General features: G+C 65.8%; 53 protein-coding genes and 1 riboswitch. Of the genes, 25 read left to right on the top strand and 28 right to left on the bottom strand.

Annotation, left to right across the window (positions count from 1 at the left end; all coding sequences use genetic code 11):
* Positions 1-278 precede the first annotated feature (278 nt).
* Positions 279-475, top strand: a riboswitch (cyclic di-AMP (ydaO/yuaA leader).
* Between the two features lie 4 nt (positions 476-479).
* Complete coding sequence (locus ACVWY0_RS18935; RefSeq protein ID WP_485838050.1) at positions 480-1,268, top strand: M23 family metallopeptidase; 789 nt, start codon at positions 480-482, stop codon at positions 1,266-1,268.
* A 45-nt stretch (positions 1,269-1,313) separates the two neighbouring features.
* Here the strand turns inward: ACVWY0_RS18935 and ACVWY0_RS18930 are convergent, their stop codons facing one another.
* The 8 genes from ACVWY0_RS18930 to ACVWY0_RS18895 all read right to left on the bottom strand — a co-directional run bounded on the left by ACVWY0_RS18930 (position 1,314) and on the right by ACVWY0_RS18895 (position 8,739).
* Complete coding sequence (locus ACVWY0_RS18930) at positions 1,314-2,063, bottom strand: cytochrome c biogenesis CcdA family protein (protein WP_485838049.1); 750 nt, start codon at positions 2,061-2,063, stop codon at positions 1,314-1,316.
* Positions 2,064-2,067: 4 nt separating this feature from the next.
* Positions 2,068-2,568 carry a signal peptidase II gene (lspA, locus tag ACVWY0_RS18925; protein WP_485838048.1) on the bottom strand — a complete coding sequence of 167 codons (501 nt, stop codon included), beginning with the start codon at positions 2,566-2,568 and terminating at the stop codon, positions 2,068-2,070.
* Positions 2,565-3,431 (bottom strand): cation efflux transmembrane domain-containing protein, encoded by an 867-nt coding sequence (locus tag ACVWY0_RS18920; protein ID WP_485838047.1) that lies wholly within the window; start codon positions 3,429-3,431, stop codon positions 2,565-2,567. Before ACVWY0_RS18920 ends, lspA begins: the two co-directional genes overlap by 4 nt.
* Complete coding sequence (locus ACVWY0_RS18915; RefSeq protein ID WP_485838046.1) at positions 3,428-3,754, bottom strand: ArsR/SmtB family transcription factor; 327 nt, start codon at positions 3,752-3,754, stop codon at positions 3,428-3,430. The genes ACVWY0_RS18920 and ACVWY0_RS18915 overlap by 4 nt, the downstream gene beginning before the upstream one ends.
* A 69-nt stretch (positions 3,755-3,823) precedes the next feature.
* Complete coding sequence (locus ACVWY0_RS18910; protein WP_485838045.1) at positions 3,824-4,687, bottom strand: SURF1 family cytochrome oxidase biogenesis protein; 864 nt, start codon at positions 4,685-4,687, stop codon at positions 3,824-3,826.
* Positions 4,688-5,092: 405 nt separating this feature from the next.
* Entirely contained in the window at positions 5,093-6,322 is a 1,230-nt protein-coding gene (locus ACVWY0_RS18905) for an IS4 family transposase (protein ID WP_485838044.1), read from the bottom strand.
* 63 nt (positions 6,323-6,385) lie between these two features.
* A complete protein-coding gene (locus ACVWY0_RS18900; RefSeq protein WP_485838043.1) occupies positions 6,386-7,618 on the bottom strand; it encodes a ZIP family metal transporter in 1,233 nt (410 codons plus the stop codon).
* Positions 7,615-8,739: a multicopper oxidase domain-containing protein gene (locus ACVWY0_RS18895; RefSeq protein ID WP_485838042.1), complete on the bottom strand. Its 1,125-nt coding sequence runs from the start codon at positions 8,737-8,739 to the stop codon at positions 7,615-7,617. Before ACVWY0_RS18895 ends, ACVWY0_RS18900 begins: the two co-directional genes overlap by 4 nt.
* Before the next feature lie 81 nt (positions 8,740-8,820).
* Here ACVWY0_RS18895 and ACVWY0_RS18890 point away from each other — a divergent pair, with 81 nt between their 5' ends.
* Complete coding sequence (locus ACVWY0_RS18890) at positions 8,821-9,495, top strand: metal-dependent transcriptional regulator (RefSeq protein ID WP_485838041.1); 675 nt, start codon at positions 8,821-8,823, stop codon at positions 9,493-9,495.
* Between the two features lie 101 nt (positions 9,496-9,596).
* Here the strand turns inward: ACVWY0_RS18890 and ACVWY0_RS18885 are convergent, their stop codons facing one another.
* Genes ACVWY0_RS18885 through ACVWY0_RS18875 form a run of 3 tightly spaced genes read right to left on the bottom strand, consistent with a single transcriptional unit; the run spans position 9,597 to position 11,562 of the window.
* Positions 9,597-9,935, bottom strand: coding sequence for a YnfA family protein (locus ACVWY0_RS18885; RefSeq protein WP_485838040.1), 339 nt, complete (start codon positions 9,933-9,935; stop codon positions 9,597-9,599).
* 27 nt (positions 9,936-9,962) lie between these two features.
* Positions 9,963-10,316, bottom strand: coding sequence for an ArsR/SmtB family transcription factor (locus ACVWY0_RS18880; RefSeq protein ID WP_485838039.1), 354 nt, complete (start codon positions 10,314-10,316; stop codon positions 9,963-9,965).
* The gene (locus tag ACVWY0_RS18875; RefSeq protein ID WP_485838038.1) at positions 10,300-11,562 is read right to left on the bottom strand and encodes an MFS transporter; all 1,263 of its coding nucleotides are present in this window, start codon (positions 11,560-11,562) and stop codon (positions 10,300-10,302) included. Before ACVWY0_RS18875 ends, ACVWY0_RS18880 begins: the two co-directional genes overlap by 17 nt.
* A 459-nt stretch (positions 11,563-12,021) precedes the next feature.
* Between ACVWY0_RS18875 and ACVWY0_RS18870 the strand changes: the two genes are divergently transcribed.
* Complete coding sequence (locus ACVWY0_RS18870) at positions 12,022-12,129, top strand: SHOCT domain-containing protein (RefSeq protein WP_485838037.1); 108 nt, start codon at positions 12,022-12,024, stop codon at positions 12,127-12,129.
* Positions 12,130-12,248: 119 nt separating this feature from the next.
* Here the strand turns inward: ACVWY0_RS18870 and ACVWY0_RS18865 are convergent, their stop codons facing one another.
* Both ACVWY0_RS18865 and ACVWY0_RS18860 read right to left on the bottom strand, forming a co-directional pair.
* Positions 12,249-13,019, bottom strand: a complete 771-nt coding sequence (locus ACVWY0_RS18865) for a methyltransferase domain-containing protein (protein ID WP_485838036.1) — start codon at positions 13,017-13,019, stop codon at positions 12,249-12,251.
* Positions 13,020-13,040: 21 nt separating this feature from the next.
* On the bottom strand, positions 13,041-13,607 hold the full coding sequence (locus ACVWY0_RS18860) for an OsmC family protein (RefSeq protein ID WP_485838035.1): 567 nt from the start codon (positions 13,605-13,607) through the stop codon (positions 13,041-13,043).
* 134 nt (positions 13,608-13,741) lie between these two features.
* On the opposite strand from ACVWY0_RS18860, the gene ACVWY0_RS18855 reads away from it, so the two are divergent.
* Positions 13,742-14,431, top strand: coding sequence for an ArsR/SmtB family transcription factor (locus tag ACVWY0_RS18855; protein WP_252601952.1), 690 nt, complete (start codon positions 13,742-13,744; stop codon positions 14,429-14,431).
* 27 nt (positions 14,432-14,458) lie between these two features.
* Here ACVWY0_RS18855 and ACVWY0_RS18850 read toward each other — a convergent pair whose 3' ends face one another.
* The 4 genes from ACVWY0_RS18850 to ACVWY0_RS18835 all read right to left on the bottom strand — a co-directional run bounded on the left by ACVWY0_RS18850 (position 14,459) and on the right by ACVWY0_RS18835 (position 18,841).
* On the bottom strand, positions 14,459-15,742 hold the full coding sequence (locus ACVWY0_RS18850) for an MFS transporter (RefSeq protein WP_485838034.1): 1,284 nt from the start codon (positions 15,740-15,742) through the stop codon (positions 14,459-14,461).
* Positions 15,743-15,751: 9 nt separating this feature from the next.
* Positions 15,752-16,399 carry a metalloregulator ArsR/SmtB family transcription factor gene (locus tag ACVWY0_RS18845; protein ID WP_485838033.1) on the bottom strand — a complete coding sequence of 216 codons (648 nt, stop codon included), beginning with the start codon at positions 16,397-16,399 and terminating at the stop codon, positions 15,752-15,754.
* 231 nt (positions 16,400-16,630) lie between these two features.
* Complete coding sequence (locus tag ACVWY0_RS18840; RefSeq protein ID WP_485838032.1) at positions 16,631-17,545, bottom strand: DUF1905 domain-containing protein; 915 nt, start codon at positions 17,543-17,545, stop codon at positions 16,631-16,633.
* Between the two features lie 165 nt (positions 17,546-17,710).
* Positions 17,711-18,841: an ABC transporter substrate-binding protein gene (locus tag ACVWY0_RS18835; protein WP_485838031.1), complete on the bottom strand. Its 1,131-nt coding sequence runs from the start codon at positions 18,839-18,841 to the stop codon at positions 17,711-17,713.
* Between the two features lie 216 nt (positions 18,842-19,057).
* On the opposite strand from ACVWY0_RS18835, the gene ACVWY0_RS18830 reads away from it, so the two are divergent.
* The 3 genes from ACVWY0_RS18830 to ACVWY0_RS18820 all read left to right on the top strand — a co-directional run bounded on the left by ACVWY0_RS18830 (position 19,058) and on the right by ACVWY0_RS18820 (position 21,061).
* The gene (locus tag ACVWY0_RS18830) at positions 19,058-19,876 is read left to right on the top strand and encodes an HAD family hydrolase (protein WP_485838030.1); all 819 of its coding nucleotides are present in this window, start codon (positions 19,058-19,060) and stop codon (positions 19,874-19,876) included.
* A 102-nt stretch (positions 19,877-19,978) separates the two neighbouring features.
* Positions 19,979-20,227, top strand: a complete 249-nt coding sequence (locus ACVWY0_RS18825; RefSeq protein WP_056347627.1) for a hypothetical protein — start codon at positions 19,979-19,981, stop codon at positions 20,225-20,227.
* Between the two features lie 27 nt (positions 20,228-20,254).
* Complete coding sequence (locus tag ACVWY0_RS18820) at positions 20,255-21,061, top strand: glycerophosphodiester phosphodiesterase family protein (RefSeq protein ID WP_485838029.1); 807 nt, start codon at positions 20,255-20,257, stop codon at positions 21,059-21,061.
* Positions 21,062-21,138: 77 nt separating this feature from the next.
* On the opposite strand, the gene ACVWY0_RS18815 is transcribed toward ACVWY0_RS18820, so the two are convergent.
* The 3 genes from ACVWY0_RS18815 to ACVWY0_RS18805 all read right to left on the bottom strand — a co-directional run bounded on the left by ACVWY0_RS18815 (position 21,139) and on the right by ACVWY0_RS18805 (position 25,553).
* Positions 21,139-22,080 (bottom strand): EAL domain-containing protein, encoded by a 942-nt coding sequence (locus ACVWY0_RS18815; RefSeq protein WP_485838028.1) that lies wholly within the window; start codon positions 22,078-22,080, stop codon positions 21,139-21,141.
* 288 nt (positions 22,081-22,368) lie between these two features.
* Positions 22,369-23,907, bottom strand: a complete 1,539-nt coding sequence (locus ACVWY0_RS18810; protein ID WP_485838027.1) for a putative bifunctional diguanylate cyclase/phosphodiesterase — start codon at positions 23,905-23,907, stop codon at positions 22,369-22,371.
* Between the two features lie 20 nt (positions 23,908-23,927).
* Positions 23,928-25,553 (bottom strand): ATP-binding protein, encoded by a 1,626-nt coding sequence (locus ACVWY0_RS18805; protein WP_485838026.1) that lies wholly within the window; start codon positions 25,551-25,553, stop codon positions 23,928-23,930.
* A gap of 134 nt (positions 25,554-25,687) precedes the next feature.
* Between ACVWY0_RS18805 and ACVWY0_RS18800 the strand changes: the two genes are divergently transcribed.
* From ACVWY0_RS18800 to ACVWY0_RS18790, 3 genes are all read left to right on the top strand, one after another.
* Complete coding sequence (locus ACVWY0_RS18800; RefSeq protein ID WP_485838025.1) at positions 25,688-26,074, top strand: DUF7793 family protein; 387 nt, start codon at positions 25,688-25,690, stop codon at positions 26,072-26,074.
* A 54-nt stretch (positions 26,075-26,128) separates the two neighbouring features.
* Positions 26,129-26,953, top strand: a complete 825-nt coding sequence (locus tag ACVWY0_RS18795; RefSeq protein ID WP_485838024.1) for a class I SAM-dependent methyltransferase — start codon at positions 26,129-26,131, stop codon at positions 26,951-26,953.
* Between the two features lie 72 nt (positions 26,954-27,025).
* Entirely contained in the window at positions 27,026-28,150 is a 1,125-nt protein-coding gene (locus ACVWY0_RS18790; protein WP_485838023.1) for a glycerate kinase, read from the top strand.
* A gap of 77 nt (positions 28,151-28,227) precedes the next feature.
* Here ACVWY0_RS18790 and ACVWY0_RS18785 read toward each other — a convergent pair whose 3' ends face one another.
* Both ACVWY0_RS18785 and ACVWY0_RS18780 read right to left on the bottom strand, forming a co-directional pair.
* On the bottom strand, positions 28,228-28,890 hold the full coding sequence (locus ACVWY0_RS18785; protein ID WP_485838022.1) for a DUF6766 family protein: 663 nt from the start codon (positions 28,888-28,890) through the stop codon (positions 28,228-28,230).
* A 50-nt stretch (positions 28,891-28,940) separates the two neighbouring features.
* Positions 28,941-29,435 carry a DUF6328 family protein gene (locus ACVWY0_RS18780; RefSeq protein WP_485838021.1) on the bottom strand — a complete coding sequence of 165 codons (495 nt, stop codon included), beginning with the start codon at positions 29,433-29,435 and terminating at the stop codon, positions 28,941-28,943.
* A gap of 186 nt (positions 29,436-29,621) precedes the next feature.
* Here ACVWY0_RS18780 and ACVWY0_RS18775 point away from each other — a divergent pair, with 186 nt between their 5' ends.
* From ACVWY0_RS18775 to ACVWY0_RS18760, 4 genes are all read left to right on the top strand, one after another.
* Positions 29,622-30,521 (top strand): SDR family oxidoreductase, encoded by a 900-nt coding sequence (locus tag ACVWY0_RS18775; RefSeq protein ID WP_485838020.1) that lies wholly within the window; start codon positions 29,622-29,624, stop codon positions 30,519-30,521.
* Positions 30,522-30,563: 42 nt separating this feature from the next.
* Complete coding sequence (locus tag ACVWY0_RS18770) at positions 30,564-31,079, top strand: hypothetical protein (RefSeq protein WP_485838019.1); 516 nt, start codon at positions 30,564-30,566, stop codon at positions 31,077-31,079.
* A 123-nt stretch (positions 31,080-31,202) separates the two neighbouring features.
* Positions 31,203-32,021 (top strand): GAF domain-containing protein, encoded by an 819-nt coding sequence (locus tag ACVWY0_RS18765; RefSeq protein ID WP_485838018.1) that lies wholly within the window; start codon positions 31,203-31,205, stop codon positions 32,019-32,021.
* Positions 32,018-32,881, top strand: coding sequence for an SGNH/GDSL hydrolase family protein (locus ACVWY0_RS18760; protein ID WP_485838017.1), 864 nt, complete (start codon positions 32,018-32,020; stop codon positions 32,879-32,881). Before ACVWY0_RS18765 ends, ACVWY0_RS18760 begins: the two co-directional genes overlap by 4 nt.
* A 16-nt stretch (positions 32,882-32,897) precedes the next feature.
* On the opposite strand, the gene ACVWY0_RS18755 is transcribed toward ACVWY0_RS18760, so the two are convergent.
* On the bottom strand, positions 32,898-34,250 hold the full coding sequence (locus ACVWY0_RS18755) for a uracil-xanthine permease family protein (RefSeq protein WP_485838016.1): 1,353 nt from the start codon (positions 34,248-34,250) through the stop codon (positions 32,898-32,900).
* Positions 34,251-34,438: 188 nt separating this feature from the next.
* On the opposite strand from ACVWY0_RS18755, the gene ACVWY0_RS18750 reads away from it, so the two are divergent.
* A complete protein-coding gene (locus ACVWY0_RS18750) occupies positions 34,439-35,044 on the top strand; it encodes a malonic semialdehyde reductase (RefSeq protein WP_485838015.1) in 606 nt (201 codons plus the stop codon).
* A 117-nt stretch (positions 35,045-35,161) separates the two neighbouring features.
* On the opposite strand, the gene pgm is transcribed toward ACVWY0_RS18750, so the two are convergent.
* Positions 35,162-36,832, bottom strand: coding sequence for a phosphoglucomutase (alpha-D-glucose-1,6-bisphosphate-dependent) (gene pgm, locus ACVWY0_RS18745; protein WP_485838014.1), 1,671 nt, complete (start codon positions 36,830-36,832; stop codon positions 35,162-35,164).
* Positions 36,833-37,120: 288 nt separating this feature from the next.
* On the opposite strand from pgm, the gene ACVWY0_RS18740 reads away from it, so the two are divergent.
* Together ACVWY0_RS18740 and ACVWY0_RS18735 are read left to right on the top strand one after the other, a co-directional pair.
* Complete coding sequence (locus tag ACVWY0_RS18740; RefSeq protein ID WP_485838013.1) at positions 37,121-38,017, top strand: nuclease-related domain-containing protein; 897 nt, start codon at positions 37,121-37,123, stop codon at positions 38,015-38,017.
* A 78-nt stretch (positions 38,018-38,095) separates the two neighbouring features.
* Positions 38,096-38,689 (top strand): DUF4190 domain-containing protein, encoded by a 594-nt coding sequence (locus tag ACVWY0_RS18735; protein ID WP_485838012.1) that lies wholly within the window; start codon positions 38,096-38,098, stop codon positions 38,687-38,689.
* A 94-nt stretch (positions 38,690-38,783) separates the two neighbouring features.
* Here ACVWY0_RS18735 and ACVWY0_RS18730 read toward each other — a convergent pair whose 3' ends face one another.
* From ACVWY0_RS18730 to ACVWY0_RS18720, 3 genes are all read right to left on the bottom strand, one after another.
* Complete coding sequence (locus ACVWY0_RS18730) at positions 38,784-38,987, bottom strand: hypothetical protein (RefSeq protein WP_485838011.1); 204 nt, start codon at positions 38,985-38,987, stop codon at positions 38,784-38,786.
* A gap of 83 nt (positions 38,988-39,070) precedes the next feature.
* Entirely contained in the window at positions 39,071-40,525 is a 1,455-nt protein-coding gene (locus ACVWY0_RS18725; RefSeq protein WP_485838010.1) for an amidase, read from the bottom strand.
* Positions 40,518-41,261 (bottom strand): Type 1 glutamine amidotransferase-like domain-containing protein, encoded by a 744-nt coding sequence (locus ACVWY0_RS18720; protein ID WP_485838009.1) that lies wholly within the window; start codon positions 41,259-41,261, stop codon positions 40,518-40,520. Before ACVWY0_RS18720 ends, ACVWY0_RS18725 begins: the two co-directional genes overlap by 8 nt.
* 111 nt (positions 41,262-41,372) lie before the next feature.
* Between ACVWY0_RS18720 and ACVWY0_RS18715 the strand changes: the two genes are divergently transcribed.
* The 3 genes from ACVWY0_RS18715 to ACVWY0_RS18705 all read left to right on the top strand — a co-directional run bounded on the left by ACVWY0_RS18715 (position 41,373) and on the right by ACVWY0_RS18705 (position 43,011).
* On the top strand, positions 41,373-41,699 hold the full coding sequence (locus tag ACVWY0_RS18715) for a rhodanese-like domain-containing protein (protein WP_485838008.1): 327 nt from the start codon (positions 41,373-41,375) through the stop codon (positions 41,697-41,699).
* 39 nt (positions 41,700-41,738) lie between these two features.
* Positions 41,739-42,677, top strand: a complete 939-nt coding sequence (gene pheA / locus ACVWY0_RS18710) for a prephenate dehydratase (RefSeq protein ID WP_485838007.1) — start codon at positions 41,739-41,741, stop codon at positions 42,675-42,677.
* Between the two features lie 124 nt (positions 42,678-42,801).
* A complete protein-coding gene (locus ACVWY0_RS18705) occupies positions 42,802-43,011 on the top strand; it encodes a hypothetical protein (protein ID WP_056347667.1) in 210 nt (69 codons plus the stop codon).
* 12 nt (positions 43,012-43,023) lie between these two features.
* Here the strand turns inward: ACVWY0_RS18705 and ACVWY0_RS18700 are convergent, their stop codons facing one another.
* The gene (locus ACVWY0_RS18700) at positions 43,024-44,082 is read right to left on the bottom strand and encodes a diacylglycerol/lipid kinase family protein (protein WP_485838006.1); all 1,059 of its coding nucleotides are present in this window, start codon (positions 44,080-44,082) and stop codon (positions 43,024-43,026) included.
* A 90-nt stretch (positions 44,083-44,172) separates the two neighbouring features.
* Here ACVWY0_RS18700 and serS point away from each other — a divergent pair, with 90 nt between their 5' ends.
* The 5 genes from serS (at position 44,173) to ACVWY0_RS18675 (ending at position 48,703) form a co-directional block, all read left to right on the top strand.
* Positions 44,173-45,453 (top strand): serine--tRNA ligase, encoded by a 1,281-nt coding sequence (gene serS, locus ACVWY0_RS18695; protein ID WP_056347671.1) that lies wholly within the window; start codon positions 44,173-44,175, stop codon positions 45,451-45,453.
* A 177-nt stretch (positions 45,454-45,630) separates the two neighbouring features.
* Positions 45,631-46,644 (top strand): hypothetical protein, encoded by a 1,014-nt coding sequence (locus tag ACVWY0_RS18690; RefSeq protein WP_485838005.1) that lies wholly within the window; start codon positions 45,631-45,633, stop codon positions 46,642-46,644.
* 233 nt (positions 46,645-46,877) lie between these two features.
* Positions 46,878-47,735 (top strand): HAD family hydrolase, encoded by an 858-nt coding sequence (locus ACVWY0_RS18685; protein WP_485838004.1) that lies wholly within the window; start codon positions 46,878-46,880, stop codon positions 47,733-47,735.
* A gap of 53 nt (positions 47,736-47,788) precedes the next feature.
* Positions 47,789-48,172 (top strand): DUF6597 domain-containing transcriptional factor, encoded by a 384-nt coding sequence (locus tag ACVWY0_RS18680; protein ID WP_485838003.1) that lies wholly within the window; start codon positions 47,789-47,791, stop codon positions 48,170-48,172.
* A gap of 144 nt (positions 48,173-48,316) precedes the next feature.
* On the top strand, positions 48,317-48,703 hold the full coding sequence (locus ACVWY0_RS18675) for a helix-turn-helix domain-containing protein (protein ID WP_485838002.1): 387 nt from the start codon (positions 48,317-48,319) through the stop codon (positions 48,701-48,703).
* The last annotated feature ends 75 nt before the right edge of the window (positions 48,704-48,778 follow it).

Genomic DNA, 48,778 nt, shown 5'->3' with positions numbered 1-48,778 from the left:
CAGCGGATACCACCCCAGCAGACGCGCCGCTACGCGGGCATTACCAAATGATTCTTCGATAGCAGCTACGCGGGCATCTTTGATGAGTCAACGCGGGAGCTTGACTGTCTCTTCTGAACGTCTGAAGATATTCACAAACATTCATTCTATGGGATGCAAAAGTCGGCTTTCCAAGCCGGGGAGACCGAGCTCCGGCCCCGCAGGTTCAATCACAAAATTGTAACGATTGCCCTGCCCGGGGTACGTTTGATACAGGCATCTCTGTATTAATGCTTTTGTGACCGTACGCCCAGCCCCGCCGGCGGTCCCAACCACGAGTCTTGACCGGCGGGGGCGGAGAACCCATATTTCGGCAGCTTCGCTGCCTTGGGGTGAAGCCGGAAACCAGATGACCGCCCGGTGGGGGCCACTGGTTCCGGCCGGGCTTTTCCTTGCCCGAACCCGACAGCTAACTTCGCAGGCGCTGAAAGGATCCCTCAGTGCTTCCCCCTACTGCCCGCGGCCGTCATCGTCGCCCGGCGCCATCCCGTTCCCTCCGTTCCGCATCCACGGCTCTCCGCACGCGCGCCGCCGAGTCCTCGGCAGGCCTGCGCCAGCACCTGCCCGTGGCTGCCACGATCAGCGCAGCTGTACTGATCGGCGCCGGAATCACCGCCGCCCATGCCGGAACGACCGGCCCCCCACCCGCAGCCATAGCCCCACAGGCCCTGGCCGCCGGTCCCGCCGTCCAGGCCCCGCCGGAAGCGGCCATCGTTTTTGACCGGCCGCAGGTGGAGACCGCGCCGGCTCCCACTGCCCCGGAAGCCGTGGCGGCAGCATCCGCAGCGCCACAGGGTAGGACCCCGGTTGCCTCTGTCCCTGCTGCCACGGTGTCCTCGGCCAAGCTGGCGGCTCCTTTGGCCAGCATGTCGGTGTCGTCGCAGTTCGGATTCCGGACCAGCCCGATCACCGGAGGATCCGGTGAACTCCACACCGGCCTTGACTTGGTCGCGTCCTGCCAGACTGCCGTGTTCGCCGCCGGGTCCGGCACCGTCGTCGAGGCCGGATGGTCCGCCTACGGCGGAGGAAACCGGATCGTGGTGGACCACGGCAACGGACTGAAGAGCACCTACAACCACCTCGCCTCCATAGAGACAAGCGTGGGCGCGTCCGTGGCCGCGGGCCAGCGCCTGGCTGCGGCCGGCACCACGGGAAACTCCACCGGCTGCCACCTGCACTTCGAGGTGCTCTTCAACGGCCAGACGGTCAATCCGCAGAGCTGGATGTAACAACAGGTCCGACAGAACCTGCCGGCCACAACGAAGGGCTGTGGCCTACACGGGCATCAGGAAGGTCCCGGCCAGGTTCTGCAGCTGGTAGATCCATTGCACCCAGAGTCCGGAGACCATGAGGACACCCAGGGCGATGAGCATGACGGCGCCGCCTATATTGATGGCTCGGATGTGTTTCCGCACGACGTTCAGGACCTTTGACACCCAGTTCAGGCCCAGGGCCACGAGGACGAAGGGGATGCCCAGGCCCAGGCAGTAGACGAACGCCAGCAGCGCTCCGCGCCAGGCGCTTCCGGCGGTGACGCTCAGGCTGAGCACGGCAGCGAGGGTGGGGCCCATGCAGGGTGTCCACCCGAGGCCGAAGACGACACCGAGCACGGGGGCGCCGGCCAGGCCGCCGCGGCCGGGGGCCCGGAACTTTCGGGTCTGCTGGAGCCAGGAAAACCGGCCCAGCAGCACCAGCCCCATGAGCATCACGACGATGCCCAGGCCCCTCATCAGGGGGTCCTGCCAGCGGACCAGCCACGAGCCGATGGTCCCGAACGCCGCCCCGTAGAGGGTGAACACGGCGCCGAAGCCGAGGATGAAAAGTGCGACGCCGGTCAGGACGCGCCGCCTGTTCCGCGGCTGGGTGGGGTCGGTCAGTCCGGAGACGAAGCCCAGGTAGCCGGGGACCAGCGGAAGGATGCAGGGCGACAGGAAAGACACCAGGCCCGCCACGGCGGCCAGCGGCAACGCCAGGATCAGCGCCCCGGAGGGCACCATCGAGGCAAAGTATTCACCAATGCCCATCCGGTTAGGCGTCTTCGCGTGTTGCGGAGGGGGCACGCAGGGATCCGATGAACAGCAGCCCGGCTCCGCCGCCGACGAATACATCCGCGAGGTTGAAGGTTGGGAACCAGCCCGTGTGGAGGTAATCCACGACCCCTGCCCCGTCCAGGCGGTCCACCAGGTTTCCCAGCGCGCCACCTAGCAGGAGCGCCGCACCGGAGAGGGAAAGTGCTGTCAATCGCGGCGCGGACCGGGCCAAGACGGCGGCCAGAGCGGCGACGAGCACGGCGGTGCCGGCGGCAACTGTCCACGGCGGCAGTGACGCGCCGAGGCTGAAGGCCACACCGGTGTTGTAGTCAACCCGGACGTTGAACAGGCCGAAGTCCAACGCCGAGCCGTGGCTGCCGTGGGCCAGGAGCTGCGCCACAGCGGCCTTGACCAACAGGTCCAACACCATCAGGGCGGCGGCGCTGAATCCCAGCACCAGCCGGGCGGCCGGGAAGCGCTTCGTTGCCAGGACGCTCAACTGGCGCCCCCGTGCCGGCGGACCAGCGGCAAGGACAAGTCCAATGGCCCGGGTACCGGTCCGTGCCCGGAGCCGCAGCCTTCGCAGCATGCCGTGTCGGTAGACGCGGCAGCCGGGACGCCGGCCGTTGATACGACGGGGGCATCAGCGGCGCCCTGTTCCTCGAGGGCGCCGGTGCGGGAGGGGGTGCTGCAGTCGTCCGCGGCTGCTTCCTCGTTCCCGGCGGCGGCGTGCGGCACGGTGCAGCAGACCTCGCCCTTCCAGGCGTTGACGCCTTCGCGGACGGCGATCGCGGCGATGACCAGGGCGGCGCCGGCGTCGGCCCACCACCAGCCCAGCGTGCTGTTGAGCACCAGCCCCACGAGCAGGACCGCGGAAAGATAGGTGCACAGGAGGGTCTGTTTGGAATCGGCCACGGCGGTCTTCGAGCCCAGTTCCCGGCCGGCACGGCGCTGCAGCCAGGACAGAACCGGCATGATCGCCAGGGACAGGGCCGCGATCACGATGCCGGGGGTCGAGTGCTGGGCTTCACCCCCGCCGGTCAGGGACCGGACCGAGTCCGCCGTGACGAAGAGGGCCAGGGCGAAGAAGGAGAGGGCGATGATCCGCAGGGTCACGTGTTCGCGGCGCTCAGGATCCTTCGCGGAGAACTGCCAGGACAGGGCGAGGGCGGACAGGACTTCGATGACCGAGTCCAGGCCGAAGCCGATCAGTGCCGAAGAGTCCGCCACGTTCCCTGCCCACAGGGCCACGACGGCTTCGATGACGTTGTACGTGATGGTCGCGGCCGCGAACAGCCGGATCCGCCGGCTCAGAACGGCGCGGCGCTGGGTTCCGGGTGCGAGTTGGAGTGCGGCGGTCATGCCACGCACGTCCCGTCCGGTGCGCAGCAGGCCGGGTCAACGGCCAGCACGACCCCGATCAGGTCCCTGATGGCGTGGCCCAGAGCAGCATCTGCAAGTTCGTACCGGGTGCGCCGGCCATCCGGAACAGCCACCACCAGGCCGCAGCCCCGAAGGCAGGTCAGATGATTGGACATGCTCTGCCGTGAGACGCCGAGGGAGTCAGCCAGGTCGGAGGGGTAGGCGGGCTCATCTGCCAGGGCCAGCAGGACCCTGGCCCTGGTCGGATCCGAGGCCGCGTAACCGAACCGCGCGAGCACCGGGGCGTGCATAAGGGTTTCCATCCACCCAGAGTACATCGCAGAATGTATCAATGTAAAAGAACCGGACGGCTCCGTCATGCAGACAGGGTTTCAGATACCCATGCGGTCCAGGAGGGCGTCTTCTTCCTCATCGGAACTGTTCCGCTTCCGCGCCCGAGCCTCCCGGCGCGCCCGCAAAACACTTTCGGACGGACCACTCTCCTCCTGGTCTTCGCGTTCTTCCCGGGCAATCCGGGCCTGCTGTCGTGCCGTGTATCCGAAACCCACGAACGCCAGAATCCCGAAGGTTAGCCACTGCAGCGCATAGGAAAGATTGGATCCTTCCTGCACCGGCGGCAGGGACAGCTGCTGGGCAGCCACGGCGGGACTGGGGGACTCTGTGGCCATCAGGCCGTAGCTCCCGGTCATCAGCGGGTATTCCACCTGCCGGGCATACTCGGACAGGGCAATGCTGGCCAACTGTCCCTTCGGGGCAGATCGACCATCCATTTCCGGTTCGGACGGCTTGATCCGAACGACTGCCTCCACATTCCCCGCCGGAGGATTGGGGACAACGTCGGGGTACCCGGGCCTCGCGTTGCCAATCGGCAGCCAACCCCTGTTGACCACTATGGTCTCGCCGGACGCCAGCCGGAACGGGACGAGCACCTCATAGCCGGGAGCGGCATTGTTCGGCCTGTTCCGGACAACCCGCTGATCCTGCGCCACGTACTGGCCAGTGATCGAGACGGTGGTCCATTTCGCCTCAGGCTCGGCGGTTTCGAAATACTGCCGCGCGTCGTCGAAGGATATGGGGCTCTTGTCGTAGTTCTGCTGGACGCGCTGGATTTCGCTGACGGCCTGGTTGCGGCGGTCCATCTGCCATTTGCTCAGGCCTGCGCAGGCTGCGGCGACGATCGCGGCCAGAATCAGATAGCCCACCCAGCGACGCGTGAAGAGGAACCGGTACGTCACTCCTGGCTCCTCCCGTCCGGAAATCCGGCCCCGGTCGCAGGGGCTGTAGGTAATTGAAGTTGGCTAGGCCGATGCTCAGGGATGGAGTATTGGTCGGAGCGGGATTCTTGAGGTTGGGACCAGTGCACCTGATCAGCGTAGCTGTCGGACAGTTCCCTCATCACCGGTCGTACCTTTGCGGGAACGTCGCGCTTCGCTCGTCTGTAGCTTGGTCAGGCAGGCCGCTGACAGGCACCCGCTGTGGAATGAAGAAGGCTTAGGCCCAATGCCGTTTACTTTGTGATTTTGGGTGTTTTCTTGAGTGGCCAGTTGGACATTTTGCGTTTGACGGCGCGGGGGACGGTCCGTTGCCGGCGTGGGGGCAGGAGCTCGTGGAGGATTTCCCGGCAGAAGATGGCGAAGGCTTCAGCCAGCTTCTGAGGGGGAAAAAGCCGGGCGCGCGGCGAGGGATCGCCGAGCTGCCCGGAGGGTCCTTGTGAAAGAGAACTGCAGGGGGTCTTCGTCGAATTCTGCGGCGACGGTGCCGATGATGGACCGGATCGCGTAGTGGGCGCAGAGGTGGCCGTAGATTTCCTGGAGCACCCCGTCTGGTGTTTTGGAACGCAGCACGATGCCGGGGCCGCGCTGGTGGGTTTTGAGTTCATCGAAGCTGGACTCTATTTCCCAGCGCCTGGCGTACAGCCGGGCCAGGTCTTCGGCCGGTGCGGCGGCCGGGTCCAGGATCGTGGTGATCAACAGGAACTTGCTTACCTCATCCCCGGCAACGGCCTCGTTCCCCAGGGTGGCTTTGCTCTCGGTGGTGACTTCGTATTCGATGACGCGGACCGGGATGCCGTTGGTGTCCTTGGCCCGGTCCTTGCTGGAGGGATAGATCTTTGAGAGGTATGAGCCGTCGCCGTAGTCCTCCAGCGACGGCAGTGCGCTGTTGGTCCTCATCCGCCACAACAACGCGGCCCCTGTCGCGGCACTGTCCTTCCATGCCGTATAGGAAAAGAACCCGCGGTCGGCCATGGCCAGCATGTCTTTGGCCAGGTCCGCCAGCAGGGCCGGATACAGGTCATGTTCGGAGGTGTCGTACCGGGAGGCCACCGCGGAGAAGACCGCATGGGTGCCGCATTCGACCAGTCCCAGCACCCTCGCCTGGGGGAAGGCGCTTTTGAAGTCCGTGTTCGTCCCCGGCCGGCCATAGGCGCGCTCGTTCGCGGGGGTGTCGGCCAGGTCCAGGGTGGTCCCGTCCACGGAGACCAGCCGCCATTCCTTGTAGAACCCGGGCCCGTCCGGGGCCGCGAACGGCTTGGCGACCTCGGCGAACAACTCCAGCATGACCGCGGAACCCAACCGGTTCCGCGCCTTGTAAATCGCCGCTTTGGTCGGCATCACCCACTCCCGGAACCGGCCGCTCAGCCATTCCATCCCCGCCAGCAACGAGCGCATAACTTCCTCGTAGGATCCGTTGGAGAACAACGCCAAGGCCATCACGTAATAGACCATCAACCGCGAGGGCAGCAAACGGTTCCGCTGCTCCAGGGCCCCGGTACGCCCGATCACCGCATCCACCACATCTGCCGGGAAAACCCGCGTCAACACACCAAGAGAAATATGGTCAGTCAACCGTTCAGGACCCTCCGGGGTCACCCATCCACACTACGCGCCACGCCAAAAGATTAACACACCTGAGCTAAGTAAACGGCATTGGGCTTAGGCCTGCACCAGAAGCCCGGTGGCGAACATCACCGCCAGGCCCAGAATGATCCCGGACGTGGTGGCCGCCGTGAACGTCTTCCCGGCGCTGTCTTTGAGCATCGGGAGCAGCTTGACTGCCACCTGTGCCACGGCCCCGGCTCCGATGCCGAGCAGGAAAGCGGAGAGTGCCGGCTGATAGACAGTAGCTCCGATGATGGCTCCGGCGATGGCCGGCGCGCCGGCGATGAGTCCCAGTGCCGCGAGGCGGGCCAGGTTTGGCGGCTGCTTGGCCAACGGTGTGACGATCGCCAGGCCCTCGGTGGTGTTGTGGATGGCGAAACCGATGATCAGCGACGCGCCCAAGGCGAGGGAACCGACGGCGTAAGCGGACCCGATCGCGAGTCCCTCGCCGAAGTTGTGAAGTCCGATGCCGATCGCGATTAGGAGCGCGAGGCGCCCCGGGGGCAGGGCTGCCGGCTGGGCCGCGGCACTGAGCTTCTGGTGCCGGCGCATCCACGCGTCTGTTCCCTCCAGAACCAGGTAGGCCACCGCCGCGCCGAGGAACACAACCATCGGGCCGCCGAACGCGCCGCTGCCGGCCACGAGTTCCACGGCTTCGAGGGTGGCATCGATGGCCAGAAAAGCGAGCAGGCCCACTGTGACGCCCAGCAGGACCCGGACCCAGGAGGCAGGCGCACGGCGCACGAACGGCATCCAGAGCATCCCCAGAGCTACCGGTATGACTCCCACATACACGCCCAGGAGCGTCATGAGGGCAAAGAACGAGCCGCCGCGTTCCGGACTCAGCGCAGCTGCCTCGATATCGGCGGGGATCTTCCCGCCTATCGACGTCACCAGTGCCACTTCATACGGGTCTCCGTCCACCCAGTGGTAGCTGATGGTGAGGGTGGTGGACTCCAGCGGCGCCATGGTCTCGCGGGTCTGGGTGAACATGGCGTAGTAGTCCGAGACGTTGACCTGGGCGATGGACACCGGGTCAGGTCCTTCGTTGCGGACCGTGATGGAGATCTGCCCGGGCGTGAGGCGGATATCTTCGACGGCGACCTCTTCCTTGGGCGGAACGCCCTCGGAGAGTTTGTTGAGACCCGGGGCATTCAGGAGCCAAAACAGGCCCAGCAGGATCGCGATCAGGACCAGCGGCCCAATGCCGAGCAGCCATGGCGGGACCGGAGTGCGGCGGTGCGGCGCGGCAGCCAGCTCGGCTGCCGTCCTTTCGTCCAGGCTCATGATGCGCTCACTTCGAAGAAGCCCATCCAGCCAAGCTCCGCGAACTCGGTCTTGTGGGCATGGAACATGAATTTGCCCGGGTATGGGAAGCGGATCTCCACGATGCCCCGCTGGCCCTGCACCTGGGAGATGGTGTCCGTGAATTCGCTGGGCGTGAGCATGGTCCCGGTGGGGTAGTAGTGGAAGAAGTTGCCGTGGACGTGGAAGGAATTGATGGGGTCGTATTCCAGGACGTTGATCAGATGGATCCGCACCAGCGCATTCTGCTTCACCTGCACGGGGTAGTCCATGAAGTGGAACGGCAGGCCGTTGACGGAGTAGAACTCGTTGTCATCCCCGCCGTCGGTGTTGTAGCCGTTCATGACCATGACCATCTCGTCATCCGCCGGAGGGCGCCCCTCCTTGGGCTCGATGATGAAGCCGCCATAGAGGCCCTTGGCAATGTGCGGGGCCAGCGGGGATTGGTGGCAGTGGTACAGGTGGGTGCCGAAGGGGGTGGCGTCGAACTCGTACGTGAAGCTTTGCCCCGGGGCGATCGAACCGGCGCCGATCCCAGGAGTGCCGTCCATTTCGGCCCGGTGCACACCGTGGAAGTGCATGGTGTGCGGGTGCGCGCCGGCGTTGGTGAAATGGATCCGCAGCAGGTCCCCTTCCCGCGCCCACAGTGTGGGGCCGGGGATCCGGCCGTTGTAGCTCCAGCCCGGGAATGTTACTCCGGGGGCGATCTCGAAGTCCTTGTCCACGGCGACGATGTCCCACTCGCGCAGGGTCCGCCCGTCCGGCAGGGTGCTGGTTTTCCCGCGGTCGAAATCGCGCAGGATCGCGGTGGGGTCGATGCCGGCGCGATCCGGCGGCACCGATCCGCCGGCGAAGCCGGCATGACCGGCATGGTTTGTCGTGGCCGGTTGGACTGTTCCGCCTGACCCGCCTCCCGCCGTCGCACGCGCGTTCGACGGCGCCGCGGCGCCGCTGGAGCTCCCGGCACCGCTGCCGCTGTGCTGGTCGTGCCCGCTGGAGGCCTGGGCTTGAATCGCGGTGAAGGCCGGTACGGCGGCAAGGACGGCAGCGCCGGACAGCATGGACCGCCTGCTGGGAAGCTTCTCCGACAACGTTTTCGGCACGCCGACTCTCTTTCACTTCAGTGGGAAACAAAATTCTTCGATAAGCCTAACATCTGGCCTGGGCTTGATACCATTGACGTCATGCCCGTCTCCGATTTGTCCCCGTCAGCGCAGGACTACCTGAAGCTGATCTGGTCCGCCACGGAGTGGACCGCCACTCCCATTACCGTCAGCGTCATGGCCGAGCGGCTCGGTGTGCGGCCCTCCACGGTGTCGGACGGGCTCAAGAAGCTCGCCCAGCAAGGGCTGGTTACCCATGCGCCGTACAGGAGTATCGAGCTGACGGACGCCGGCCGTGACCATGCGGTGGCCATGGTCCGCCGGCACCGCCTCCTTGAGACTTTCCTTGTGGAGGTGCTGGGGTATGGATGGGATGAGGTCCACGATGAGGCTGAGGTCCTGGAACACGCCGTGTCGGACAAGCTGGTCGAACGGATGGACCTGAAGCTTGGCCGTCCCACCCGGGATCCGCACGGGGATCCCATCCCCAGCCCCGATGGCCAGCCAAAGGTGCCGGCCGGAACCCAGCTCTCCGCCGCGGTCACGGGCGACACCGTGGCCATCACCCGCATTTCGGATGCGGATCCGCAGATGCTGCGCTACTTCACTGAGCTTGGTCTCGCGCCCGACACCAGGCTTACTGTCAGGGAGCGCCGCCCGTACGCCGATGTGACCACTGTCCGGGTGCACGAACCCGAGCGGGATATCGACCTCGGAGTGTCAGCCTCGGACGCCATCTGGGTCGTCGCCGTCTAGGAGCGCGCTGAACTCTGATCAATCCCCGCCATCGCGGACGAAAGCCATCCATTAGCAGGTGTCACCAACCTGCTGGACGGGTGCACTCCTGTGCCGCTCGTTCAGACGGCACTGCGTGGGGCAAACATGATGACCGCAACGCCCAGCAGGCAGATGATAGATCCGGTGACGTCCCAGCGGTCGGGCCGGAAGCCGTCGAAGATCATTCCCCAGGCCAGGGAGCCGGCGACGAACACGCCTCCGTAGGCGGCGAGGATCCGGCCGAAGTGGGCGTCCGGCTGTAGGGTTGCGGCGAAACCGTAGATGCCCAGGGCGAGGACGCCGAGCCCGGCCCACCACCATTCCTTGCCTTCGCGCACGGATTGCCAGACGAGCCAGGCGCCGCCGATTTCGGCGGCCGCGGCCAGGATGAACAGGACGATGGTTTTTGCGATGGTCACCGACCCATCGTGGCATGTGCGGGAGAGTCAGTTGTGGCTGGCTTCCCCGGTGACCATGTGGTCTGCATGGTTGATGGCTTCGTGGATGAGCCTGATGAGGTGTCCGTCACGCAGTGAGTAGATGATGTGCCGGCCGGACTTGCGGGTGTCGACGAGGCCGCTGAGCCGGAGTTTGGCGAGGTGCTGGCTGGCCACGGTGCGGGGCACCCCTGATGCTTCGGTCAGTTCCGTGACGGTCCGCGGGCCGGCGGAGAGCTGCCAGAGCAGGTGCAGGCGGGTGGGTTCGGCGAGCATCCGCAGGGTTTCGCTGGCCGCTGCCAGATGTTCCGGTCCCGGGGTGACCGAATGGACCAGGGAGGGCTGTTTATCGGCTGTGCTCAACGGGGTCCTTTGGGGTGGTGGATGCGGGGACCGGCCCACGTGGTTGCCGTGGCCAGGACAGGAATGCTCCTGTACTGCCGATTATCGCAATGGTTGCCAAGGCCAGTGCGGCCCAGCCTAGTCCGGCCTGCGCGCCGATCCAGCCCGCGAGGGGGTACGTCAGGATGTAGCAGGCGTGCGAGAGGGAGAACTGCGCCGTGAAGACGTAAGGGCGGGTGTGCTCATCGGAGGCATCGCGCAGGAGCCGTGACGACGGGGTGAGGATGGTTGAATTAGCGGCCCCGAGCAACACCCATAATGCGAGCAGCAGCCACCATCCGGCGTCGGGGGAACCCAGGAACGTCACGGCTGTGGCGCCGGCGAGAGCCATCGGGATCACGGCGGCGCCGGTGAGCATGACAGCGCGGTCCCCGAAACGGTCCAGGATCTGTGGCGCAGACAAAGCGACGGCCATCGACCCAATGCCGAAGCATGCCAGCGCCAGCGCCAGATCAGTGTCGGGGCGGTGCAGAACGTCGCGGACGTAGATCACGGTATTGACCAGCACCAGGGCGGTCGGGGCGGCAACGACCAGGTTCAGGGCCAGCAGGGACCGCAGCCTCCGGTCGCGCCAAAAGATCCTCGCGCCCAGGGTGGTCCGGTGCCACAGGGACCCTTCCGGACCCGGAGATGCAGCGACCCGGGGCAGAACCGTGAAGGCAACTATGAATGCCGAGAACAGGAATCCGGCAACAGTGCCCAGGAACAGGCTGTTATAGCTGAGCGCGGTCAGCAGCAGCGCAGCCGCGGCCGGGCTGACGAGTGCCTCCATGTCATAGGCGAGCCGGGACAGCGACAGGGCGTGCGTGTAATCCCGTTGGTCTTTCAGGATGGTGGGGATCAACGACTGGAAAGCGGGGGTAAAAATGGCTGAGGCTGACTGCAGCAGGAAGATCACCACGTAGATCTGCCACGTCTCCGTGATGAACGGCAGGCACAAGGCCATCCCGGCCCGGATCAGGTCGGCGCCGATCAGCACCGGTTTCTTTGGCAGCCGTGCCACCAGGGCCGTAATTACCGGCGCCAGACCCACGTAGGCCAGCATCTTGATCGTCAACGCAGTACCCAGGACCGCCCCCGCGTTCTGCCCCGCCAGATCGTACGCCAAGAGCCCCAGGGCAACGGTCAGCAGGCCGGTCCCGACCAGGGCCACGATCTGGGCGGCGAACAGCCGCCTGTAGGTTATATTCCGCAGAACCGACAGCATCAGACCGCCTTCCGTAAGTGCATATGTGCGCGTTTGTGCACTAATAGTACTCCGCTCGGCCTCTGGTTCGCATCGCCTGCCGCGAGAACGGGGTGGTCCAGTCCGGCGACACCGTGAGCCGCGGCGACGGACTCATACACGTTCGCAAAGGTCGAGGTCAGCCCTGCCGTGATCGCCGCGCCGGCAGCCAGGATCAGGATCAGAGCACCGTGCGGGCCCATCCGCCGGCTGATCCATTGGACCGCATCGACCACTGTGCCAGCGCGTGAGGTCAGGGCCCCCGAGCAACCGGTCCTGATCCAGCTCACCCCGCACGCCTTCGTCTGCCGGGTGGTCTCGTTCATCTGCCAAGGTCGCAGCCAAACACCTGTACAGCGCCGGGAGTATGCAAGCTTAGTACCTCCCCCAGCTCACCAGGAGGTGTTGCAGCATCGCTCCCTCGCTCGGCCTGGCGGACGCGTGCCGTACAACCATCCCGGCACTGCCCGCCGCATCCTCGATGAGCGGTATGCGCGCGGGGAAATCGACGACGACGAATACCGGAGGCGGCGCGAGGCACTGGAGTAGGGCGCGCGATCACCGCGCCTCCCCGCCGGAGGCGAAGCGCATCCTGGCTGACTCTGGCAATCCCTGCACGGTTCCCTTGCCGGCGGCCAAGGTCCGGCTGGTGCGGCCCGTTCCGCAGGTCAGCCGGCATGCGCCAGGATCGAGAGGCTCCTGACGCCGTATTTCGTGGTCGCCGCACGGGCGCTGTCGGAGAGGAACTCATACGGATTCGTCCGGAGCGTTTCCAGCGCGAACCCGCTGCCGGCGATCAATTCCTGGTAGGTGTCTTCCTGCGTGGCGCCACCGATGCAGGCGGCCCAGAGATCTATGTTGCAGACAATCTGTTGGGTCAGCGGCCTTTCGGTGACGATATCGGCAACCGCCAGGCGTCCTCCGGGGCGCAGCACGCGTGCCGCTTCGCGGAAGACAGCGGCTTTGTCCGCGGACAGGTTGATGACGCCGTTGGAGATGATGCAGTCGAAGCTGGCATCGTCGAAGGGGAGTTCTTCGATGTACCCGTTCGCGAAGGCGACCTGGGGAAAGCCGCCCTCTTTCCGCAGGCCGTCGGCCTTCTCCAGCTGCTCCTCGGTCATGTCAAGGCCCACCACCTGCCCGCCGGATCCCACCGTGACGGCGGCGGCGAAGACGTCCATCCCCGAACCTGAGCCCAGGTCCAGGATTTTTTCTCCGGGCCTGAGGTCCGCCAGGTCGAAAAAATATCCCACCCCGGCGAAGGACTCGACGGCGGCGGCAGGGATCGCGTCCAGCAGCCAGGTCGGGTAGCCCAGCTGCTCCGCAAGACCGCGTCCCATCTTGAAGTGGTACTTGCCAGCGGGGTTTCGGGCCACCGCCCGATAGACCTGCTTGACCTTGTCCTCAAGCTCGCTTCGATCAACTTCAACTGTTCCCATGTCCATGGCTCTACCCGTGTTTCATACGATTTTGAGGGTGGTTTCAACCGGAACCGGATTGGCCAGGCAGTCGCGGACCGGTGACGTGTCCTGGACATACCGGCACAGGGACTGAAGCTGCTCCGGGGTGGCATTCGGGCTGGAGACCCGTGCCTGCGCACGGATGGCGGTGAATCCGGGCCGAGGTCCTTCGAGGCCGAGGAAGGGCCGAACATCCAGATCCCCTTCGACGTGGAACTCCAGTGAACTGATCTCTATACCCTGGGCGGCCGCATTGGCCGCGTATCCGACGGCGTAGCAGAAGCCCAGGGCCTGCAGCAGCAGTTCGACGGCGTTGGGTCCGGCGTTGTTTCCGAGGAGCACGGGAGGTTCGTCACCCTCGATCGTGAAGTCTCCGGTCCGCGTGGTGTCGGGTTCCCCCGCATGGGTGAATCCCAGGATCTTTCCCGAGTTGTGGGTGCCGCCACGCCAGGTGCTGGTGGCTCTGAACGTAAAGCTGCCCTGGGTGGGATCTGCCTGGATCGCATCGATGGTCCCCAGTAGCTGGTCGACGTCAATGCCATTGCGGATGGTCGCTGTCGATTCCATCGCAATTCGCCTCTTTTCCGGGTTGTCCCGGGGTCCGTGGGGCGGCCCCGGTAGTATTCAAGTGAATACTTGAATACCACACCCGGTGGGTATATCTTGTCAAGTACTTGAATATGATTTGCGGAGGATCGGGCATGAGTGACAGGCCGGCAAAGGACAAGCTGTTTGATGCATTTGCTTCCGTGGCTAAGGTCCTTGGCAGTGGTCGGCGCGCCGAGATAGTGGATGTCCTAGCCCAGGGTGAGCGCCCTGTGGACGAAATTGCCGAGGAAATCGGGCAGAGCATCGCCAATACTTCGCAGCATCTTCAGCAGCTCCTGCGGGCAGGTCTGGTGCGCACCCGTCGCGAAGGAACGCGGATCCATTACCGCCTCAGCGGCACCGCGGTCACGCGACTCTGGGCGGCCGTGCGGGAGGTTGCATCCGAGCATGTCGCAGAACTCGACGAACTCGCCGAGGCCTACCTGGGGGACAGGGCGGCCTTGGACTCCCTGACCCGGACTGAGCTGACCAACCGAATGGCCGCCGGAGATGTCGTAGTTCTCGATGTGCGGCCTGAGCGCGAATTCCGCTCTGGCCACATCCCGGGCGCGGTTTCGGTTCCTGTCGGAGAGCTGGCGGGGCGGATGAAGGACCTGCCGCACGGCCGCATCATCGTGGCGTACTGCCGCGGACAGTACTGCGTGTTCGCCGACGAGGCGGTGCGGACGCTGCGGGAACAGGGTATGCCTGCCGTCAGGCTCGAGGAGGGCTATCCCGAGTGGGCTGAGGCCGGGCTGCCCGTCGAGGCTGGCGCGCCGCGCAAGTCCGGCGCACCGGGATAGCCGCCGCGTCCGAAATCGGCGGGGCACTCATTTACGGTGTGTTGTACGTTGTGACCAGACCACGACGGGAATCAGAAGGAGGGACAGGACGCCTCCGGCCAGGGACAGAACGGCGTAGCTGGTGCCGGCGACGACGACTCCGGACAGGGCGCCGCCTGCTGCGCCGGCAAGGGCGATAAGGACATCAATGGAGCCTTGTATCTTGGCCCTGGTTTCGAGCGGGGTGGCGTCGACGATGAGGGCCGTGCCGCTGATCAGGCCGAAGTTCCAGCCCAGTCCGAGCAGCGCGAGTGCGATCATCAGTTGCCCCATGGATTGCGCAGGGGCCGTTGCCGCAACGATTCCGGCTGCCAGGAGCGTCACGCCCGCGGCGACGGCGATGGGGACCCGGCCGAGCCGGTCGACGAGGACGCCGGTGATCAGCGAGGGCAGGTACATGAAGCCGATATGGATGCCGATCACAACTCCGACTTCGGTCAGGCCGTGACCGTGCGACTGCATGTGGACCGGGGTCATGGTCATGATGGCGACCATCGCAATCTGGGTGAGGACCATGACGGTGGTGCCGACGGCGACACCGCGGTTGTTCCCCGGCGGTTCCGGGGTGGACGGCGAATCGGTGGCCGGGGCAGTCTCCGCCCGGTCCTGGGCACTGATCGCGGTAGCCAGTAGGAGCGGGTCGGGCCGCAGCCAGAAATACAACACCAGGCCCGCGAAGGCGTAGGCGACTGAGGCGAGCAGGAACGGTCCGGCCAGGGCCGGGATGCCCAAGGCTGTGGCGAATGCGCCCATCGGGGTGACCAGGTTCGGTCCGGCAACGGCGCCGAGTGTTGTGGACACCATGGCCAGACTGACTGCGGTGGCGCGCCGCTGGGGTGGTGCGAGGTCGGTTCCGGCGTACCGTGCCTGCAGGTTGGTGGCCGTTCCGGCACCGTAGACGAGAAGGGCAATGAATAACAGGACCACGCTGTCCGATACCGCGGCCAGGACGACGCCGGCTGCTCCGATGCCGCCGGCGATGAATCCCGAGGCCAGGCCGGCACGGCGGCCCCGGCGCTGGGAAATCCGTCCGACCAGGAAGGCCGCCCCGGCTGAACCGAGCGTGAATAGTGCCGCCGGGATGCCTGCCAGCCCTGCGGTGCCGAGCATCTGCTGGGCCAGAAGGGCGCCGACGGTGACGCCGGCGGCGAGACCGGCCCCTCCGAAAATCTGGGAAATGATGACGACGGCGAGGGTGCGCCGATAGAGCGCATGGCGGCGCTCTGGGGAAAAGGAGTAGGACTGGACCAGTTTTTCCGGGATCTGCTGCACAGCCGGGGCCTATGCCGTGGCGGTCAGGTCGACGTCGCCGCTGGCGCGCCATTCCAGGACGCCTTCATCCATGGCGTACGCGTCGATGCCCCGCCCGCGCATCAGACGTGCCGCATCACGGGCGAGCAGGCAGAATTCGCCCCGGCAATAGACGATGACCCTCCGATCCCGCGGAACTTCCCCGATCCGGGAGGCCAGCTCGTCCAGGGGAATCGATGCCGCTCCCGGGTAGTGGCCTGCCTGGTATTCGTGCGCGGGGCGGACATCAAGCATGTACGCCTCGCGGATTTCCTCGATGGTGCGGATAAGCGGCACGGAGTCATCGCGGCCGCTGCCGGAGTCCTTCTCACCGTCGATGGTGGAGAGGCCGGGGAGGACCCGGGCCGCCATGTTCTTCATCGCCACGAACAATCCAGCGACCTCCGGACCTACCAGCCTGTAATGGATCCTGGTGCCATCCCTGCGCGTCCGCACCAGGCCGGCACCCTTCAGTACTTGCAGGTGGGCAGAAACGGTCGTCACCCCCATGCCGGACAAGCGGGACAGGCTGTCAACGGACTGCTCAGCCTGCGCCAACAGCTCGAGGAGTTCGAGCCGGTTTCCGCTGCTGATGGCCTTTCCAATGCGCGCCACGTGCGCGTAGGCGTCCCGGTTCACTTTCGACCTCCAGTATTCCAATGAATATTGGAATACTATCAGGGTGCGTAGGCACGAACGGTCCGCTCGGACACTCCGGCCAGATCCGCCAAGAGTGCCTCCAGCCGGCAGTATGTTGCCGTTCTAGGGTAGGAGAACCTCTCGAAGGCTTGGATGAAGGAACCGGGAGGAAGCTGCCAGTTAGGGATCCATCCCTTGTTCGCTGCGACGCGCGGTCAAGGCGCGTAATCTTCAGGGTGTTAGGCCCTGTAGATGCTCCTGGCAGCCCACCGCGTAGGCTTCGCGGAGCCAGGCGGCAAGTTCGCCGTCGATATCGGATGGCCCGGTTACCCGCACCGTGTAGAGATGCGTGTACGGGGCTAGTGTTTCGATCCTTCGGAATCTGGGCGACTCAATCCGGCGCGTGAGCCAGAACTCCACATCGAGCCACTTGTTCGCAGGTTTGACCCCGGCGAACCAGACCCGAACCATAAAGGCGACGCGGTCCCGGTACGGAACCGGCTTCACCGGGCCGATCGCCTCAACCGTCCGGCGCACCAGCTCGAACAGCCGGTGGATGCTTTCTGGCCTGTCGCGGAACGGCTCGCCGAGGGTGTGCTGTGAGCAGGAATGGTTCATGTTCCGCGTGACAAACTGCCGCCCGCAAGACGGGCAGGTCCACAAGGCGCGGCCAGTGCGCCGGCCCGGCGGCGGGACGTCCGCGCCGAGCACCTGGGCCACGAGCTGTTCAACGCGGCGCGCCCGCGTCGACGGTGTTCGCGCGTCCTCGAGGAAGCGCGTCAGCTCCCGCCGGTGCGAAACGGGCAGCTGGCCCCACTTATCCGCCGCTCCCACGGCCGCGTCCAGGGCGGCAGCCAAATCCCCGGGCGGGATGAACTCGTCGGCGTTGAGCGCTAGAACGTCCACGGTGACCTTTTCCCCGACGCGCACGCCCGTTGCCGTCCGCAGGCCGCCCGAAAGATACAGGACGTGCCGGCCGGACCTGCCCGGCATCACCGTGGCGTTGAACTCCGCACCCCTGAGCGTGCCGGTCACCCTGATCCGGCCATGCTCCGCGAGAGGTAGCAGTTCAGCCGCAGCTGTCGTGGGGACGTCCACAAAGGGATTGGCCCCGCGCAGCTGAACAGTGGCGGTGAAGCGAACCATCCGGTCATTATCGACCCGGCCGGTCGGCTCGAAAAGGAACCCTGCGTGTACGCGGGTTGACCGCTGCCCCGGCCGAGTAGCTGGGTTCTGGCCTCATCCATTGCTCCGTAACCGCCGTTTTGAGGGGTCAAAAGGGCGGTTACGGAGCAATCGATGAAGTCTGGCTTACTCCTTGCCGAGTCCGGCGGCGGACGTCTGCTGCCCGGTCACCTCGTTCAGGGCCGTCAGGTCGAAGATGCCGTTGATGTCCGCCTGCTTGGTGGTGCCTGCTTCCACGCCGTCCTTGAGGAGCTTGGGGTAGGTTCCCGCGAGCGGATCCACCGTGAACACGATGTTCTTCAGGGACCGCTCGATCACGTCGGCCTTGAGTTCGGCGCCGGCCGCTTCCTTGAGGGCAGCGTTGATGACGCTGGCCTTCTCGGCTGCAGCCGCGCTGTTCAGCCAGTCAACGGACTTGGCGTGGCCCTTGAGCAGCGCCGTTACGGTGTCCGGGTGCTCGGCGGCGAACTTCTTGTTCACAATCAGGATGGTGGTGGGGAACTCGCCCGCCTTGCCGGAGAGAGAGCCGTCCCAGAGGTCCTTTTCGTCCACCAGGACCTTGGCCCCGGCGGTCAGCACCAGGCGGGACGCCCACGGCTCAGGCAACCACGCGCCGTCGAGCTTTCCGTCCTGGAACAGTTTCAGCGTCTGGGCGTTTTCGGTGGGGTTGATGGCCACGTCGCCGCTGCCGTCCACGTTGGTTTTGTAGCCCTGGGCGGCGAGCCAGGCGCGGAGCGCCACGTCCTGCGTGCCGCCGAGCTGCGACGAGGCGAGCGTCTTGCCCTTCAGGTCCGCGGCGGAGTTGATTTCCGGCTTGACCACCAGCTGCGCACCGCCGGCGGCCGCTCCGGCAATAATGCTGATGGACTCCCCGCCGCTCTTGACGAACGAGTTGATGGCCGGGTTCGGGCCGATGTAGGTGGCGTCGATGGCTCCGGCGTTCAGCGCCTCGATCGCGGCGGGCCCGGCGTTGAAGACCTGCGTGCTCAGTTTGGTATCGCCCAGTTCCTTGGCGATGTAGCCCTGGCTGAGACCCACCAACGCGGGTGCGTGCGTCACGTTGCCGAAATAGCCGAGCTTAAGCTCTGCCGCCGGGTTGCCGGCCGGGGCGGCAGAGGACGCTGCGGAGGTGCCGGCGATGTTGTCGGAGAAAGCCGATGCCACGGCCACGCCGCCGCCGACCAAGGCCAGAATGCCGGCCACGATGCGGGTGGCGGCCGGTTGGTTTTGCGGAGTGTTATCCGGGGGAGTTGTCACGGTTTTTCCTTTGCTTGCGGAGATGTTGAAGATGAGGTTACGGACGGCCCCCACGCCCCACAACGGCACCGGACACGGACGTTCACGCAAGGACGCGCAGGCTCAGCAGAACGTAGCGCGGCGTCCAAAAACGTCGCCGGGCGACTCCAACGGGCCAGCCGCCGGGGACGAAGCTTCACGGCCCCGGGAGCCCCGTGCCCCACGTAGACTGGCAGGATGCGGCTGGTAGCAAGTGATATTGACGGAACGATTCTTGGGCACGACGGAAAGATCAGTGACCGCACCGTCCGGGCCTTCCACGCCTGCCGGGACGCCGGCATCGAGCTCGTTTTTGTCACCGGCCGCCCGCCGCGCTGGCTCCACCCGCTGGAGGAACAGCTTGGCCACACCGGCACGGTCATCTGCTCCAACGGCGCCGTGGTGTGGGACCTCGAAGCGGACCGGCTGGTTTCCGCCCGGACGCTGGGCATGGACGCTGTGCTGGAACTGCGGCGGATCATCAAGGAACTGCGCCCGGCCGCTCTCTTCGCCGCGGAAACGTTGACCGGATTCCATCTCGAGCCCGGTTTCATCGAGAACGGTTCCAGCGAGCTGCTGGCCGAATTTACCCCCGCGCCGCTGGCCGAAACGCTCACCCCGGACGACGCCGTCGTGAAGTTCCTGGCGATTGTCAGGGATGGCACCGCGGACGACTTCCTGGCCGCGGTGCGGCCCGCCGTCGCCCATCTGGCGTCCGCCACGCACTCCGCGCCCACCGTGGCGATGCTGGAACTGTCCCTCCCCGGCGTCAACAAGGCCGTCACCCTGGCCGAATACGCCAACTCCCTGTCCATTGACGCGGCCGACGTCGTGGCGTTCGGGGACATGCCCAACGACGTCGAGATGCTGCGCTGGGCAGGCCACGGGTACGCCATGGCCAGCGGCCATCCGGACGCCATCAGCGCCGCCGGGCAGCAGGCACCCCACTTTGACGACGACGGCGTGGCCCAGGTTCTCGAGGCCAGGCTCGCGGCGCTGGGCGTAGAGCTGTCCTGATCCCTGCTCTGTAGCCGGAATTCACAGCTTCCGCTCACCTTCCGTTCACGTTTGCCGCCTACCGTGGGCTACGGATACACATCCGCGGCTAAAGGGGAAGTCATGGCAAGGAACGGCAACCAACGCGCGGCCGAAGCGCCGCTGCGCCCGGCAGAGCCGGCTGCGCACTGGAAGGCACTGAAAGAGGGCGACCGCGTGCGCGTCCGCCGCGCCCCGGGATACGAAACGAGCGGGTTCGTGGACGCCATCACGTGGGACCACACGGCTGTGTGGGTGGATCTGGACGACGGCCATGGCCGCACGCTGCTGCACTGCAGTGACGGCGTGGAGATTGTGCCGCAGGACGCATAGCCCAGCGGCTCCGGTACGCTCACAAACGTGACTGAGCCGTTTTTTGATGCTTCCGGCGGTGCTGCCCGTCCCTCGCGTCCCATCGCCATGGCCCACCGCGGATTCTCGCGGGAGGGGCTGGAGAACTCGATGGCCGCCTTCCGGGCCGCCGCCGAACTTGGCTATGAGTACCTCGAGACGGATGTGCACACCACCTCCGACGGCGTGCTGCTGCTCTTCCACGACGACACCCTGGACCGGGTCACTGACGGCCGTGGCCGGATTTCCGAGCTGACCGCCGCCGAGGTTTCCACCGCGCGGATCGGCGGGCGCGAGCCCGTGCCGCTCTTCGATGACCTGCTGACGGCCTTCCCGGCCGCCCGGCTGAACCTGGACGTCAAAGACTGGAACTCCGTGCGAAGCCTGGCCGCCGGCATCGAACGGCACGGCGCGCATGACCGAGTCCTCGTGGCCAGTTTTTCAGACCGCCGACGCCGGGCGGTGCTGAAGCTGCTGAGCCGTCCCGTGGCGTCGTCGGCAGGGATGGTGACGAACGCGCTGTTTGTCCTGTTGGGCCCGGTGCTTCCGACCGCGTGGCTGCGCTTTGTGCTGCGGGGTCCGTTGCGCGATGTCCAGGCCCTGCAGGTCCCGGTCCGCTACGGGGCGATCCGGGTGGTGACGCCTGCCTACGTGCGGCGGGCGCACGCACTGGGCCTAGTGGTCCATGTGTGGACCATCAACCAGCCCGCCGAGATGCACCGGCTGCTGGACCTAGGCGTGGACGGGATCGTGACGGACCGCGCGGACCTGCTGAAGCAGGTCCTGCAGGAGCGAGGCGAGTGGCCCGGCAGCTGACCCGGGTTGGAGCGTGCCGTTGTCGAGTGTGCAATTTCGAACGTGCCGGCAGCCGCCGAGCCCCCCCGCGGTCTACGTCAGTCGGAGACGCCGGGACCGTGGGTGCCGTGATCGGCTGCGGCGGCGAGGCGGCGGAGCCCGTCGGGGTCTAGCGGCGTATTCCATGCCGCCCAATCCTTCGGCTGCACCGAGGGCCGGCCCAGCAGGTAGCCCTGGCCGGCGCTGAAGCCCAACTCCGTGAGGACCATCAGTTCCTCGGTGGTTTCAACACCTTCGGCCACCAGAATACTGCCGATCTGCTCCGCGAAGTCCACCAGGCAAGCGGCCAGGGCGTGCTGGGACGTATCCGTGTCCACGCCGCTGATCACGTTCCTGCCCAGCTTGATGAAGTCGGGCCGCAGATGGAGCATCCGGCTGAGGGCGCCCGCGCCGGGGTGTGAATCATCGATTGCTATGCGCAGCCCGCGTTCCCGGAGTGGCGTAATTGCGGAAACGAAATGCGAGTATTCCTCGTCCGGAATTCCGTCCGTCAATTCGAGCACAATGCGGTCTATTGGCAGCTCGATGTGGTCGAACAATTCGGGCAGCCGGGGATCCAGGCACGATCTGGGGGAGATGTTCAGGGAGACGAAGAGGTGCTCGGGGAGCTTCGCGGCAGCTGCGGCTGCGGACGCGAGGGCCGAGAATTCCAGGTTGGCGCCCAATCCAACGGCGGCCGCCTCGGCGAACCAGAGTTCCGCGCTGGCGCCGTCGTCGCTGACAAAGCGCGACAACGCCTCTACGCCCACAACGGCCTTGGACTCGAGGCCGTAGATGGGCTGGAACGCGGTCATCAACATCTGGTTTTCCAGCAGCGCGCTGATCCGCGACAGGCTGCGCAGGGAATCCAGCTGCTCGGCCACCTGTGGCGGCATGGCGCTGGGAGGCTGCGGGAAGCGCGCGGTGTCGGGCGTATCCGCGTCTGTGGTGTCCTGTTGCCGGCGTTCCAGAAGATATTCCAGCAGGGCCCGTTCCGGCATGCCGGGGTTTTCCCCCAAGCGGTTGCTAAGGCGCTGACGTATTGCCGCGCCGGCAGGATCGGAATCCGCCAAAACCGCCGCAATAACTCCCCAAGCTTGTACCCGAACCGTCATTAGCAACGCCCCCAGTTGACGAAGTAATGGCTCCTTGGCGCCTTTATTTTCAAATTTCCAGTTGCCTTCGGAATGCGCTACTTCTGATTAATGCCGATCTTCCTGGCCTCGAAGAATCGGATACCGCAACTTGATGGTATATCGGGATGATCCAAAAGCGCAGCCCTTAATCGATCAACCTCTATTACTTTCGGAAGAAGTTTCGGCCAGCAGCGCAGGAATCCGTTCGGGCGGGACGGGTTTGCTGAAGAAATAGCCCTGTGCGCTGAGGCACCCGAGGTTCCGGAGGTGCTCGGCCTGTTCCGCCGTTTCCACGCCTTCCCACACGGCTTCGAGCCCGCAGGCGCGCACCAACTGCAGGACGGCAGCCACCAGTGCCGGCTGGCTGGGGTCTGTGCCCAGGCCCTCGATCAGGGACCGGTCCACTTTGACCCGGTCCACGGGGAGCCGGCGCAGGTAGCTGATGGAGGAGTATCCCGTACCGAAGTCGTCGATCTCGATCCCGACCCCCAGCCCGCGCAGCCCGCCCAGGGAATACCGGTCCAGGTCGTTGCCCCTGACGATGGCCGCTTCGGTCAGCTCCAGGACAACCTGCTCGGGACGGACGCCTGTCTCCTTGAGCACGGCGCGGACGTCCTCGATGAACTGCAGGCTCTGCAGATCCGTCGCGGAGATGTTGATCCGGACGGAAAACCGGCTGTCCACCAGGTCGGCATCAATCCAGGTGCGTAGCTGGCCTACAGCCGTGTTGAGCACCCACAGGCCCAATTCGGAGATCAGGCCGGCATCTTCTGCCAGCGGGATGAACTCGTCCGGCATGATGCGCCCGCGGGTGGGGTGGTCCCAGCGGATCAGGGCTTCCACCCCTTCAATGCGCCCGGTGCCCAGTTCAACCACGGGCTGGTAGTGCAGCACCAGGCCGTTGCCCTTGATGGCGGCCCGGAGATCCTCAAGGAGTTGGCTGCGGAGCCTCCGGATGAGCAGGAGCCCGGGTTCGAAGACGTGGAGCCGGTTCTGGCCCTCGGCTTTGGAGGCGTACATGGCCACATCGGCCTCCATCAGCAGGTCCTCGGCCCTCCGCCCGGCCGCCCCGACGCTGAGTCCTACGCTCGCCCCGCAGCGGACGGTCCTGTCAGGCAGGTCAATGGGTTCTTTGATGGCGGCCAAGATGCGCTGGCCTACGACGGCGGCCTGGTCGGCGCCCGTGGCCGGCATAACGATGGCGAACTCGTCCCCGCCCAGCCGGGCAACCACGTCGCTGGTACGGACGGCGCTGCGGATGCGTTGCGCCACGGTGATCAGGACCTGATCGCCGGCAGTGTGGCCGAGGGTGTCGTTGATGGATTTGAAGGCGTCAAGGTCAAGGAGGAGGATGACGGGCTGGCTGAGGGGATCGCCGTCGTGGTCCTGGGCGGACTTCAGCGCGGACAGAAGCGCTGAGCGGTTCGCGAGGCCGGTGAGGGGATCCTGCATGGCCATCTTCTGCATTTCGCGGTGGGCTTCGTGCAGCAGCTGTGTGCGGACCTCAACACGCTGCTCAAGCTCTTCGTAGATGATCTGCAGGTCCTCGGCCAGGAGGTTGGTGCCCATGATGATGGCGTCGAGCTCGTCCCGGGCCGGCGATACTTCTATCCGCGACCGGAGGTCTCCGGAGGCGAGCCGGACGATGCCATCGAGTAGCTGGGAGAGCCTGGGGTCATCGTCAGCGAACATCTGGTGCCTCCTTTCCGGGTTCAGGTTCCGTCGGACGCGTGGGCTCCAAGGCGGAGGTTCACGGTGACAGTGGTGCCAACGCCCAGCTCCGAGGTTACGTCAATGCGGCCGCCGTGGCGTTGGACGATGTCCTGCGTGATGGCGAGCCCAAGTCCGGTGCCCGGAACCGCCCCGGACATCGCGTTCGAGGCGCGGTAGAAACGGGTGAAGATGTGGGCTATCTCGTCGCTGGAGATCCCAATCCCGCTGTCCGAGACGCTGACCGTCGCCCAGCGAGTGCCGTCTGCATCCACCCGCGTCAGACTGACGACATCGATCTGTCCGCCGCCGGGGGTGAACTTGATGGCATTGGAGACCAGATTCGTGAAAACCTGCTGCAGCTGAACCTCATCGGCAAGGATTTCCTGATCCTCCGAGGAGTGGGCCATCACAATGGCGACGTTCTGCACTTTCGCGAGCGGCCTGAGCGCGGCGGTGACGATCTCCAGAGTCCGAGCCAGCCGGACAGGGGTCAGGTGCAGCGGGCTTTGTTCATGCCCGTTGCGGGAAACGCTCAGCATGTCTTCGATCAGCAACCGCAGCCGTTCCGTGTTCCTGACCACGATGTCCAGCATCTGGTGGACCTCGCTGGACACGGGATCGGACGTATTCTCCTGGATCATGTCCAGGTACGCCATGATCGATGTCAGCGGCGTGCGGAGCTCATGGTTGACGGTGGCCAGGAAGTCGGTTTTGGCTTTGTCCAGCTGCTGGAGCTGCTTGACCACCTGCTGCTGGCTGGTGATCAGGTGGCTTTGGATCAGGCCGTGGGCGGTATTGCCGGCCACGTGCTGGATCAGTGCCAGCTCGGCCCGCGACCATTCCCTGGGCGAGTTAAGCAGGGCGATCCAAATAATTCCCAGGGACGAGCTGCCGTCCCCCATCGGGACGGCCACGGATGCGGCGGCGCGCAGTTTCGCGAGTTCGGCCGGCAGTTGGACGTCGCCGGTGCCCAACGGTGCGAACGCTCCGTCCGCCGTCAGGGCCTCAGCCCGCGACCACAGTACGTCAGCCGTCCTGCGCACCGGGTCTTCGTCCGTGAACAATCCTTCGGGCAGCGGAGCCAGGCCGGGCCGCTGCCACTGGGCGGTGATGGGCGGCACTCTGTCGTCGTCGAATGTGGTCAGCCAGACGCGGTCCGCGCCGAACGTCTCGCCGAACCCCCTGACCACAAAGTCGGCGATCTGTTGCGGATGGTTGGTTCCGCGGACCGCCGCGGATACCTGCCGCAGCCTTTCGCGGAGCGTCTCCGCTTCCTGCCGCGCTTCATTCCGGCGGGAGACCAGGTTGATCAGGGCAGTGGCGCGGTGGACGAGTTCCTTGGCAGCAGGCGGCTTGGCGATGGAGTCCCGTACGCCGGCATGCTCCACTGACTTGACCTCTGCCGGACTGTCGAGATCCACGAGGACCAGCACAGGGGCGGTCGCGTCTACGTCGGAGAGTGAACTGTCCAGGATCAGGACGGAGGGCTCGCGCTGGTCCAGAAGCGCCGACAGGCTGGCGGCGTCGTCGGCAGTTTTGACCGTGAAGCCCGCAGCTTCCAGTGCCGCCGTGGTGAATTCCCGGCGCCCTGCGTCGGGGTCCGCAACGACAGCCAGGTATGGCACGGTTGCGAAATGTGGTGTGACCGCTGGCAAACCTGCCCCCTTCGCTCCTGAGTGAGCACCTGCTTGCTCCTGACTGAGTACATTGTAGGGTGACTGAGCACACCTGTTCCTATAAGAATGCGCGGAGGGTAATCGTGACGAGTCAGCCTGCAGAAGCGGCCAAGGCGGACCTGACGCTGGATGAACGGGGTGTTATCCAGCTGATGTGGCCGCGGGGTGTGTCCATCACGGAATCCGATGCCGAGGCGGCCATGCAGAAGGTTAATGACCTGTGCGGGGCCCGTCGACACCCCATGCTGGTGGATATGGCCACCACGGCCCAGGTCAGCCGGGGAGCCCGTACGGTTTTTGGCCGCCCCTGCCAGGCCTCCCGCATAGCGCTACTGGGGGCGTCACCCGTTGACAAAGTACTGGCCAACTTCATCCTGGGCATCAACAAACTGCCCTGCCCCACCCGGTTCTTTACGTCCCGCGACGACGCCATGGCCTGGCTGCTGAAGGAGCCGGCGGCCACCGCCTGAACGGACCCGCCCGGCCAAACCGCTGCGGCGTGTTCGGCGTCCTATATTTGTACGATGCCATACCCAGCGAAACCGGTGCTCGCCGCCTTGCGGAAGTACTTGATCCTGCCCAAACTGATCAGGCTGTCCTGGTCGGCTCCCAAAAACAGGACCGTGGCCTGGGACAGGTATTGGGCCGGAATCGCCCGGACAGGCGCCCGCAGTGACGTGCTGTGGGACTCCGGCACGGACCAGGAGCTGTTGGGCTACAGGGACATCCTGCAGCGGCACTTCGATCCCAGCCTTCCCGTGGTGGATGTGGGGTGCGGGCACGGCGCCTTCAGCCGCGCGCTGACTGCTTTTTCACCGCAGGTGCTGGGCGTTGACGTGTCTGCGCACGCGGTGGCCCGTGCCCGGGACGAATCGGCGGGCGTTGAGGGTGTCAGCTACCTGGCCCGTGACATGACCGAGCTGGGGGCGGCTTCCGGGCTGGTGGGATCCACGGATGCCAACGTCTTTGTCCGTGGCGTGCTGCATGTCCTGACCGAGGCCGATCAGGCCGCGCTGATGGAAAATCTGAGGCAGCTCGTGGGCGCCCGCGGCACAGTCTTCCTGGCGGAGACGAACTTCCAGGGCAATCCGGTGGAGTACGTCGCGCATCTGGGTGCGTCGCTGCGGAGCATCCCGGCCCCGCTGGAGCTCGCCATCCGGAAACTGCCCATGCCGGGCCACTTCGGACCGGAGGAGCTCGCCCGTGTGATGCCGAAGGACCGGTGGACGCTGGTGGAGGACGGGGCCGCCACCATCGAGACGAACCCGCTGATGGACGCTGCGGGGAACAGCCGCGTGCCGGGCTACTTTGCGGTGCTCAAGCGCAAGGATCCCGACGCCGGCCGGTAGGGGGCGTCCCGTGCTGCCCGCATGCCGGATTGGGCAAACGCTTTCCCAAAGTTGGCTGGCATGATGGACGGCATGCGCATTCTCATCGCTCCGGACAAGTTCAAGGGCTCGCTCACCGCCGCGGAGGCCGCCGCCGCCATCGCCGAAGGTGCGCTGCGCGTCTACCCGGACGCCGTCGCCAACCAGTTTCCAATCGCCGACGGCGGTGAAGGAACCCTGGAGGCTGCCGTTTCGGCCGGCTACGAGGAGCGGCTCAACGCCGTCGTGGGTCCCATCCTCGCCCCCGTGGGCGCCGCCTGGGCCATCCGGAAGAACGCCGACGGCGGTGCTACCGCCGTCATCGAGACGGCGCAGGCCTCCGGCCTGGCCGAGATGGAGCCCACCCCCGCCAACGCCCTGCGGGCCCACAGCTACGGCTGCGGACAGCTGATCGCCGCGGCCCTCGACGCCGGAGCCACCGAGATTGTGCTGGGTCTGGGCGGATCGGCCATGACCGACGGCGGCAGCGGCGCCCTGCGTGCGCTGGGCCTCAAACCGCTGGACGCCGCCGGCAACGTTGTTCCGCTGGGCGGCGGATCACTCGCCGACGTCGCAGCCTTGGACACCACCGGACTGGACCCGCGCCTGTCCGCCGTCTCTTTCAGGATCGCCGTGGACGTCCAGAACCCGCTCTATGGCACCACAGGCGCGGCCCACGTCTTCGGGGCCCAGAAGGGCGCCGACGACGAGGCAATGGAACAGCTCGACGCCGGTCTCTGCAAATGGGCATCCATACTCCGGGAGGCCACTGGCCGGGACGTCAACATCCCGGGAGCCGGGGCCGCAGGCGGCTTCCCGGCGTCGTTCCTTGCCTTCACCAACGCCCGGCTGGAAGGCGGGTTCGCGCTCGTCGCCGGGCTCACCGGCCTCGCGGGCCAACTGGACAACGCCGACCTGGTGATCACCGGCGAGGGTTCCATGGACTCGCAGTCGCTGACCGGCAAGGCCCCCATCGCGCTCGCCGACGCAGCCCGGGAACGCGGGATCCCGGTGATCGTGGTGGCGGGGCGGATCATGGTGACGCCCGAGGACCTCGCGGCGCACGGCGTGGTAGCCGCCGCGCAGCTGCTGGATGTCGCGGCCAGCCCGGAAGATGCCGTCGCCAACGCGGCAAAACACCTGGCCTGGGCTACCAGTCAGGTTCTGGAAGGCGCCTGAAGCCAGCCCCCGGCGGCAAGCGCCCCCAGCGGCGCTGGGCTTACTGCTTGGGCTGCGGCTGCCTAGGTACGCGCCGCTCAGGCCCCGGTCTCGTAGTGCGGTTCGGCCACCGGCTTGGACTCCGGTGAGCCCTTTTCGCGGAGGTAGACGGAGGCGCCCACCAGGACGGCCACGGCGAGGAATTCGCTTTGCCAGTTCTGGAAGGATTCGAACCAGAACCGGCTGGTGGCCAGGTACTGGAACATGGTGACGGTGGGCTGGCCGTGGGTTTGCTGCTCCTCGTTGTAGGCCGACGTTCCGCCGGCGGCGTGCTGGCTGAACGAGGCAACAAACAGCAGCAGCAGGAGGATGGACAGGGAGTGTTCATACAGCTTCAGCACCAGGCCGCCGCGCTTCACCGGCCACGGCGTGGCCTTGCTGATGGGGGCATCGCGCGGATCCTGGTCCTGCGGCGCAGCCTTGCCCACGGGCTTGGATTCGGAGGACCCTTTCTGGAAAAGGAAAACGGTCAGGATCACGTACATGGCCATCTGCAGGAATTCGGATTCCCAGTTTTCAAAGGTGGCTTCGACAAAATCGCCGGTGGACAGGTACTCCAGAACCGTGACTCCTGGCTGCCCGTGGGCCGCCTGGTCCTCGCTGTACGCGGCAGCTCCGGAGAGGATCATGCCAACAAAAAACGCCAGGAAAAGTCCGGCGTTGGCGAGCAAAAGCCCGTGTTCCTTGGCCCACGTGCGCATGTGCACTCCTTCGAATGGATCCCCCGCAGCTTGCTGGCTTGTTGGCCTGGCTATTGTTCGGCTGCGCGTTTATTGAGCCGCAGCGGGACGTAGACCAGCAGCACCAGAAGGGCCGCCAGCAGGATTCCGCCGGCGGTCAGGCCGGCGGTGCGGCCCGCTGTCACGTCGAAGACCAGGGCGGCTGTCCCGACACTGAGCATCCCCACGCCGGCCAAGGCAATTTTGGTAATGGTGTCTGCGCTGGAGACCAGGGTTTCCTTGAGCCGTTGGCGGAAGAGCCGGCGGTGGACGCTGACGGGAAGCAGGATAAAGGCGGTGGTCAGCGTCGCGATCACCACGTTGACGAGGTAGAGGCCCACCTGGAAATTGTCCAGGTCCGCGAACCGCTGCTGGAACGGCAGCGTCAGGAGAAAACCGGCCAGGATCTGGACCCCCGTCTGCAGCATCCGGAGTTCCTGCAGCAACTCAGCCCAGTTCCGGTCAAGCTGCTCCTCGCGGGTTTCATTCCGGCCGGTGCTGCCGGTGAAGTCCTCCCTATCCGACATGTTTCTCCTTGCTCCAGGGCTAGGCGTGTGCTCCAAAACTAGGCTGAAGTTCCGCCAAGGGCAACGTTTGATAAGTTTACTGATTATTTCCTCCGGGCGATGGACTTGCTCCTCAGGGCGGGATAGTTTCGAAGTGCCGGTGCCGGCCGGAGCCCTTCGAAAACCGATTCAATGAAGAGGTGGACTATGAGCGACACGCAGAAACGGACAGACCCGCCCACAGACCCCCGGGACGGCTATCACTCCGGGCCGTTTCCGAAGCAAGAACAGAAGCAACCGGGACTCACCGCGCCCATGGATCCCAAGCCGGACCATGGCGAACTCAGCTACGAAGGGCGCGGCGCGCTGCAGGGTAAGGCCGCGCTCATCACGGGCGGCGACTCCGGGATCGGCAAGGCGGCGGCCATCGCGTTCGCCCGCGAGGGGGCCGACGTCGCGATTTCCTACCTTCCGGAAGAAGAGGAAGATGCCCAGGACACGGCCGCCTGGATCCGCAAAGCGGGCCAGCGCGCGCTGCTGCTGGCCGGGGACGGACGGGAGGAGGACTTCAGCACCCGGATCGTCGCTGATGCCGTGGCTGAATTCGGCGGTCTGGATGTCTTGGTGCTCAACGCCGCCTACCAGAAGAACCGCGAGAGTTTCGAGTCCCTTCCTACCGAGGAATTCGACCGCGTCTTCAGGACCAATCTCTATTCCTTGATCTGGACGGCCCGGGCCGCGGTTCCGCACCTGAAAGCCGGCGCCTCGATCATTACCACGGCTTCCATCCAGGCCTATAATCCGTCACCGGGGCTGATCGACTATGCCATGACCAAGGCGGCGCAGGTTGCCTTCACCAAGGCACTTGCCCAGGAACTCGGACCAAAGGGAATCCGCGTCAACGCCGTTGCCCCCGGTCCCATCTGGACCCCGCTGATCCCCGCCACGGAATGGCCGGACAAGCTGCCCACCTTCGGGCAGGACACGCCGCTGCAGCGCGCGGGTCAGCCGGCGGAACTCGCCGCGGCCTATGTGCTGCTCGCGTCCGACCAGGGATCCTACATCTCCGGAGCAGTGCTGCCGGTAACCGGCGGCAAGGGCCTGTAACGAGGTTTGCCCGTCCAATTCACATCCACAACAGGAGGAACCATGAGTCAGGACAACCAGCGCACGGAACCGGACGAGGAAGTGGGCGGCTACGGCACGCCGACGGCGGAACAGGAGGCGGGCGGCGCGGAGGACAAGCAGTTCGCCCAGCCCCGCGACGAAGAGGATTTCGACGCCGCCGGCCTGAACCAGAACAGCCCCGACGGTGAAACATTCGCCACGGGCACGCCCAATCTCAGCCACTTCGATGAGGAGGACAAGGACAGTGCCGGCGAGCCGGGTGCCGGCCGTTTCGGCGGCACCGATGACCAGCACCATGCCGAAAGTGACACGAACGATCCCGGGTTCGAGCCGGGCGAACCGCCTATCCCGCGCGACGCCGATGTGCCCTCCGCCGAGGCGGAGATCAACGACGCCAACGCCGATTCGCAGGGTTCTGAACCCTTCTCGTCGGAATCCGGGCAGGATGCTGCCGGCCTGCCGGACGGCAGCGGAACCGACCGCGCCAAGAACAAATCACCGAACGACGACGGCGGGGAAAGTTTCGACGCAGGGTAGGCGCTGTTCTGTGTCTGGACTGCGGTTTTTATGTGGCTGGACCACGCCCTGGGGGCCTTCACCGGACGTATCCTAGAAGCAGGTTTTGCAGTGGGCCACGCGTTTCGAACCTAGGCGTGGAACATGGCCGCGGAGACACCGGGGGAGCCGGGCTGGGAATCGCTTCCCAACCCCCAGGATGTGCTGTTCGACAGCACGGATGTTGAAGACTTCCTTGCTGCGGTTACCCGCGAGTTCATGCGTGACATCGACGGCGATTCCCGCGGGATCAGCTGGGCTGCCACCTTCTTCCGCCCCGGATCGGCCCGAACCGCCGCCGCCGGCACCCCCGCGGCCCGCGCCGCAGACGAAGAACAGTGCTCGTTTGCAGACGGACCCGTGCTTGAGGCCGTGCGCACGGGGGATTTCGTGCACCTGGCCGACGTCGCCCGCGACCGGCGATGGCCGGGCTATGCCAGTGCTGCCGCGGACCACGGCGTCAGGTCGCTGCTGTCAATGCCGATTGCGGCCGCCGCCGGTTGGAGCGCCGCACTGAGCCTCTACGCGTCCACTCCCCACGCCTTCACCAGCGAGGACATCATCAGGACGCGCCGGTATGCGCGGCAAGTGGCCCGGTCGCTGTGGATGGTGGTGCGGGTGGCGGAGCGGACCGAAGCCGGCGCGCAACTGGCGGTAGCCCAAAGCTCCATGGTGCTTATGGACCTGGCAGTGAGCACCCTCAAATCCGATTACGGACTCGGCCATGAGGCGGCCCTGCAGTACCTCCGGACCGTCGCGCGGCACACCCGCCAGGGGCTTCGTGAGACCGCCTTGAATATTGTGGCTGCCTCGCGCCCGGACCCGGCCGGACGTGGCCAGGAAAACGCCCCTTTCCGGGGACTCGCTGGAATTGAAACTTCCTCCCTCAGCGAGGGACCCTACAAAACAGGGAGCACGGCATGAACGTCTGGAAACAGGACATTGCAGCCAAGAACACCGCTGTGGAACCGGCGCCCCACCCGTGGCACCGCCTCGTGGCACTGGGCGATTCCTTTACCGAGGGGATCGGGGATCCCGAGCCGCGCAGCGAGGGTGGTTTTCGCGGCTGGGCGGACCGTGTGGCCGAGGAGCTCAGTGCGAACCAGCCTGATTTCGCCTACGCCAACCTTGCCGTCCGGGGCCTGCTGGTACAGCAGATCCTCGACCACCAGCTTGCCGCGGCGGTCGCCCTGAAACCTGACCTGGTCACGCTCTCCGCCGGCGGTAACGACATTGTTTTCCGGCGCAGCGATCCTGACCGGCTCGCAGAAAAAATCGACGACGGTGTGGCACAACTGGCAAGGTCCGGCGCCACCGTGGTCCTCTTTGCCGGGCCGGACTGGGGTGCGACGCCGGTCTTCAGCCAGATCCGCGGCAAAGTGGCCATCTTCAATGAGAACCTCCACGCGGTGGCGGCCCGCCATGACGCGGTCATGGTTGACCTGTGGTTCCTGCGCGAACTGTCGAACCCGGGCATGTGGGATCCGGACCGGCTGCACTTCTCACCACTGGGGCACCACACCATCGCCGCGGCCGTGCTGAAGGCCCTGGGTGTCCCGCACACGCTGGAGCCCCTGGCGCCCAAGCCGCCGCTGCCCCGCAGCTGGAAGGAAGCCAGGACCGAGGACCTCATCTGGGCACGGGAATACCTGGTTCCGTGGGTGATCCGGCAACTGAAGCACCCCACAGAAGGGGAGCTGACCGCCAAGCGTCCCGAGCCGCGGCCGGTCTTCGGCATCGGAACCCCGCCCGGACCATTCATCGGCGGCGGTCAAGCGGCCTGACGCAGGTGCGGACGGGTCAGCGCTTCTTCTGCGCGCGTTTCGCTGCTGCGTTGACCGCTGCCTTGACGGAGGGAGGCATGCCCGCCTGCTCCGTTTCCGGTTCGGCCACCGAGCCGCGGACCTTCGCGATGGCTTTCATGCCGTGGTAAATCGCCAGGGCGGCGGCTGAGCCGAGGGCGATGCCCGTGAACGTCAGTTCCCCGATGGTCCACGTGTAGTCGGCAATGCCGATGATCAGGGCGACGGCGGCCGTGGTCAGGTTCACGGGGTTGGAGAAGTTCACCTTGTTCTGCACCCAGATCTTGACGCCCAGGATGCCGATCATGCCGTAGAGCATGGTGGCCGCTCCGCCCAGCACGCCCGGCGGGACCGTGGCAATCAGTTCGCCGAATTTCGGCGAGAAGCTCAGCACGATGGCGAAGACGCCGGCAACCCAGTACGCCGCCGTCGAATACACCTTGGTGGCCGCCATAACGCCGATGTTCTCCGCGTACGTGGTGGTGCCGGAGCCGCCCCCGATGCCGGCGAGGACCGTGGCGGCACCGTCGGCCATCAGCGCGCGGCCGGAGACGCCGTCGAGGTTCTGGCCGGTCATGGCCGCCACGGACTTCACGTGCCCGATGTTTTCGGCCACGAGGACCAGTACCACGGGGACAAAGAGGCCAAGCACGCCCACGTGGAACTCGGGGGTCTGGAAGTGCGGGAGGCCGATCCAGGCGGCGGCTTCCATTTTTTCGTAGCTCACTTCGCCGCGCAGCATGGCCACGAGGTAGCCCACCACCACGCCCACGAGGATGCTGAGCCGGCCGACGATTCCGCGGAAAAGAACGCTGACCAGGATGATGGTGGCCAGCGTGATCACGGCGGTGACGGGGGCGGCGTCGAAGTTCATTTTCGCCGCGGGGGCCAGGTTCAGGCCGATCAGTGCCACGATGGCGCCGGTGACGATGGGCGGCATCAGCCGGTTGATCCAGCCCGCTCCGAACTTCTGCACGATCGCACCGATCAGGGCCAGTGCGACGCCGGCGAGCACCACTCCGCCCAGCGCGCCGGGCACGCCGAACTGCTGCTGGGACGCCATGATGGGCGCGATAAACGCGAAGCTGGAGCCGAGATAGCTGGGCACCCGCCCCTTGGTGATGACCAGGAACAGCAGCGTGCCGATGCCGGAGAAGAAGAGGGTGGTGGCCGGCGGCATCCCGGTGATGATGGGCACCAGGAAGGTGGCTCCGAACATGGCTACGACGTGCTGCATGCCCACGCCGATGGTCAGGGGCCAGGCCAGCCGCTCATCCGGAGCAACCACGTGGCCGGGCTTAATCGATTTGCCGGTGCCGTGGAGCTTCCATTTCATTCCGGGCATGCTCATGGTCGGGGCCTTTCAAAGGGGGTTGCCGCTGGGGCTGGGATGTTCCGGTGCAACAATACCGCGCGGCCCCGCTGTGGTGAACGTCACGGGCGTATTGGGAAGAGGGCGGGCGTGCTTGAAGTTACAACTATGGAAAGCAGACCGCCGGCCCATCGTTTGCGATGAGCAGGCCCAGCGAAAGGTACGCCATGACTATTGCCCACGAAGAAGCGGTTATCGATTCGGCCGCCGTCGACGCCATTTTTGCCGAGGCCCGCACGGCCAACTCCTTCACCGGCGAGGTGACCGAGGACCAGGCCCGCGCCATCTACGAGCTCACCAAGTTCGGCCCCACGGCTTTCAACTCCCAGCCCCTCCGCGTGACCTACGTCCGCTCGGACGAGGCCCGCGCCACCCTCGTTGACACGCTGGCCAACGGCAACAAGGCCAAGACCGCCTCCGCGCCGCTGGTTGCCGTCCTCAGCTACGACACCGCCTGGGCCGAGCAGTGGGACAACTTCCTCCCCGAGTACAACGCTCCCAAGGCTATGTACGATGCCGCCCCGGACCTCGCCGCGTCCACCGGCAACAATAACGCGCACCTGCAGGCCGGCTACTTCATCCTGGCCGTCCGGTCCCTCGGCCTCGCAGCCGGTCCCATGACCGGAGCCGACTTCGGCGCCATCGACGCCGCGTTCTTCCCGGCCGGCAACCAGAAGAGCTTCCTGGTGGTCAACATCGGCCAGGCCGGCGCAGACGCCTGGGGCGCAGCAAAGCCCAAGTTCAGCTACGAGGACGTTGTCCGCACCGTCTAGTCACAACCCGCTACGGACTGACGACACGCAAATGCGCTGGCGCCCCTGGAATACCAGGAGCGCCAGCGCATTTCTGTGTCGCGGGGTATTTAGCGCGTCGCCAAGTTCGTGGGCAGGCTAGGCGATGACGCCGTCCACCAGCGCCTTGGCTTCCGCCTGGACCTGCTTGAGGTGCTCCTCGCCCTTGAAGGACTCGGCGTAGATCTTGTAGACGTCCTCGGTCCCGGACGGGCGCGCAGCGAACCAGGCGTTCTCCGTGACCACCTTGAGCCCTCCGATGGACGCGCCGTTGCCGGGCGCCTTGGTCAGCTTGGCGGTGATGGTTTCACCGGCCAGTTCAGTTGCAGTGACGTCCGACGGCGAGAGCTTGCCGAGTGCCGCCTTCTGCTCCCGCGTGGCTGCTGCATCAATGCGCGCGTAGACCGGGGCGCCGAACTGGTCGGTCAGGCCCTTGTACAGCTGTGACGGGGACTTGCCCGTGACGGCGGTGATCTCCGAGGCCAGGAGCGCCAACAGGATGCCGTCCTTGTCAGTGGTCCAGACGCTGCCGTCCAGCTTGTTAAAGGAGGCGCCGGCAGATTCCTCGCCGCCGAACGCGCCTTCGCCGGACAGCAGGCCCGGCACAAACCACTTAAAGCCCACAGGGACCTCAACCAGTTTGCGGCCCAGGCTTTCCGCCACACGGTCGATGATCGAGGACGACACCAGGGTCTTGCCCACCACCGAATTGGGGTTCCAGCCGCTGCGGTTGCGGTAGAGGTAATCGATGGCGACGGCGAGGTAGTGGTTCGGGTTCATCAGGCCACCCACCCCGTCGACAAGAGGTGTAACGATGCCGTGGCGGTCGGCGTCGGCGTCGTTTCCGGTGGCGACGTCGAACGCGGCTGAACTGCCGCCGTCGGACATCCTGTTGATCAGGGAAGCCATGGCGAACGGTGAGGAGCAGTCCATCCGGATCTTCTCGTCCCAGTCCAGGGTCATGAACGCCCACTGGGGATCCACGTTGGGGTTCACCACGGTCAGGTCCAGGTGGTGGCGCTCGCCGATCTCGCCCCAGTAATCCACTGCAGCCCCGCCCATGGGGTCGGCGCCGATGCGGACACCGGCCTCGCGGATAGCGTCCAGGTTCAACACGGACGGGAGGTCGTCAACGTAGCTACTGAGGAAGTCGAACTTGCCGGTGCTGTCCGCGGCCAGGGCGTCGGAGACGGGGATGCGATTCACGCCCCGCAGGTCGTTTTCGAGGAGTTCGTTGGCACGGTTGGCGATCCAGCCCGTTGCGTCGGAATCGGCCGGGCCGCCGTGCGGAGGGTTGTACTTGAAGCCGCCGTCTCCGGGCGGGTTGTGGCTGGGCGTTACCACAATGCCGTCCGCTTCCGGAGTGCCGGGCTGGCGGTTGTTGTTGTATGTGAGGATGGCGTGGCTCAGTGCCGGTGTGGGGGTGTAGCCGTGACGGGCGTCGATCAGCACGTGTACGCCGTTGGCTGCGAGAACCTCCAGGGCGGAGTTCTGCGCCGGCTCGCTGAGGGCGTGGGTGTCCTTCGCCAGGAAAAGCGGTCCGGTGATGCCCTGCCCGGCGCGGTATTCCACGATTGCCTGCGTGATCGCGACGATATGTTTTTCGTTGAACGACGCCTTGAGGCTCGAGCCGCGGTGCCCGGAAGTACCGAACGCCACGCGCTGGCCGGGATCACCCAGATCCGGCGTGATGTCGTAATACGCGTCGAGGAGCGCAGTGATGTCAACAAGGTCCTGGGGTTGGGCAACTGTGCCCGCGCGGCTAGCCATGGCACCAGCATGCCAGACGTGGGCTGGAGTCAAAACGCGCGGTCCATAATCCGGTCCCTATGACGCGGAAAAGTCCCCGCCGGACGCTTGGCAGCAAGTAGTTAAAGCAAGTACTGGCCCCAAAAGTACCTATATACCGGCTCCCCGCGGCGCTGCTACGTTCGGAAAAACTCAGGAAAGAATGCCCGACGGCGGCGAGCGCCGCCGTCGGGCTCTGCAGTAAGTGTCTGGCACTGCAGTAAGTCGCACACTGCAGTGAGTTGGCATGCGGGAGCCAGGGGGCAGGTCATGGGTGCAGGAGACGGCGCGGCCGAGCAGCCGAGGCTTGCTGCAGAACGGGTGCAGCGGCTGAAACGCCAACTCGATCAGGCCGAGCGTGCCACGAAGTCGTGGGATGCCGGTGCAGAGGGCGAGCGGCTCGTAGCGGACAGGCTAAGCCGGCTCATTCCGCACGGCTGGTACCTGCTGAACGACGTCCACTGGCCCGGGCGGCCCAAAGCCAACCTTGACCATGTGCTGGTGGGTCCCGGCGGGGTGGTGGTGGTCGATGCCAAGAACTGGACCGGCGAGGTCCGTGTCGCCGCCGGTGTCCTGTGGCAGGGCCGTTTTGCCCGGACGCAGTCCGTGGACGGGGCGTTGGCGCAGTGCGCCGCCGTCGCATCCGTGCTGGCGCCGCCCCACCGGCGGTTCGTCCGCCCGTTGATCTGCCTCACCTGGCAGCCGGACCTCTTCGGCATCACCAATTCAGACGTCGCCGTGGCAGGGGCAGACCGCGTTGTTGCTGCCGTCCTGGCGCTGCCCCCGGTGCTGGACCAGCAGACGGTGGTGGGCCTATATGCGCACCTCGGCGAGCAGCTCACGCAGGAATCTGCGGCGGAAAGTTCCACGGTGAACTCGCTGTCCGTGAAGCCGCTGACCGTGAAGTCACCGACCGTAGAGCCGGCGGGCGGGGGGCCGCCGGTGGCTGGGCCGCCGCGGTCCGGGCAGACAGGGGGCCGGAGCGGACCCCGGCAGCCCGCCTATGGCAACGGCCATGGGGCGCGTAGTGGGGCGGGCAGCGGCGGCTCGGGACGCGCCAGGAAGTCGAAGGCGCAGCACGACGCAGCCAGTGGAATGACCCGGTTGATGTTCCTGGCTGCCTTTGTGGTTTTTGCTGTCTACGTGCTGCCGTATTGGGGGCGGTAGGACTGGATGAGGGCGGCTGTAGGCCTGTAATGAAGGCGGCGGTAGGCTGGGAAGAGAAGACTTCGAATGGGGAAAATCATGACTGACCAGCCAACTCCGCGCCCTGATTCGCAAGGGCCCGGTGCGGGACCCGGCGATTCGCCGGCAGGCTACGAGCCGCCGCAGTTTGTGCCACCCCAGGGCCCAAGCATTCCGGCGCCGCCGCTGTATGACCAGAACCCGTACGGCCAGAATCAGTTTGGCCAGGACCAGTACAGCCAGAACCAGTACGGCCAGCCAGGCCAGTACAACCAACCCGGCGCCTACAGCCAGCCTGGCGATCCGTACGGCGCGACGTATGGCCAGCCTGCAAGCCCTTACGGCCAGGGTGCCAGCCCTTATGGCCAGCCGGCGTACGGGCAGCCCGCCTACTACGGCATGCCCGCCCAGCAGCCAAAGGGCCTGAGCATCGCCAGCATGGTCCTCGGTATTTCCTCGGTCATCCTTGGCTGGTTCATGATTCCGCAGATCGCCGCAATCATCACCGGCCATCTGGCCCTCCGCCGTGAACCCTCTGGCAAGGGCATGTCCATCACCGGGCTGGTCCTGGGCTACCTTTGCCTGCTGGGTTACGGAGCGTTCTGGCTGCTCCTCATCATCGGGCTGACGTACAGCTCCACCTACGGCTATTGAGCCCCGGTCGCAGCTGACCCCGGCTAAGAGACTGCCGGGCAGCGGAAAGGCCCCCGTCAGGGGGCCTTTCTTCAGGTGGGCCTGACTGTCAAAATCAGACTCTCTCGCGCCTGCGCTCAGCGGCCGGTTCCTGGGCTTCGTGGGTCCTCCGGCGACGCGGGAAGGCCCAGAAGGTGAAGTCCTGGGCCGTGTAATGCGGCTCCGGCCGGTCCGGCGGTGTTTCCTGGCGCGCTTCGGGTTTCCGGTCGGCTTCCTTCTTGTTACGCCATCCGAAATCCTCCATCGATGAATAGCACATCACAGACCTCCTCATAATGACTGCCCCTTAATCGTCCTCCGGATCGGCCCCGGAGTCGACACCCGGAGCCGTTCAAACTGGCATCAGAAGCCGAGCTGGGCCGCTACCTGGAGCAGGAGCAGCTCCGATCCCGCCGGCCCTACAAGCTGGATCCCCATCGGCAGGCCATGCGCCGGGTGCCCGCCGGTCCAGTGCACGGGAATGGTGATGGCAGGCAGGCCGCAGACATTCACCATGGAGGACCAGGGGGCGAATTCGCACTGCCGGCGGTAGTCGCCGTCGGCGTCCCCGGGCCATTCTGCGGCCGGCCACGGTTCGTCGCCGTGCGTGGCGCCGGTGAACCAGCCCACGGGGCGCGGCGTCTGCGCCAGGGCCGGCATCAGCATCAGGTCCCAGCCGCCGTACTGCGTGATGGTGTCGCGTTCGAATTGCCGCAGGAACGCCAGCGATTCATTGAGTTTTGCGGCGCTGCGCTGCTGGGCCCGGCGCCTGAACGTACGGGTCAGCGGGGCCAGAAGCGCTTCGCGGTGCGGACTGATCCGGGCGGTTCCGACGGCGGCGGTCCACGCGGTGGTGAAGGCGTCCGGGTAGCGGTTGTCGTAGCGGATGGCGGCTTCGCTGACGGCGTGCCCGGCATGCTCCAGCATTTCGGTGCCCGCCTGCAGCGCGGCCAGGGCTTCGGGTTCGGGCGTGAACGGAAACGTGGCGAACCAGGGGCTGTCCAGGGTCAGGCCTATGCGCAGCGGGCGCGGTTCGTGTGCCACAGCGTCGAGATAACTGTTGCCAGCGGACGGCGCCATTGCATCCATCAGCAGGGCCGAGTCGGCTGCGCTTCGGGCCAGGGGCCCCGCTACGACCAGGCGGGCGGGGTCGCCTGGACTCTCGCCCGACGGCACCACGCCGCGGCCGGGTTTGAGTCCCACGAGGCCGCAGGCGGCGGCCGGGATGCGGACGGAACCGCCGCCGTCGGTCCCTGGCGCGAACGGAAGTAGGCCAGCGGCCACCGCGGCAGCGCTGCCTCCCGACGAGCCGCCGGAACTCCGGCTCGGGGCATGGGGATTCCGCGACGGCGGTGCGATGCGGTTTTCGCTGTACGCCGTCAGTCCAAACTCCGGAACCTGCGTCTTGCCCAGTGAGACCACGCCTGCGGCCTTGAGGACTGCGGGCAGGGCGCCGTCGGCGGGCGCCGGTTTGTGGTCAAGTGCAGCGCTTCCGTGGGTGGTCACCACGCCGGCGACGTCGGTCAGGTCCTTGAATGCCACCGGCATGCCGTGCAGGAGCGGCAGGCCGTTCGCGCTGCCTCCGGAGTCCCGCACGGAGTCGTTTCCGAAGTCTTTTCGGAGCTGGACGAACCGGGCATCGGCGGCGGCTGCGTCGGCCATCGCCTGATCTGCCGTGACCGTGACAAAGGCGCCCAGCAACGGGTTCTGCGCTGCGATCCGGGCCAGGAAATGGGCTGTGGCTTCCCGTGCTGAGAGCTCGCCGGTGCGGAGCGCATCCCGCAGCCGAACAGCCGGCAGATCGTGGATGTCAGCCAAGGAAGCGAGGCTCCAGGCGCCTCTCGGAAGCTGTGGTTCCAGGCGCTCCACCGGCTTCCGCGGTGACGATATAAGCGCCCTTGCCCCGTACCTCGGCAACCGCTTCCACAAGTTCCGTGCCGTGGTAGACCAGCCCCACGCCGTCCTCCGTGCAGTGCGTTTCCCCCAGCATTCCGTCAGCCACGAGCCGGTGCACCAGCGGGCGCCGCCTTTCCTCTGAGTCGTAATGGACGCCATTGGCGTACGGGAGGAAGGCCAAGCCATTGGTCACGGCACGCAGCTCCGGCCCAAACGAATCAGTGGTGCCGCCCCGGTACCAGCAGATTGATCCGGCCGAAACCCCCGCCAGCACAACTCCGTGCTGCCACACGCGGTGGAGGATGCCGTCCAGCCCGTGGGCACGCCAGACGGCAAGCAGGTTCACCACGGAGCCGCCGTTCACCCACACCACGTCCTGTTCCAGCAGATGCGCCTCCGGGTCTGCGTGGTTTGGCATGGTGAAGAGGTTGAGGTGGCTGAAGTCGAAGCCCGCCAGCCGCGCGGCCTCATCCATTTCCGCATTGAACCCGCGCTGATCCCCTGCGGCCGTACCCACGTGGGTGACCCGCGGCGGCCGTCCGCTGGCTCCGGAAAGCTCCACGGCGTAGTGCAGCAGGCGGTCAAACTCCAAGCGTGTTCGAACACCTTGCCTGTAGCCTCCAGACGTGGCCAAAATGGTGGGCTGCTCAGCGGGCAAGGATCCTCCTACGGGTCTTCAACAGCGTAACTTGTCCCTGGTTTCGGGAGCGGCACGATCGGCTGGCGCTAGGCTGGAAGGAGACCCGTGATTCTCCGAAAGAGGACTCCTATGAGCGATTTTGATACCGTGCCCGTCAACGACGTCCCAGCCGACGCCGTGATCCTGGACGTCCGCGAAGACTACGAATGGGTAGCCGGACACGCTGAGGACGCTGTGCACATTCCCCTGGACCAGCTTCCGGCGCGGCTTGGCGAACTGGACCCGGACCAGGACGTCTATGTCATCTGCCGCACGGGCGGACGGTCCTTCCGCGCCGCGCAATGGCTCACCGGACAGGGCTATACAGCCATCAACGTGGCCGGCGGAATGGACCAGTGGCTCGAATCCGGCAAGCCGCTGGTGTCCGACAACGGCCTCAAGCCGCTCATTCTGTAGTTCAGCCCGAACCTGCGTCCCGTCACTACAGAGGAATCCATGCCCGCGACACCTGTTACGTACACCTTCCTCGGGCCTGAGGGCACGTTCACCGAGGCGGCACTGATGCAGGTTCCGGATGCCGGATTGGCCACCCGCATTCCGGCCTCCAACGTCAACGCGGCGCTAGACATGGTCCGCGACGGCTCTGCGGATGCAGCGATGGTCCCCATCGAGAACTCGGTGGAAGGCGGCGTTACGGCCACCCTGGACGCCATCGCCGGCGGGCAGGAACTGCGAATCATCCGCGAAGTCCTGGTCCCCATCAGCTTTGTCTTGGTGGCCCGACCCGGTGTGCGCATTGACGATATCCGCCGTATTTCCACTCACGGCCACGCCTGGGCACAGTGCCGTCTCTGGGTGGATGCGAATATTCCAGGTGCAGAATATGTTGCCGGCTCCTCCACCGCGGCGGCCGCCATGGGGCTCCTGGGCGGCGACGCCCACTACGACGCCGCGATCTGTGCGCCCATTGTGGCCCAGGAGCAGCCGGGGCTGACCGTCCTGGCGGAAAACATCGGCGACAACCCGGGTGCGGTGACGCGGTTCATCCTGGTGAGCAGGCCCGGCGCACTGCCCGAACGGACCGGTGCGGACAAGACCACCGTCGTAGTCCCGCTTCCGGAAGACCGCCCGGGTGCGCTGATGGAAATCCTGGACCAGTTCGCCACGAGGGGAGTGAACCTCAGTCGGATCGAATCCCGGCCTACGGGTCAGTACCTGGGACACTACTTCTTCAGCATCGACGCCGATGGGCACATCGCGGACGCCCGTGTGGCCGACGCCTTGGCTGGCCTTCACCGCATCAGCCCGGCCACCCGCTTCCTGGGCTCCTATGGACGGGCGGACGCCCAAAGCTCCAGCGTCGCGCAACACACCTCTGACGAGGCATTCCGGGCGGCGCATGAATGGGTCGGCCGGATTCTGCAGGGGGAATGAACGAAGCTTGACGCCGCCCGAGGCTTCGCCCACAGCGTAGGCCAAGGTACTTCCGCGGGATAGTTACTGTGCGTATGCTTGCTTGATCCACTTGGGGGATGGCCCCTAATGAAGGGAACAGGTCATGAGTACCAGCAGCACAGACAACGACGGCCAGGGCATGATCGTTAATCCGAAGCCCACAGCCGACAACCAGGACTGGGACGGGGATGACGCTGACCGCGCCGACCGCCTGCGCTTCGAAGAGGAGCAGGCCATGATCCGTGAGCAGTCCGAGGCACGTGCCGCGAAAGCTGCTGCAGAGGCTGGAGCTGCCAAGAAGGCAACCGCCTGAGGCGGGACCGGCTCAGGCTGGTTGGCCCTTGACCCTTATCAGGAGCGAGCGCGGCTCCACCCGGACGGTGAGCTTGGTGGCCAACCCGGACGTGTCGCCGTCGATTTGTGTGGGCATGGGCTCCGGGCACTTGATGACGATTCGGCCGGCCCGGTACATCGTCATGATGGGCAGGTTGCCCTTGTGTTTGAAGAGGATTTTCGCGTACATGGCCAGCCAGCCGATGGCGCTGCGGGGGCTCATGACCACCACGTCCAGCATGCCGTCGTCGATCATGGCTTCCGGGATGAAATCGATCCCGCCCGGGACCAGCCCACAGTTGGCAAAGAGGACGCTGCGGATGTTCCGGACCTGCTCCGGCTTGTCATCCAGCGCGACTGATACCTTCCGTCGCCGCCCGGGCATGTGACGCATTCCGGCCTCGGTATAAGCGAGCCAACCCACGGCTTTCTTGAGGCCGGCATTGGTATCAGCGAGTATTTCGGCGTCCATGCCGATCCCGGCGATCACCAGGAACGCGTGCTCGGATGAGTGTCCCGTGCGGGAATTCTCGATGCCCATCCGCGCGGTATCGATGTAGCGCTGGCGGCCGAAAAGAGCTGTCTGTATGTTTGCGTGAAGGTCGTTGACGTCCAGATCCACATTTCGCGCCAGAAGGTTTCCCGTCCCCAGCGGAATCAGGCCCATGGCCACATCCGTGTGTGCGAGGGACTCTGCCACCACCCGCACAGTACCGTCGCCACCGCCCACCAGAACGACGTCGGCCTTGTAGTCCAGGGCCGACCGGGCCTGGGAGTATCCCGGGTCCTCGGCGGTCGTCTCCAGGAAGAGGGGTTCGTCCCAGCCGGCTGTCAGGCAGGCGCGCCGGATGGCTTCCTTCGCTTCAGGGGCACGTGCCTTGACGGGGTTGAGGATGACGACCACGCGTTGCTGGGTGAGGCCCGTTTCGTGCGCTTCTTCATGGACCGCGCTGCGGATGTGCAGGGCCTTGAGCTTCCGGACGCCCCACCAGCTGGAGACGGCGAAAGCCAGCGCCGCCGCGCTCAGGACATAGAGAAGCCAGTCGTTCATGGTGCTTCAACAGTATCCCGGCCGCGGCGCCGCGATTCCCCCCGTCCGGCCGGGCAGCGTTGGTTCCGCCGGATTCGATACTCTTGTCTGGTGATCGACGTAAAAGACCTCAGCGAAAACCCGGACAAGTTCCGTGCCAGCCAGCGCGCCCGCGGCGCAGACGAATCAGTGGTGGACGCGATCATGGCCGCAGACTCCGCCAGGCGTGCCGCCCTGATCCGGTTTGAAAACCTCCGCGCCGAGCAGAACGTCTTCGGCAAGAAGGTGGCGCAGGCCAAGGGCGATGAGAAGAAAGCCCTGCTCGCCGAGGTCAAGGAACTGGCCAACACCGTGAAGGCCGCATCGGCCGAAGCAGACGCTGCCCAGGCCAAGCAGGACGAACTGCTGCGCAGTATCCCGAACCTTATTGAGGCCGGCGTCCCCGAGGGCGGCGAGGACGACTACGTGGTGGTCAAAACCGTTGGCACGCCCCGCGAGTTCCCCGATTTCGAGCCGAAGGACCACCTGGAAATCGGTGAGCTGATCGGCGCCATCGACATGGAGCGCGGCGCGAAAGTTTCGGGCTCACGCTTCTACTTCCTGCGCGGCGTGGGTGCACGCCTGGAGATGGCGTTGCTGCAGATGGCCATGGACCAGGCCATCGAGGCCGGCTTCGTTCCCATGATCACCCCAACCTTGGTGCGCCCCGAAACCATGCAGGGCACAGGCTTTGATGTAAAGCACGACGCCGAGATCTACCGTCTCGCCGAGGACGACCTTTACCTGGTGGGCACCTCCGAGGTTGCCTTGGCCGGCTACCACGCGGACGAGATCCTGGACCTGACGGCCGGCCCGATCCGGTTCGCCGGGCAGAGCTCCTGCTACCGCCGTGAGGCCGGCTCGCACGGCAAGGACACCCGCGGCATCATCCGTGTCCACCAGTTCAACAAGGTGGAGATGTTCGTTTACACCACGGTGGAGAAGGCCGCAGCCGAACACGAACGGCTCCTGGCCTGGGAAGAGGAGATGCTGGCCAAGTGCGAGCTCCCGTACCGCGTCATTGACACCGCCGCCGGCGACCTCGGCATGTCCGCGGCCCGCAAGTTCGACTGCGAAGCCTGGGTTCCGACGCAGGGCGCCTACCGTGAGCTGACCTCCACCTCGAACTGCACCACGTTCCAGGCCCGCCGCCTGAACATCCGCGAGCGTGTGGTCAACGACGAAGGCGTTGCCAAGGGCACCCGTGCCGTAGCCACCCTCAACGGCACGCTGGCCACCACCCGCTGGATCGTGGCCATCCTGGAGCACCACCAGAACGCCGACGGCTCGGTCAACGTCCCGGCCGCACTGCAGAAGTACCTCGGCGGCATGGAAGTCTTCCCGGTCCTCTAGCTTTCGCTCCGCGGCGCAGCACCATTCCTAGGCTTGTTCGCGGATCTGAACCTTGAAGGTTCGGATCCGCGGATACGCCTAGGAATCTTCTTTCCAAGGCCGCCTCCATCTCCTGGCTTGTCCACATAGGGCCCGCTGCCTGCTGACAGGCGGGCCCTTTGCAGGCAGCCTGATGGCATGGAAATCGCGCCCGGACTGATTGATTCTGCCGCCATCCTGCGTACACAGGCCGGCACTGATGCCATCCACCGTGATTTCAGGGGAGGAAAGCTGGTCAGAATCCGGCGCGGATTCTACGTCCCCACGTCTGAGTGGCTTCGGGCCCGCCCCTCGGAGCGCTTCGTCTGGTCGACGACGGCGGTTGCCAGATCCGTGAAGGGCGCCGTGCTGTGCGGAGAAACGGCTGCCCTGGCCAACGGCCTGCCCACACTCAGGACACCCGCGTTTGTCGAACTTGCAACGACATTCCCCGGACGCAGCGGGACGCGACGATCACCGCTGATGGTTCTTGGCGAGGAAGCTATGGCCAAAGAAGTGCGGGAAACGCGCTCCTATCCACTTCGGTACCGGCTGAGGACGGCGGTGGAACCCGTCGTGCAGGGTGAATTCCGATGCACGGGGCTGATCCAGACCGCCGTGGATGTCATGGTGGCGAGCAAGCTGAGCCAGGCTCTGGTGGTTGCTGACGGGCTGGCTCGACGGCTGCCTGACGAAGGCGTCCTGCCGGATGATGCCAATCTGCTTGCTGTGGCGGACATTCGCGACGGCATCGCAGCCCATCCGTTCGGGGCCGCCCGGCGCCGTGCGGAGCATGTTGCGGGGTTGGCCAGTCCTCGGGCGGAGTCGGTGGGCGAGTCCTACAGCAGGGCCGCTTTCGAATTCCTCGGCTTCGAGCAGCCCGTACTCCAGCACCAGCTCAGGGATGACGACGGCTTCATCGGCCGCAGCGACTGCTGGTGGCCGGAGCAGGGTGTTGTGGGTGAGTTCGACGGCAAGGCCAAGTACTTGGATGTTGATATCCGTGGCGACATGACCGCCGAGGAAGCTGTGTACCGCGAAAAGCTCCGCGAAGACCGGATCCGCGCGCTTGGATATGGGTTTGTCCGCTGGAGCTGGGCGGATGTGGATAACCCTGACCGGCTGAGGCGCAAACTCCTGGCCGCGGGCCTGCGTCCACGGCACCGGAGCTAGTTCGCGCATCTGAGCGTTCCAGGTTCGGATTTGCGAACAAGCCTAGGAATCCCGTGTCATGCGGCGGGGAATTGACCACCCGGCGGGGAAAGCTACGGCTGGCAGGAGAGCGGACAGCGTGCCGAAGGTTAACACTCACACCGGGGATAACCCTGTGAGTATTAACCGGGTGTTCATGCGCGCTGTGGCCTGCGTCCTAGCCGGTTTCAGGGGGTCTCTGGTCTACTGGATGTATGACTACATTGACTGAAACCACAGTCGCTGGCATCGATGACCAGCGGATCGCAAGCGAAAACAGCACCACCAAGTTCATGGTTGCCCTGGACGTGGACGGAACTCTGGTGGACCATGACGGCCACATGTCCGCGCCTGTCCGTGAGGCCGCCCAGGCCGTGGTGGCCGCGGGACACGATGTCCTCATCGCCACCGGCCGCTCCCTGAACGCCACGCTGCCCATCATCGAGCAGATCGGCATCGACCGCGGCTACGCAGTCTGCTGCAACGGCGGCGTGACGCTCCGGCTGGATCCGGACCTGACTGACGGCTACGAAATCATCCACAAGGCCACCTTCGATCCGGCCCCGGCGCTCCGGGCATTGCGGCAGAAGCTGCCCACTGCCAAGTATGCGCTGGAGGACGAGGACGGCAACTTCCTGTCCACGGAACGCTTCCAGGACGCCAGCTTCGGCGTCGAGGCCATCGGCGTCGACTTCCAGACTCTGCTCGAAGCCACCGCCGTCCGTCTTGTGGTGTTCAGCACCGAAAACACCCCGGAAGAATTCACCGCAACCATCCAGGAGATCGGACTGGCCGGCGTCACCTATTCGGTCGGCTGGACGGCGTGGCTGGACATTGCCGCCGCCGGTGTTACGAAGGCCAGCGCGCTGGAACGGCTCCGCGGCCAGTTGGGGGCTGAACCCCACAGGACCGTGGCTATTGGCGACGGCCGGAACGACATCGAAATGCTGGGCTGGGCCGGACGGGGCGTCGCCATGGGCCAGGCCCCGGAGGAAGTCATCGCCGCCGCGGGTGAGGTCACGCTTTCGGTGCTCGACGACGGCGCCGCGCACGTGCTGCGCAGCCTCATTTAGAGGGCCGGCAGTAGCGGCAAGTGGCTCTTGAGCGGCAACCCTAGACTGGGGCTGTGCACTTCGAGGAGTGCCCGGCGCCGCCCGGGCTGCAGCCGTTCGTCACGGGCTTCTGGTTCATCCGGGCCATCCCCGCGGCACGCTATGAAAAGATCCTGCCCGGACCCTCGGCCCACCTGGTCCTGAACCTCTCGGATCCGTACCGGCTGATCGACCCCGCCGGTTCCGAGGGGCCGGCGCAAGAAGTCGCCGCCGGGTTTTACTCGGGACTCCAGCGCACGTACCCTATCAGTGAAAACCCCGCGCAAATTTTCAACGTGGGAGCCGTTCTCGCGCCCTTCGGCGTGGCAGCCTTCACGGAGCAGCCGCCGTCGGCCCTGACCGGACGGGTACTGGATGCGGACCGGATCTTCCCTGGATTCGGCCATCTTCGTGACTAGCTGAGCCGAGGAACGGAAAGCCCGACGCCGGAGCGCGCCTTCGCGGCGCTGGAATCGTTTCTCACGGCGAGGCTCCGCCCCGGTTACCGGTGCGACGAAAGGGCGGCAGCCGCCGTCGGCCTCCTTGCCCGGGACGATATTCCGGTGGCGGACCTTTCCGGGCGGCTGGGACTCAGTACGTCCACGTTGGAACGGATCATGATGCGGGACTGCGGAACGACGCCGAAGGGGTTCTCCGACGTGTGCCGCTTCCACCGTTTCGTCAATGCGGCGGCAGCCTTGCCGCCCGGGGCCGCAGCGGGAAGGGACCTCCTGGCACTGGCCGACTACTACGACCAGCCCCACCTGATCCGCACCTTCCGGCGCTTCAGCGGCTTCACCCCGTCGGAATATCTGAGGATCGTCCGGGAACACGGCGCCGACTACGCCACGTTCGTGCCGGTGGAGGAGCTGCCCGGCTTGAGGACCGGACACTGCGGCATTTTTAAAAGACCATACGGATTTCCGCCGCTAGGGCTCGCGAAACAATAATGCCGGCCGGTCACGGCGTGTCGGGTGTGGTGAGCGTGTAGTTCCATTCGCCGTGGAATTCGTGGCGGGTGAGGG

It is taken from the genome of Arthrobacter sp. UYNi723, assembly GCF_054057635.1.
Note: the sequence above shows the minus strand (reverse complement) of the source record. Positions and strands in the feature narration are given on the sequence as shown.

Excerpts from the sequence above, each read along its gene's own strand:
- ACVWY0_RS18865 (WP_485838036.1), bottom strand. The coding sequence starts at position 13,019 with ATGGGAACAGTTGAAGTTGATCGAAGCGAGCTTGAGGACAAGGTCAAG.
- ACVWY0_RS18815 (WP_485838028.1), bottom strand. The coding sequence starts at position 22,080 with ATGCCGGAACGGGCCCTGCTGGAATATCTTCTGGAACGCCGGCAACAG.
- pgm (WP_485838014.1), bottom strand. The coding sequence starts at position 36,832 with ATGGCTAGCCGCGCGGGCACAGTTGCCCAACCCCAGGACCTTGTTGAC.
- pheA (WP_485838007.1), top strand. The coding sequence starts at position 41,739 with ATGCCCGCGACACCTGTTACGTACACCTTCCTCGGGCCTGAGGGCACG.
- ACVWY0_RS18760 (WP_485838017.1), top strand. The coding sequence starts at position 32,018 with ATGAACGTCTGGAAACAGGACATTGCAGCCAAGAACACCGCTGTGGAA.
- ACVWY0_RS18810 (WP_485838027.1), bottom strand. The coding sequence starts at position 23,907 with ATGTTCGCTGACGATGACCCCAGGCTCTCCCAGCTACTCGATGGCATC.
- ACVWY0_RS18920 (WP_485838047.1), bottom strand. The coding sequence starts at position 3,431 with ATGACCGCCGCACTCCAACTCGCACCCGGAACCCAGCGCCGCGCCGTT.
- ACVWY0_RS18730 (WP_485838011.1), bottom strand. The coding sequence starts at position 38,987 with ATGTGCTATTCATCGATGGAGGATTTCGGATGGCGTAACAAGAAGGAA.
- ACVWY0_RS18755 (WP_485838016.1), bottom strand. The coding sequence starts at position 34,250 with ATGAGCATGCCCGGAATGAAATGGAAGCTCCACGGCACCGGCAAATCG.
- ACVWY0_RS18875 (WP_485838038.1), bottom strand. The coding sequence starts at position 11,562 with ATGCTGTCGGTTCTGCGGAATATAACCTACAGGCGGCTGTTCGCCGCC.
- ACVWY0_RS18930 (WP_485838049.1), bottom strand. The coding sequence starts at position 2,063 with ATGGGCATTGGTGAATACTTTGCCTCGATGGTGCCCTCCGGGGCGCTG.
- ACVWY0_RS18780 (WP_485838021.1), bottom strand. The coding sequence starts at position 29,435 with ATGTCGGATAGGGAGGACTTCACCGGCAGCACCGGCCGGAATGAAACC.
- ACVWY0_RS18740 (WP_485838013.1), top strand. The coding sequence starts at position 37,121 with ATGGGTGCAGGAGACGGCGCGGCCGAGCAGCCGAGGCTTGCTGCAGAA.
- ACVWY0_RS18690 (WP_485838005.1), top strand. The coding sequence starts at position 45,631 with ATGGAAATCGCGCCCGGACTGATTGATTCTGCCGCCATCCTGCGTACA.
- ACVWY0_RS18855 (WP_252601952.1), top strand. The coding sequence starts at position 13,742 with ATGAGTGACAGGCCGGCAAAGGACAAGCTGTTTGATGCATTTGCTTCC.
- ACVWY0_RS18860 (WP_485838035.1), bottom strand. The coding sequence starts at position 13,607 with ATGGAATCGACAGCGACCATCCGCAATGGCATTGACGTCGACCAGCTA.
- ACVWY0_RS18890 (WP_485838041.1), top strand. The coding sequence starts at position 8,821 with ATGCCCGTCTCCGATTTGTCCCCGTCAGCGCAGGACTACCTGAAGCTG.
- ACVWY0_RS18700 (WP_485838006.1), bottom strand. The coding sequence starts at position 44,082 with ATGAACGACTGGCTTCTCTATGTCCTGAGCGCGGCGGCGCTGGCTTTC.
- ACVWY0_RS18705 (WP_056347667.1), top strand. The coding sequence starts at position 42,802 with ATGAGTACCAGCAGCACAGACAACGACGGCCAGGGCATGATCGTTAAT.
- ACVWY0_RS18900 (WP_485838043.1), bottom strand. The coding sequence starts at position 7,618 with ATGAGCCTGGACGAAAGGACGGCAGCCGAGCTGGCTGCCGCGCCGCAC.
- ACVWY0_RS18685 (WP_485838004.1), top strand. The coding sequence starts at position 46,878 with ATGACTACATTGACTGAAACCACAGTCGCTGGCATCGATGACCAGCGG.
- ACVWY0_RS18715 (WP_485838008.1), top strand. The coding sequence starts at position 41,373 with ATGAGCGATTTTGATACCGTGCCCGTCAACGACGTCCCAGCCGACGCC.
- ACVWY0_RS18770 (WP_485838019.1), top strand. The coding sequence starts at position 30,564 with ATGAGTCAGGACAACCAGCGCACGGAACCGGACGAGGAAGTGGGCGGC.
- ACVWY0_RS18765 (WP_485838018.1), top strand. The coding sequence starts at position 31,203 with ATGGCCGCGGAGACACCGGGGGAGCCGGGCTGGGAATCGCTTCCCAAC.
- ACVWY0_RS18830 (WP_485838030.1), top strand. The coding sequence starts at position 19,058 with ATGCGGCTGGTAGCAAGTGATATTGACGGAACGATTCTTGGGCACGAC.
- ACVWY0_RS18785 (WP_485838022.1), bottom strand. The coding sequence starts at position 28,890 with ATGCGCACGTGGGCCAAGGAACACGGGCTTTTGCTCGCCAACGCCGGA.
- ACVWY0_RS18750 (WP_485838015.1), top strand. The coding sequence starts at position 34,439 with ATGACTATTGCCCACGAAGAAGCGGTTATCGATTCGGCCGCCGTCGAC.
- ACVWY0_RS18790 (WP_485838023.1), top strand. The coding sequence starts at position 27,026 with ATGCGCATTCTCATCGCTCCGGACAAGTTCAAGGGCTCGCTCACCGCC.
- ACVWY0_RS18735 (WP_485838012.1), top strand. The coding sequence starts at position 38,096 with ATGACTGACCAGCCAACTCCGCGCCCTGATTCGCAAGGGCCCGGTGCG.
- ACVWY0_RS18775 (WP_485838020.1), top strand. The coding sequence starts at position 29,622 with ATGAGCGACACGCAGAAACGGACAGACCCGCCCACAGACCCCCGGGAC.
- ACVWY0_RS18840 (WP_485838032.1), bottom strand. The coding sequence starts at position 17,545 with ATGGTTCGCTTCACCGCCACTGTTCAGCTGCGCGGGGCCAATCCCTTT.
- ACVWY0_RS18795 (WP_485838024.1), top strand. The coding sequence starts at position 26,129 with ATGCCATACCCAGCGAAACCGGTGCTCGCCGCCTTGCGGAAGTACTTG.
- ACVWY0_RS18915 (WP_485838046.1), bottom strand. The coding sequence starts at position 3,754 with ATGGAAACCCTTATGCACGCCCCGGTGCTCGCGCGGTTCGGTTACGCG.
- ACVWY0_RS18825 (WP_056347627.1), top strand. The coding sequence starts at position 19,979 with ATGGCAAGGAACGGCAACCAACGCGCGGCCGAAGCGCCGCTGCGCCCG.